Source organism: Herbaspirillum sp. GW821-FHT09A12 (assembly GCF_059418325.1).
Genome location: NZ_JBWKPR010000016.1, coordinates 1 through 57,671 on the forward strand (window position 1 = coordinate 1; position 57,671 = coordinate 57,671).

Annotated in this window: 48 protein-coding genes, 2 tRNA genes, 1 pseudogene and 1 riboswitch (1 of these 52 running past the window's edge); of the genes and pseudogenes, 28 read left to right on the forward strand and 23 right to left on the reverse strand. The window is 59.9% G+C overall.

The window, feature by feature from the left end; translation table 11 throughout:
* Positions 1–137: 137 nt before the first annotated feature.
* Entirely contained in the window at positions 138–1,904 is a 1,767-nt protein-coding gene (locus AC07N6_RS22295) for an ArnT family glycosyltransferase (protein ID WP_494783390.1), read from the reverse strand.
* A 200-nt stretch (positions 1,905–2,104) separates the two neighbouring features.
* A complete protein-coding gene (locus tag AC07N6_RS22300; RefSeq protein WP_494783391.1) occupies positions 2,105–2,452 on the reverse strand; it encodes a hypothetical protein in 348 nt (115 codons plus the stop codon).
* Between AC07N6_RS22300 and AC07N6_RS22305 the strand changes: the two genes are divergently transcribed.
* Positions 2,409–3,605, forward strand: coding sequence for an MFS transporter (locus AC07N6_RS22305; protein ID WP_494783392.1), 1,197 nt, complete (start codon positions 2,409–2,411; stop codon positions 3,603–3,605). The genes AC07N6_RS22300 and AC07N6_RS22305 overlap by 44 nt on opposite strands.
* 26 nt (positions 3,606–3,631) lie before the next feature.
* Positions 3,632–4,141 carry a single-stranded DNA-binding protein gene (gene ssb / locus AC07N6_RS22310; protein WP_494783393.1) on the forward strand — a complete coding sequence of 170 codons (510 nt, stop codon included), beginning with the start codon at positions 3,632–3,634 and terminating at the stop codon, positions 4,139–4,141.
* Positions 4,142–4,776: 635 nt separating this feature from the next.
* On the opposite strand, the gene AC07N6_RS22315 is transcribed toward ssb, so the two are convergent.
* Positions 4,777–5,646 (reverse strand): ImmA/IrrE family metallo-endopeptidase, encoded by an 870-nt coding sequence (locus AC07N6_RS22315; protein ID WP_494783394.1) that lies wholly within the window; start codon positions 5,644–5,646, stop codon positions 4,777–4,779.
* 2 nt (positions 5,647–5,648) lie between these two features.
* Positions 5,649–6,041 (reverse strand): helix-turn-helix domain-containing protein, encoded by a 393-nt coding sequence (locus AC07N6_RS22320; protein ID WP_494783395.1) that lies wholly within the window; start codon positions 6,039–6,041, stop codon positions 5,649–5,651.
* Positions 6,042–6,317: 276 nt separating this feature from the next.
* Here AC07N6_RS22320 and AC07N6_RS22325 point away from each other — a divergent pair, with 276 nt between their 5' ends.
* The 13 genes from AC07N6_RS22325 to AC07N6_RS22385 all read left to right on the forward strand — a co-directional run bounded on the left by AC07N6_RS22325 (position 6,318) and on the right by AC07N6_RS22385 (position 21,795).
* Positions 6,318–6,542, forward strand: a complete 225-nt coding sequence (locus AC07N6_RS22325; RefSeq protein WP_494783396.1) for a DUF2188 domain-containing protein — start codon at positions 6,318–6,320, stop codon at positions 6,540–6,542.
* A 5-nt stretch (positions 6,543–6,547) separates the two neighbouring features.
* Complete coding sequence (locus tag AC07N6_RS22330) at positions 6,548–7,549, forward strand: CBASS cGAMP-activated phospholipase (RefSeq protein WP_494783397.1); 1,002 nt, start codon at positions 6,548–6,550, stop codon at positions 7,547–7,549.
* Positions 7,543–8,685, forward strand: coding sequence for a CBASS cGAMP synthase (locus AC07N6_RS22335; protein WP_494783398.1), 1,143 nt, complete (start codon positions 7,543–7,545; stop codon positions 8,683–8,685). The genes AC07N6_RS22330 and AC07N6_RS22335 overlap by 7 nt, the downstream gene beginning before the upstream one ends.
* Entirely contained in the window at positions 8,682–10,313 is a 1,632-nt protein-coding gene (locus AC07N6_RS22340) for a ThiF family adenylyltransferase (protein ID WP_494783399.1), read from the forward strand. Before AC07N6_RS22335 ends, AC07N6_RS22340 begins: the two co-directional genes overlap by 4 nt.
* The gene (locus AC07N6_RS22345) at positions 10,301–10,777 is read left to right on the forward strand and encodes a Mov34/MPN/PAD-1 family protein (protein ID WP_494783400.1); all 477 of its coding nucleotides are present in this window, start codon (positions 10,301–10,303) and stop codon (positions 10,775–10,777) included. Before AC07N6_RS22340 ends, AC07N6_RS22345 begins: the two co-directional genes overlap by 13 nt.
* Positions 10,778–11,577: 800 nt before the next feature.
* Complete coding sequence (locus AC07N6_RS22350) at positions 11,578–12,168, forward strand: hypothetical protein (RefSeq protein WP_494783401.1); 591 nt, start codon at positions 11,578–11,580, stop codon at positions 12,166–12,168.
* A 346-nt stretch (positions 12,169–12,514) separates the two neighbouring features.
* A complete protein-coding gene (locus AC07N6_RS22355; RefSeq protein ID WP_494783402.1) occupies positions 12,515–13,129 on the forward strand; it encodes a hypothetical protein in 615 nt (204 codons plus the stop codon).
* 266 nt (positions 13,130–13,395) lie between these two features.
* Positions 13,396–17,397, forward strand: coding sequence for an nSTAND3 domain-containing NTPase (locus tag AC07N6_RS22360; protein WP_494783403.1), 4,002 nt, complete (start codon positions 13,396–13,398; stop codon positions 17,395–17,397).
* Positions 17,398–17,475: 78 nt separating this feature from the next.
* A complete protein-coding gene (locus AC07N6_RS22365) occupies positions 17,476–17,667 on the forward strand; it encodes a hypothetical protein (protein ID WP_494783404.1) in 192 nt (63 codons plus the stop codon).
* A 297-nt stretch (positions 17,668–17,964) separates the two neighbouring features.
* Positions 17,965–18,219, forward strand: coding sequence for a type II toxin-antitoxin system Phd/YefM family antitoxin (locus AC07N6_RS22370; RefSeq protein WP_494783405.1), 255 nt, complete (start codon positions 17,965–17,967; stop codon positions 18,217–18,219).
* A 202-nt stretch (positions 18,220–18,421) separates the two neighbouring features.
* A complete protein-coding gene (locus AC07N6_RS22375) occupies positions 18,422–18,781 on the forward strand; it encodes a hypothetical protein (RefSeq protein ID WP_494783406.1) in 360 nt (119 codons plus the stop codon).
* Positions 18,782–19,343: 562 nt separating this feature from the next.
* Entirely contained in the window at positions 19,344–20,234 is an 891-nt protein-coding gene (locus AC07N6_RS22380; protein ID WP_494783407.1) for a universal stress protein, read from the forward strand.
* 106 nt (positions 20,235–20,340) lie between these two features.
* Positions 20,341–21,795: a GntP family permease gene (locus AC07N6_RS22385; RefSeq protein ID WP_494783408.1), complete on the forward strand. Its 1,455-nt coding sequence runs from the start codon at positions 20,341–20,343 to the stop codon at positions 21,793–21,795.
* A 47-nt stretch (positions 21,796–21,842) separates the two neighbouring features.
* Here the strand turns inward: AC07N6_RS22385 and AC07N6_RS22390 are convergent, their stop codons facing one another.
* The 3 genes from AC07N6_RS22390 to AC07N6_RS22400 all read right to left on the reverse strand — a co-directional run bounded on the left by AC07N6_RS22390 (position 21,843) and on the right by AC07N6_RS22400 (position 24,802).
* Entirely contained in the window at positions 21,843–22,787 is a 945-nt protein-coding gene (locus AC07N6_RS22390) for a Na/Pi cotransporter family protein (RefSeq protein ID WP_494783409.1), read from the reverse strand.
* Positions 22,788–23,050: 263 nt separating this feature from the next.
* Positions 23,051–23,127, reverse strand: a tRNA-Arg gene (locus tag AC07N6_RS22395).
* A 58-nt stretch (positions 23,128–23,185) separates the two neighbouring features.
* Positions 23,186–24,802 (reverse strand): OpgD/OpgG family glucan biosynthesis protein, encoded by a 1,617-nt coding sequence (locus AC07N6_RS22400; RefSeq protein WP_494783410.1) that lies wholly within the window; start codon positions 24,800–24,802, stop codon positions 23,186–23,188.
* On the opposite strand from AC07N6_RS22400, the gene AC07N6_RS22405 reads away from it, so the two are divergent.
* Positions 24,801–25,040 (forward strand): hypothetical protein, encoded by a 240-nt coding sequence (locus AC07N6_RS22405; RefSeq protein ID WP_494783411.1) that lies wholly within the window; start codon positions 24,801–24,803, stop codon positions 25,038–25,040. The genes AC07N6_RS22400 and AC07N6_RS22405 overlap by 2 nt on opposite strands.
* Positions 25,041–25,043: 3 nt before the next feature.
* Positions 25,044–25,182, forward strand: a riboswitch (yybP-ykoY riboswitch).
* 78 nt (positions 25,183–25,260) lie between these two features.
* Entirely contained in the window at positions 25,261–25,836 is a 576-nt protein-coding gene (locus AC07N6_RS22410; RefSeq protein ID WP_494783412.1) for a TMEM165/GDT1 family protein, read from the forward strand.
* A 102-nt stretch (positions 25,837–25,938) separates the two neighbouring features.
* Here the strand turns inward: AC07N6_RS22410 and AC07N6_RS22415 are convergent, their stop codons facing one another.
* Positions 25,939–27,006, reverse strand: coding sequence for a type II asparaginase (locus AC07N6_RS22415; protein WP_494783413.1), 1,068 nt, complete (start codon positions 27,004–27,006; stop codon positions 25,939–25,941).
* A gap of 476 nt (positions 27,007–27,482) precedes the next feature.
* Between AC07N6_RS22415 and AC07N6_RS22420 the strand changes: the two genes are divergently transcribed.
* Positions 27,483–28,985 (forward strand): AMP nucleosidase, encoded by a 1,503-nt coding sequence (locus AC07N6_RS22420; protein WP_494783453.1) that lies wholly within the window; start codon positions 27,483–27,485, stop codon positions 28,983–28,985.
* A 90-nt stretch (positions 28,986–29,075) separates the two neighbouring features.
* Here the strand turns inward: AC07N6_RS22420 and AC07N6_RS22425 are convergent, their stop codons facing one another.
* Positions 29,076–30,299 carry a YbfB/YjiJ family MFS transporter gene (locus tag AC07N6_RS22425; protein WP_494783414.1) on the reverse strand — a complete coding sequence of 408 codons (1,224 nt, stop codon included), beginning with the start codon at positions 30,297–30,299 and terminating at the stop codon, positions 29,076–29,078.
* A gap of 203 nt (positions 30,300–30,502) precedes the next feature.
* Here AC07N6_RS22425 and AC07N6_RS22430 point away from each other — a divergent pair, with 203 nt between their 5' ends.
* Positions 30,503–31,366, forward strand: coding sequence for a LysR family transcriptional regulator (locus AC07N6_RS22430; RefSeq protein ID WP_494783415.1), 864 nt, complete (start codon positions 30,503–30,505; stop codon positions 31,364–31,366).
* A 313-nt stretch (positions 31,367–31,679) separates the two neighbouring features.
* Here the strand turns inward: AC07N6_RS22430 and nhaR are convergent, their stop codons facing one another.
* The gene (gene nhaR, locus AC07N6_RS22435) at positions 31,680–32,594 is read right to left on the reverse strand and encodes a transcriptional activator NhaR (RefSeq protein WP_494783416.1); all 915 of its coding nucleotides are present in this window, start codon (positions 32,592–32,594) and stop codon (positions 31,680–31,682) included.
* Positions 32,595–32,736: 142 nt separating this feature from the next.
* On the opposite strand from nhaR, the gene AC07N6_RS22440 reads away from it, so the two are divergent.
* The 7 genes and pseudogenes from AC07N6_RS22440 to AC07N6_RS22470 all read left to right on the forward strand — a co-directional run bounded on the left by AC07N6_RS22440 (position 32,737) and on the right by AC07N6_RS22470 (position 43,562).
* Positions 32,737–33,063: a TFIIB-type zinc ribbon-containing protein gene (locus tag AC07N6_RS22440; RefSeq protein ID WP_494783454.1), complete on the forward strand. Its 327-nt coding sequence runs from the start codon at positions 32,737–32,739 to the stop codon at positions 33,061–33,063.
* A 41-nt stretch (positions 33,064–33,104) separates the two neighbouring features.
* The gene (locus AC07N6_RS22445) at positions 33,105–34,070 is read left to right on the forward strand and encodes a TerC family protein (RefSeq protein ID WP_494783417.1); all 966 of its coding nucleotides are present in this window, start codon (positions 33,105–33,107) and stop codon (positions 34,068–34,070) included.
* A gap of 179 nt (positions 34,071–34,249) precedes the next feature.
* A complete protein-coding gene (locus AC07N6_RS22450) occupies positions 34,250–34,990 on the forward strand; it encodes a transposase (protein ID WP_494783418.1) in 741 nt (246 codons plus the stop codon).
* Positions 34,991–35,166: 176 nt separating this feature from the next.
* The gene (locus tag AC07N6_RS22455; protein WP_494783419.1) at positions 35,167–39,843 is read left to right on the forward strand and encodes a glutamate synthase-related protein; all 4,677 of its coding nucleotides are present in this window, start codon (positions 35,167–35,169) and stop codon (positions 39,841–39,843) included.
* Positions 39,844–39,945: 102 nt separating this feature from the next.
* Complete coding sequence (locus AC07N6_RS22460) at positions 39,946–41,409, forward strand: glutamate synthase subunit beta (protein WP_494783420.1); 1,464 nt, start codon at positions 39,946–39,948, stop codon at positions 41,407–41,409.
* A 40-nt stretch (positions 41,410–41,449) separates the two neighbouring features.
* A pseudogene (locus tag AC07N6_RS22465) lies at positions 41,450–41,566 on the forward strand (glutamate synthase); the annotation flags it as partial.
* Between the two features lie 193 nt (positions 41,567–41,759).
* Positions 41,760–43,562: a M61 family metallopeptidase gene (locus tag AC07N6_RS22470; protein WP_494783421.1), complete on the forward strand. Its 1,803-nt coding sequence runs from the start codon at positions 41,760–41,762 to the stop codon at positions 43,560–43,562.
* A gap of 87 nt (positions 43,563–43,649) precedes the next feature.
* Here AC07N6_RS22470 and dinD read toward each other — a convergent pair whose 3' ends face one another.
* From dinD to AC07N6_RS22505, 7 genes are all read right to left on the reverse strand, one after another.
* The gene (gene dinD, locus AC07N6_RS22475; RefSeq protein ID WP_494783422.1) at positions 43,650–44,501 is read right to left on the reverse strand and encodes a DNA damage-inducible protein D; all 852 of its coding nucleotides are present in this window, start codon (positions 44,499–44,501) and stop codon (positions 43,650–43,652) included.
* A gap of 368 nt (positions 44,502–44,869) precedes the next feature.
* A complete protein-coding gene (locus AC07N6_RS22480) occupies positions 44,870–45,478 on the reverse strand; it encodes a 50S ribosomal protein L25/general stress protein Ctc (RefSeq protein WP_494783423.1) in 609 nt (202 codons plus the stop codon).
* Positions 45,479–45,607: 129 nt separating this feature from the next.
* The gene (locus AC07N6_RS22485) at positions 45,608–46,558 is read right to left on the reverse strand and encodes a ribose-phosphate pyrophosphokinase (RefSeq protein ID WP_494783424.1); all 951 of its coding nucleotides are present in this window, start codon (positions 46,556–46,558) and stop codon (positions 45,608–45,610) included.
* 137 nt (positions 46,559–46,695) lie between these two features.
* Positions 46,696–46,772: transfer RNA gene (locus AC07N6_RS22490), tRNA-Gln, on the reverse strand.
* A gap of 79 nt (positions 46,773–46,851) precedes the next feature.
* Positions 46,852–47,721 carry a 4-(cytidine 5'-diphospho)-2-C-methyl-D-erythritol kinase gene (ispE, locus tag AC07N6_RS22495; protein WP_494783425.1) on the reverse strand — a complete coding sequence of 290 codons (870 nt, stop codon included), beginning with the start codon at positions 47,719–47,721 and terminating at the stop codon, positions 46,852–46,854.
* Positions 47,722–47,736: 15 nt separating this feature from the next.
* Positions 47,737–48,390: a lipoprotein insertase outer membrane protein LolB gene (gene lolB, locus AC07N6_RS22500; protein ID WP_494783426.1), complete on the reverse strand. Its 654-nt coding sequence runs from the start codon at positions 48,388–48,390 to the stop codon at positions 47,737–47,739.
* Positions 48,387–50,195, reverse strand: coding sequence for a tetratricopeptide repeat protein (locus tag AC07N6_RS22505; RefSeq protein ID WP_494783427.1), 1,809 nt, complete (start codon positions 50,193–50,195; stop codon positions 48,387–48,389). The genes lolB and AC07N6_RS22505 overlap by 4 nt, the downstream gene beginning before the upstream one ends.
* A 182-nt stretch (positions 50,196–50,377) precedes the next feature.
* Here AC07N6_RS22505 and mutM point away from each other — a divergent pair, with 182 nt between their 5' ends.
* Positions 50,378–51,199, forward strand: a complete 822-nt coding sequence (gene mutM, locus AC07N6_RS22510; protein WP_494783428.1) for a bifunctional DNA-formamidopyrimidine glycosylase/DNA-(apurinic or apyrimidinic site) lyase — start codon at positions 50,378–50,380, stop codon at positions 51,197–51,199.
* Positions 51,196–52,332 (forward strand): A/G-specific adenine glycosylase, encoded by a 1,137-nt coding sequence (mutY, locus tag AC07N6_RS22515; RefSeq protein WP_494783429.1) that lies wholly within the window; start codon positions 51,196–51,198, stop codon positions 52,330–52,332. Before mutM ends, mutY begins: the two co-directional genes overlap by 4 nt.
* A gap of 16 nt (positions 52,333–52,348) precedes the next feature.
* Here mutY and rapZ read toward each other — a convergent pair whose 3' ends face one another.
* From rapZ to ilvA, 6 genes are all read right to left on the reverse strand, one after another.
* On the reverse strand, positions 52,349–53,212 hold the full coding sequence (gene rapZ, locus AC07N6_RS22520) for an RNase adapter RapZ (protein WP_494783430.1): 864 nt from the start codon (positions 53,210–53,212) through the stop codon (positions 52,349–52,351).
* A gap of 67 nt (positions 53,213–53,279) precedes the next feature.
* Complete coding sequence (hprK, locus tag AC07N6_RS22525; RefSeq protein WP_050466610.1) at positions 53,280–54,218, reverse strand: HPr(Ser) kinase/phosphatase; 939 nt, start codon at positions 54,216–54,218, stop codon at positions 53,280–53,282.
* Positions 54,219–54,424: 206 nt separating this feature from the next.
* A complete protein-coding gene (locus AC07N6_RS22530) occupies positions 54,425–54,898 on the reverse strand; it encodes a PTS sugar transporter subunit IIA (protein ID WP_141914258.1) in 474 nt (157 codons plus the stop codon).
* A gap of 268 nt (positions 54,899–55,166) precedes the next feature.
* Positions 55,167–55,688 carry a hypothetical protein gene (locus AC07N6_RS22535; RefSeq protein WP_494783455.1) on the reverse strand — a complete coding sequence of 174 codons (522 nt, stop codon included), beginning with the start codon at positions 55,686–55,688 and terminating at the stop codon, positions 55,167–55,169.
* Between the two features lie 458 nt (positions 55,689–56,146).
* Positions 56,147–57,013, reverse strand: a complete 867-nt coding sequence (gene queF / locus AC07N6_RS22540) for an NADPH-dependent 7-cyano-7-deazaguanine reductase QueF (protein WP_494783431.1) — start codon at positions 57,011–57,013, stop codon at positions 56,147–56,149.
* 72 nt (positions 57,014–57,085) lie between these two features.
* On the reverse strand, positions 57,086–57,671 hold the 3' portion of the coding sequence (ilvA, locus tag AC07N6_RS22545; protein ID WP_494783432.1) for a threonine ammonia-lyase, biosynthetic. It continues 941 nt past the right edge of the window; 586 of the gene's 1,527 nt are visible here — the last part of the coding sequence; its start codon lies beyond the right edge, outside the window — the gene reads right to left on this strand; the stop codon is at positions 57,086–57,088.

Here is a 57,671-nt window from a genome sequence, read left to right on the forward strand (position 1 = left end):
CTCCAGAAGACGCGCTGGCCGCGTTGCCCGGTGAGGCTGGTGGCCCACCACCAGCCTCACCGCGCGCCTTGCCACCCCGCCTTCTGGAGGCAACGCATCTCGCAAATTAAATGTTAACAGGCCCTAATGCTTGATGGTTATCCCGGGGCCGCTTCGTTGCGGCGATAGACTTTCAGCAACTGGTCTTCGTCGCCGTCGCGGCGACCTTCCCAGAACGGCGTCCAGTTGCCTTCCGGCAGCGGCGCCAGGCCTGGGGTCTGCAGAATCACCCAGTTGCATCGGGTCTTGTTGATGCCATCGATCGGCTGATGCAGGATGCCGGTGTAGTAGTACAGCATGGGCGCTTCGGATTCGCCGAGGTTTTCGCTGGCCATGCAGTCGCTGGCAGCCCAGGCGGAGGCAATCTTCTCGTCCAGGTCGTCGTATACATATTCGTAGCTCTTGCCGTAATCGCCCCATGGCAGCAGCAGGGTATAGGTCACGCCCCACATCAGCGTGATGCCGGCGAACCAACTGAAGGCGCCGCGCCATTTCCCGGTCAGCTTGATTTTGTCCAGCCCCCATAGCCAGCCGAGCGTCATGGCGATCGCCGCTGTCACCGCCAGCGGCTGGAACGGCGTGATGAAGCCCAGCGGCAGCCACCTGCCGAAATAGGCGATCCAATGGTGGTATTCAAGCGGCAAGGTGGAGACCACATAAGTGGCCCAGACCACGCTGGCGACAAAGCCGAAAAAGAGGCGGGAAAACCAATCCCATACGAGATGAAACCAGTCCGGCAGGCGCGGTATCGCAGTGGTGCCGAGCATGATCAGGGGCAGCAGCACCGGCAGCAGGTAGAGCTGGCGGGCGGTGGCGGAACTTTGCAGCACGGCGATGCTGATGGCGGCGAACGACAGCGGCAGCGCCACGCGCGGGGAGAGGGTATTGCGCCAGCCGCCAACGGCCAGGGCCAGTATCGCGAGCACCGAACCCGGCAGGGCGAACCCGGTCAGTGCCCGCAGGATGACGGCCTGGTCGTTGTCGGAACCCAGTTTGGCGACCGAGAAGCCGAAGAAGCGTCCGACGTTGTTGTCCCAGAACCATTCCATGAACAGCGGCACCGAATGTTGCGCCAGCAGCGCCGGCCATATCACGAAGAAAGGCAGCGACACCAGCACGGCAATGCCGACCATCTTCCAATACGAGCGGGAGCGGCATTCGCGCACCAGCACCCCCATGCACATGGCGGTAGCCGCGAAGATCAGCGGCACAAACAAGCCCTTGGTCATCTCGGTGATGCCTACGCCCAGGCCGAACCACACCGCGGCCGCGAGGCGCGGCGCCTGGTTCCGCTCATTCAGGGCGATGGCCAGCAGGCCATAGGTGGCGATGGCGCCGCCGCATACCAGGGCGACGTCGGTGAACATGTCGTGGGCATGCTTGAGCATGCCCGGCGAACCGGCGAACAACGCCAGTGTGCCAAGCACCGGCAGGCTCAAGAGCGTGCGCTTGTCCCAGAGCATCATCGCAATCCTGGCGACGAAGGCCAGCGTGACGATGTTGTAGAACACACTGGCCAGGCGCGCGCCGTCGTCGTAGTCCAGCAGTGGATAAAAGGCCTTGGCGAACAGCAAGGCTGTCCAGTAATACAGCGGCGGTTTTTCCATGAAAGGCTGGCCGGCGTTGGTCGGGACAAGGTAGTCACCCGAGACCAGCATGTGATGGATGATGCCGAAGGTGTAGGTCTCATCCTGCTTCCACGGGCCATGGCCGAAGATTCCCGGCAGCAGCCAGGCACAGGCGATGAGGCCCAGCAACAGCCAGGCGAAGCGGGACGGCGATGCGCCTTTGCCGTAGCCGGCTACGGAACTGGCAGGATACGAGTGGCCCGACTTGGCGTCAGGAGCCGGAGAGAAGAAAAACATGCTGATATGAGCGTGCCAGCCGGCAGGTCGCCGGCAAGAAAAAACAAAAAATCAAAGCGTGGGGATAGACGCAGATGAGCAATGGCCACTGTCGTTATCCGCCCAGGCTTTCCCCCTGCAATACCGAGCGATTGCCTCTTTTCCCTGACGATGGTTATTGCTTTTTAGAAACGCGAGCGGGTGTCGCATGTCGGCAGCTTTTATGAGTGATGCGGAAAAATGAGCAATCCTGCATTTTTGCATGAAAGCTGGTAAAGAAGCCTGCGTTCGGATGCGCCAAGATGAATTTTTCCTGAAGAGAAAATGAAGTGTTGGAGGAATGCCGCAGTTGGGCGAATGAGGATTCGAATAAATGCTATTGGTTCCCATTGGATGAGGCATGCGCCGATGCTGTTACCATAAGGTTTTCGTCTCATAGCAAGCGCGCAGCCGAAACGACGCGCAGCCGCCATTTTCGCCATGACCCAGTCCGTCACCTTATCCGCACAGCCCGAAAAATCCGGCATGTCGCGCGCGGAAGTGCGCGCCAGCGCATCGCTGGCGTCCATCTTCGCTTTGCGCATGCTGGGCCTGTTCCTGATCCTGCCGGTGTTCGCCGTCTACGCCCATGGCTTGCCCGGCGGCGACAATGCCGCCCTGGTCGGCCTGGCGATGGGGATCTATGGGCTGGCGCAGTCGTTCGGCCAGATCCCGTTCGGGATCGCCTCGGATAAATACGGCCGCAAGCGCATCATCGTGATCGGCCTGGTGCTGTTCGCGCTGGGTTCCTTCATCGCGGCGGCGGCCGATAGCGTGGCCTGGGTGATCGCCGGCCGCGCGATCCAGGGCGCCGGCGCGATTTCGGCCGCCATTACCGCCTTTATCGCCGACTCCACCCGTGAAGAACATCGCACCAAGGCCATGGCCATGGTGGGCGCCTCGATCGGGCTGACCTTCGCCGTCTCGCTGGTGGCCTCGCCGGTGCTTTACCGGCTCATCGGCATGGGCGGCATCTTCGGGCTGACCGGCGTGCTGTCGCTGCTGGCCATCGCCGTCGTGCTATGGGTGGTGCCGGACGCGCCCATGGTCAAGGCCAGGCGCGTGCCTTTCAGGGAAGTGCTGCGCCATGGGGAATTGATGCGCCTGAACTTTGGCGTGTTCACCTTGCACATGACCCAACTGGCCATGTTCGTGGTGCTGCCGGGGGCGCTGGTGCAGTATTCGGGTATCCCGGTCGATGAACACTGGAAAATCTATCTGCCGGTGGTGCTGGCTTCCTTCGTGCTGATGCTGCCGCCGGTCTTCGTGGCCGAGAGGCATGGCCGCATGAAGCTGGTTTTCGTTGCCTCCATTGCACTTTTGCTGCTGGTCCAGCTGGGTTTCTGGGCGGCGCTGTCGCATCCGGTGACGCACTGGTGGGTGCTGGTGGCGCTGTTGTTCCTGTTTTTTGTCGCGTTCAATATTCTGGAGGCGTCCCAGCCTTCGCTGGTGTCGCGCATCGCGCCGCCGGCGGCCAAAGGGGCGGCGCTGGGCGTCTACAACACCTTGCAGGCGCTGGGGCTGTTCTGCGGCGGCGCCCTGGGCGGCTGGCTCAAACAAAATGTAAGTGTATCGGCTGTGTTCTTGTTGTCAGCTGCGCTGACCCTGTCCTGGCTTATAATCGCGGCTAACATGAAAAACCTGCCGCGGCGCGGTGCGCATGCGGCAAGTGCAACTGCCTAACCGTAATTAGTAATTCAGGAGAAACAATGGCATCGGTCAATAAAGTCATCATCGTCGGCAACCTCGGGCGCGATCCGGAAACACGCTACATGCCGAACGGTGAAGCCGTCACCAACATCGCCGTCGCTACGACCGAAAGCTGGAAGGACAAGAACTCCGGCGAGAAGAAAGAGCTCACCGAATGGCACCGCATCACTTTCTACCGCAAACTGGCGGAAATCGCCGGCCAGTATCTGAAGAAAGGTTCGCAAATCTACGTTGAAGGCCGCCTGCAGACCCGCAAGTGGCAAGACAAGGATGGCGTCGAGCGCTACACCACCGAAATCATCGCCGATACCATGCAGATGCTGGGCAGCCGCCAAGGCGGCGGTGGCGCATCGATGGACGATGGCGGCGGCTATGGCGGCGGCAGCCCGGCGCCGCGCCAGAGCGCGGGAGCCGGTGGTGGTGGTGGCGGCGCCAGCGCGCCACGCCAGCAGCCGGCTTCGCGTCCGGCATCGAACTTCTCGGACATGGATGACGATATCCCGTTCTAGAGGTCACCTTTCTCTAATTTGTTAACAAAGGGCCCGTGGTGTAGTAATCACGGGCCCTTTTCTTTGTTAACGTTTTGGTCTGTCTGTTGGTAGTATAGGCTTACCGATTACCTCACTAAAGCGTAAACATGGCGGCTGTATATCGAGTCAAAACGATACAGTGTAAGTCCGGCGAACGGCTGCCGCTTCTATTGAATAAGGCCACGGGAATCCCGCTCTGAGAAGCACATATTCGTGCGATACACACGCCAGGCGCTGCACAAGCGCGCCCGCATCCAAGACGCGTTTGAACTGCGCAAGCAGGCGCTAGCTGCCGCAGGCGGGAGCCCGCGCAAGATAGGTTCGACCTCAGAAATACAGGCGGCCTTGGATAAAATTGCTCGCCTTGAAGGAGAAAAGGCACGGCTTGAGGCAGAGAACACCCGGCTGTTGGAGCAGTTCGTAACGTGGGCATATAACGCACACATGAGGGGAATAACGACGGAATATCTGAATAATCCTCTACCGTCAGTGGGTAGGGAGGCAACAAAGATGACGTCGACGAGAACTGTTGTGACACGGCGCCAGTAAGTTGTCACTACTTAGGCTCAGGAAGTAAGCCATCGCTTGACATGGCGTCCCGCCGAAAGGTCATGCTAGCGACGCTTACTTCGTCCTGGCCAAGGTAATTGCCCCGTGAGCTCCGTCAAACCTCCATTGTCCTCAACGCGCGCACCGAAACGGTTTACTTCGACCTCGGGCAAATCTTCGCTGTCGAACCAGATCAGCGAGGTCGTGGTGTCAGTGTGTGCGTAGTGCCTAGAGAGCTCCCAGAGGTCGAGGCCCTTTTCCCAGTTGTCGAACCAGATATCTTGTGCGACTTCATCCGTGTCCGAGGCGCTGTTGCCTGAAGAGCGCAGGCGGTGAGCGACGGAGCCGACAGGAATGGCAGATCTGGGAGATATCCAAGCCCCAGCCTGTCGCAAGCTGGTGGAGCGCGCCGCATAGCGTACTGCACCGCGTTCCATCGTAACGAAGGCGCATGGGATGTCGCTGAGAGACGCGAATCGCGACGCTGCTGCGGGGAACGATGTATTGAACAAGTCTGCCATGCGCTGAATCAGTTCCAGCGAAGGCTCTTCTTTGGGTACAAGTGATAACCATTGTTGATATGGCATCAGTAATTCGGCGGCGAAGGTGTCGCAGGCGATTTCGTTCGGATGCCGCTTCGCATAAGACCAAGACGGCACTTCGTCATGGCTCGACTCCAGCGCTAAGACGATGTGTGCGATCTCATGGCAGATGGTGAAGCGCTGGCGTTCTTCTGTTTCCAGCGAATTCACAGTGATGACATGCTTGCCATTCGGTTTGGTGATCGTATAGCCGGACTCACCTTCGCCAAGCTCATCTTTCTTGACCTTGGCATTGGCTGCGGCCACATAAGGACTCAGATCTCCTTGGATGCCGGACACATCAACCTTTGCAACGAAAGCACGTGCTTTCTGCCTCACATCTGCTTCATCCATGTTCAATCGTCCTCGTCCTCATCCTCGAACGCCTTCCGTATCCGAGCAATCAGCGTCGCGGGATCGGGCCTTGTATTCCCGCGATGTCTCACTCCCGCTGCGGCGGAAAAGATGTCGATGCTGACGGAAGGATCGTTCAGCACGAATTCGACAAGCCGGAGATCGGCCTCTGCATGGTCGACAAGCCACATTACCAGTGCGGCGTCTCTCTCAGTTGGTTTCAAAACCCTCAAAAGCTTCTCGATCAAATCCGGCGACGGATTCGTCTTCTCGCCTGATTCTAAGCGATGAACATAAGCATGATCCACCGAAGAAAGTTGACCGATTTCGCGTAGCGAAAGGGTCCTTCGTTCGCGTAGCGTCTTAAGGGCGACGCCCAGGCCTGTTTGTGACATCCGTTCTAATCCTTGCATTGTGGGAGAAGCAACCAAACCTCTGTTGCCACTCCGCATTTATTGATGTTCAGGGCTGCTCGCAACATGCCAGTTGCACCGGCGTGCGTACTCTGATACATTGTTGTCCAGCCAGACAACGGATGCAGATTTTAAAAATGCTTACGATTGGTTTGGCTTGGCCTTCCCGTTGTCTGTGTGAGCAACACATTGTGCTACATGGGACGGTCAAAGACAACCTCTACCGGGGTTCCGATGGTCCAACTTAGGAGATTCACCATGGCAGGCAAGAATCAACATGTAGTTCCTCACCAGGACGGTTGGGCCGTTAAGGGCGCCGGCAATCAGCGGGCAACCTCCGTGCACGACACACAGCAACAGGCAATCGACGCGGGGCGGAACATCGCACGCAACCAGCAATCCGAACTGGTCATCCACCGTCCGGATGGACGCATCCGTGACAAGGACAGCCACGGCCACGACCCCTTCCCGCCGAAGGGCTGAGTGCCATGACGGGCGTTCCCATCTACCATGTGCTCGCCCTGTCTGGGGGCGGCTATCGCGGCCTGTACACAGCGACGGTTCTTGCCGAGCTTGAAGCCGTGATGGGCCGTCCCATTGCTTCGCATTTCGACCTGATCTGCGGCACTTCCGCGGGCGGAATGCTGGCCTTGGGGCTCGCGGCAGAAATCCCGGCCATTGAACTCAAGGGCCTCTTCGAAAAGCAGGGTTCCCGCATCTTTGGTTGCCGGAGTCTTGCGCGGCGGCTTCTGGGATTCTGGTTGACTGCCAAACATGATTCCACGGGGTTGCAAGGCGTGCTGGTAGAGCGCTTCAAGGATGCCACGATTGGTAGCCTGAAGCATCGTGTTCTTGTTCCGGCCGTCAACTACTCGACCGGGCGTGGCCAGTTTTTCAAGACGCCTCATCATCCGTCCTTTGAGATGGATCACCGCATGAAGATCGTCGATGTGGCGTTGGCAACCGCCGCTGCGCCCGTCTACTTTCCGCTGGCGCGCAACGACCGTGGCGTCTTCGCCGATGGTGGACTGGTCGGCAACGCGCCGGGGCTATTCGGGTTGCACGAAGTTAATACGTTTCTCGCACCGAACAAAAACGCGCTGGTTCGTGTGCTGTCGATCGGCACAATGACGATCGGTGCAACCGTCCGCGGAGGAGCCAGTCTCGACCGTGGATTTGGCAAGTGGCGTGGGGGATTGTTCGACCTGGTTATCTCCGCTCAAGAATCATCGGTGGACTACATGCTGCGTCAGTTGTTGGGTGGTAACTATTTCCAGATCGACGATAAGGCCACGCCAGATCAAAGTAAGGACGTAAAGGCGCTAGACAGAGTTTCCATTGGTGCCACGAATACGCTCAAGGATCGTGGTAACCATGCAGCGCAGCGCGCGCTGGGTGATCCTCTTTTCCAACCATTTCGAGCGCATCAGGCCGGCGCACCCATCTTCTATCACGGCCCCAACAAGAATGTTCCGGAGGCTGCATGCTGAACCTGAGTCCGCTTTTCTTTACCACCGTTGATAACGAATCCTGTATGCACGAAGAGCTGGATCTGTCACTTGATCAGCGTGCATGGATTGCGGGTGCCCGCAACGATGTCAGGAATTGCCTGCGTACCGGAATTCCGCGCATGCTACGCGGGCACGGGTACACGGATGACGTGCCGCAGCCGCGTTTCTTCACGCAAGGCTCCTGGGCTTATAAGACATTGAACGCTCCGGCACAACGCCCCCAGCAGGCGGATGTTGACGATGGTTGCTATCTGCCGCTGAGTTTTGTTTCGCAGACGAAGCGCCCGAGCAGGGCAACAACGGTGTTCTTTGCTGCGGCAGAAGAAGCTCTGAGGCCGTTGGTCGAGGAAAAGCGCTGGACGCTAGTCACCGATAAGCCGACGTGCATCCGGATCGTCATTGCTGCCTTTGCTCACATCGACATCCCGCTGTACGCCATTCCTGATACGGAGTTCGTCACGCTCACGAAGGCATCGATGGAGAGTTACGGGTATGACTCTATCACCGAGGCGGTCAATAAGGCAGAGCGGGATGCCTGGACGGCATTGCCTGCTGACAAAGTGCTCTTGGCCCACCGTGAGTGCAACTGGATGGCATCCGATCCTAGGCCCGTGAAGGAGTGGTTCTTGGGCGAAGTGGAGGCCAAGGGCGAACAGTTCCGCCGCGTGGTTCGCTACTTGAAGGCGTTCCGCGACTGGAGGTGGTCCAGCGGTGGCCCCGCTTCCATTCTCTTGATGGCCGCTGCGGCTCCGCTGTTCGAGAAGCGAGATCGGCGCGACGACCTCGCATTGCTGGATGTCGTTGCGGCATTGCCAGCTCGCCTGCGTGCGGGAGTTAACAACCCCGTGGACGAGTCGGAGTCACTCACGGTTCGACTCGGCAAAGAGGGTGTTGAAGAAGCTGCGAAAGCGTTCGAAGAATTGGAAAAGGCACTGCGTGGTGCAACCGACGCCGGCAGCCCTTCACAGGCCTGCATCTGGATGCAAGGCGAATTCGGCCCGCGGTTTCCGAATGAGCCGGATCGAGTCAAGGTGGTATCCATCGCGGCGACCATCGCCGCGGCGCCAGCCATGGCAGGTCCGAGTGAGCTGGTCGGACGAACGAAGGCAGGATGAGTCGCCTTACCGCAGTCGCGGACGTGATTGAGGCCTTCAAGCAGAAAGGCTTCGATTTTGTCGGCAAGACGGGTAACGGCTGGTTCAAGTTGCGGGGAGTGTTGACGCCGCCAGGAGCGGAAAAGGGTTGTCCTTGTGAAGTTCAGCTCGACCCCACCTTCTTCGAGCTACCTCGCATTCGGCTGCTTGATATTCCCGCTGAACTGCCAAAGGCTGTTCCTCATCTTGGTGCCGAAGGTGATCTTTGCTATCTCGCCAAGGCGACCGTCGTTTTGGATATCTACGACCCTGTAGGGCAGTCCTTGGCATGTCTTCAACGCGCGGCCTTGGTACTAGGTCAGATATTGAGTGGCGCGATGATTGAAGATCTCGCGGAAGAATTCTTTGCCTACTGGAACGGCTGGTTTTGCTTCGTAGACATGCAAGGCGAGGACTTGGGGCGGCAGAACTGTTTTGTTGCGGAAGCCAATGGGAACTCGCTTTGGTTCATCAGTGACAACGAAGTTCGAACAAAAGAGAAACTGAATTCGCTCGGCTACAAGGTGACCAATAAAGCGGTGCTGACTTACCGGGTCAAGAGCACCGCGCAACCTCGACCGCTGACTAGCCATTGGCCACCTGAAACAGTGGCGGATATCTTGGCTTGGCAAAGTACCCTTGACCCTCGATGTCGGCGCAAGATTCACGATCGAATCAAGGAGGGGGAAAGAAAAAAGGCAAATGGCGTCCTTATCGTCGTCGAATCGCCTCTGATGACCTATGGCTTCGTTGTTCTCTTTGACCGTCAAGCCTTGGCTCAAAAAACTAAGGTCAATGATCGCAAAGATATGAGCTATGGGCTGAAGGTGATGCCCATCTCGATGGTCCGGATTGATGATCGATATTTGGCCCAACGCAACATCCCCAAATCGAAAACGCTGGCGGGCAGAAAAATCGCACTTGTAGGTTGTGGAACGATTGGTGGATACCTCGCGGACATGCTGGTCAAGGCTGGGGCTGGAACATGCGGCGGGAAGATCACGTTAGTGGATTTTGATTGTCTCCTTCCACAGAATATCGGGCGGCATCGCCTCGGATTTCCGGACTTGTTGTCGAACAAGGCCGAGGCCATGGCAAAGGAGCTCAAACGATTGTCACCAGGCGCCGAGGTGCAGGCGCTCCCAGTGGATGTCAGGCAGGCTCAGTTGGGGCAGTTAGATCTACTCATCGATGCTACCGGTGAAGAATCCCTCGGGCACTGGCTGTGCGGCCGCTATCGGGCCCCCACGCCCATGCTTTCTGTATGGATCGAAGGGCCGGGAACTGCTGTACGTGCACTCCTGAGAGCGAACGCCTCCGGAGCGTGCTACCGATGTCTATGGCACCGCCATCGTAGAGGCGAACTTCGCTCGACTCGAGATCCTCTTCCTGCGATCTTGGCGGGTCATGGATGTGAGGGCTTATACGTACCTTTCCCGGCATCAGTCTCGGTACAGGCAGCCAGCTTAGGTGCCGAGATGACCCTTGATTGGATCAACGATGTTCATTCTGCGGCGTTGCAGACCCGGCTGATCGACCAGACCCATCAGCTTGCCACGCCGGATTGCGATCCTTTACAGGATCGGGACTGCCCCATATGCCATTCCTGAGTTCTTGGGCAAGCAGCGATAAGAGTAGGTTGCTGCATTTTTCGAGAAATACGCTGGAGACATTCTGTCAGCATGTTCAGAGTAGTGATGCCGACCGCGAAGCAGGCGGTCTCTTGCTCGGTTCTGTACATGGGGCCCATCTACTCATTGAGCAAGCGACGATTCCCACGGAATTGGATAAGCGCTTTCGCTACCTGTTCGAGCGGATGCCGTTTGGTCATGAAGCGATCGCTCTGTCGCGATGGACAGCGACTCAAGGAACAGTTCGCTATCTTGGCGAATGGCACACCCACCCTGAGGACTATCCCCATCCTTCTGGTCTCGATAGATCAGAATGGAATCGGTTGTCAGCGCGGCGTCGGGATAAGCGGCCAATGCTTGCCGTTATCGTCGGACGAAAGTCTCTGTATGTTGAATTGGTACCAAGTTCAGGTTGCGGTACGGTACTGATCTCTGTGGAATAGCTGGGAATCGATACGCTGTCTTCTCTTTGTTCCGTCGTGGGGTTCTCGGGGGCCACCTTGTCCTTCGGCGAGTCATTGCTAGTCGGCTATCCTGGCTAATAGATACCCCATCCAGTTGGAACCCGTCGCATTGCATGTTTCTGCAACAGACGCGTTGGGACGTGGTGAAATGCTGAAAGGTGAGCTTTTACAGGGACGGTAGCCACGCTGCCGCAATCACGCTATTAGAACGCTGTCAGGTGGAAGAGGAATACATGCCTGCAGACTCCGTTCACTACGCCAACGTCGAGAATCTTTCTTCAGCTAAGTTTGGACATTTTGTATTTTCCGCCAGTGAAAAATGAATAAACGCCCAAAATCGATGTTTTGAACGCTTTTTTGTAAAACAGAATGTTTGAAAATTGAGGTTCAACTTTTTGGGGAGTCGACGATGTACTTGCTTGAAGCCGTTTTGCGCGCGTCCGTGTCCATGTGGCGCTTGATCGCCCTGTTTGCCATTTTGCTTATTCTTTCCTTGTATTTCTTCACTATGAAGGCAGAGCAATCTTGCGTGACTGCGACACTTGATACGCTGAATGACCCAACCATCTCTGACACGAAAGCTGCGAGGGCTGACCGGGTGTGTGATAGAACCGCGAGGTTCGGTGCCGCTCTTCTTGCACCAATTGAGAAACTGACGAAGTAGAAAACGGAGAGGACTAGAGGGCAGCAATGCGCTTCTGCAGTTAGGTCTGAGCGGCACCGCATTGTGCTAGGCTTCGAGAAAATTCGGGGGATGTATGAGCAAGTGGAGGTCTCAATTGGCCATGATCCTGGTCGCGCCGGTCATGGCTTTTCTTATCGGATATGCGGTGCGCGGGCTTGTCGAAAATCCCCCTATATCCAGTTCCGATCTTTCTGGCTGGGCACAAGCGTTTGGTGCGATAGCCGCAATTGCAGGTGCTTGGCTGGGGACACAGCATCAAATCCGAAGCGCCGAAAGGAGCCGACTGAAAGATCGGGCTGAATTGCTGTTGGAGCATGCCGATATTTGCCTTGCCGTGGCGAATGACGCAGTTCGATCTCTGACGCACATAGCAAATCAGTTCCAAGTTGACGTCAGGAGCTATGGCTTCACGGTTGTTGGTGCCGAGCGGGTCGAAGCATTGCTGCAGATGATCGAAACGGTCTCCCGGAAGAGCATTCCTCCGACCATGTTTATGCAATTGATTCCCTTACAGCGAGAAGTTGCTTTCACTCTTACGGCAGTGCGGCAGCACAATCGCGCAGGGGACACTCCATCCGATGAGAGGGCAAAGAAAGCGCGAAAGCGCGCCGATGCAGTCGTCGAATGTCGAGATACTCTGCAGCAGATTCGAGACGATTTGGCAAAGGCTTACCGAGCCCATTGATTTCATGCTGTCTTTGAAAAGGACCGGTCATGGAGGTTGTAGCATGGAGGAGTCCAGCCCTGCTCATGCATTTCCAGCTTTGCCGGTACGGCGAAACTCTGCGGCGCCAGATTCTCGGACAGCTGCTTGGTGATGCTGCCGGTGCAAAATGTTCAGGAGTGAGTTCCGCCTATCAGTTCAATGCGTCATTTACCTGCTAAAGGTTGAAACGCTATCCTTACTAGTTGCAATTTAGCTACTTTCATTTTCCCGCCGCGACCAGGGAAACACATATAGCTGGAAGAACACGGGTAGAACGGTAAGAACCATTGCCATGCTACGATTCCTTCCAAAAATGTGGGGGGGAATGATGCAACTTCGCTGGAAAATTCTATGCGCCTTTGTTGGCGCAGCAATGGCTGCAGCTTTCGTGCTGCATCCGCCGTTGAATAGTCAGGACTATGCCGCTTGGATTCAGGCAATAGGTTCGCTCGCCGCGTTAGGAGGCGTGATTTGGACTGTAAAGACGCAGGAACGGTACCGACGGGAGGAGGCAAGCACTACGGCCACAGTAGTTGCAGCCGCAATGACTTTGCACCTCAGTACTGCCGCCACCGTTGTTCGCACATTCCAAGAGAGACTTGATGTAGCAGCGCAGATTGACTGTGCGCCTCAGCTTTTTGAGGAGATTCTCGCCAAGCTGCAAGAAGTTCCGACTTGGAATGCAGACGATCTTGCTCGGCTTGTTCCGCTTCCAAATCATATTGCACTTAAGGCTGCTGGCGCGATTGATCGCCTTAACGTAGCAATTCCGGTTCTCGAAAAGACTGTTCAAAGCGCTCAGCTTCGTGCTGACGTTGGATATCGAAAAGATCGAGCGAAATATTTCTCTTTCATCTTGAATGAATGCTGGCAGCTATTCGATATGGCTAGTTCGCGTATGCAGTTGGTGACGCATGCGCAGACTAGTCCCTACCACTGACCTGAACGCCTATCGCGCTAGATCTGCACCTCGCGCGCTTTTTGTCTCGGGAGGAGGGGCTAGAGCTCGCTTGAGGGGGGAAGACTTGGCAACCGGAGCGTGGTTCGAATCCCGTAAAAGAGGAAAGAAGAATGCGGATAACCAAACCATCTTCGGTAGGTATTGCCGCTGCTATTGTGACTCCCCTCCCCAAAAAAATATCGATCCCTGTGCATAACAGCATTGGTCCCACAATTAGCTTCACAAATGCATAGCGAAATAGAAATATGACTACACCACCAATTGCCGGAGCAAACGAGAAAAGGTCTCTACGAGGGGCGGCAACTGCCCAGGCTGGCTACGACTACCAGCTTGATGTCTCGATACTCGCCGCCTTACAGCTGCTTCTTATATCAAATGCAACGACACGCATAACGTTAGAGCCTGCAAATGAAGAGGATTTGGAGGCAGACATGAATCCGCATGTTCCGGGACGAATGCAGCCGAGCGCAACTGTTTCAGGCGGATATAAGCTTGTCGTCCAAGTCAAAATGGATAACGGCGAACCTTGGTCGCTTGACGATTTAGTTGCGCTGCTAAAACATGGGTCAGATAAAGCGGGTGGCCGCCGTCCTGCGTTACATCATCTAGATGAGCCAAACACTCGTTATCTGCTCGTGACCAACGCAGACGCCAAGGGGGTATTGCGGAATCTTTTAGTTGAAGGGTTCGAAGAGTCTTCCGGTAAAGACAACTTTCCCGCGAGTTTGCGGGATACATTGAAAAATTCCCCGGAAGGCCGAATTGCGATCTGGGGAAAATTGACCTCAAGCCAGCTCGCCTCGAACATCAAAGAAATGATGTCGGATCTGCTGCACGTTCCTAAAGTCAATCACAAGAGGCTGCTAGAGCAGCTGCGAGCGGAGGCAAAACGGCGGGCCATGGGTAGCCTGGCTGGCGTATGGATAAGAAATGATCTGTTAAATACTATTCAAGAATGCGGCGGCTTTCTAGCCAGCTCTGCAAATCTGGAGCAATACGTTAAACCAGCGAATTTTGAGGAAATTCTCGGTGTCCTGTCGGAAAAAAATGCGGTGGTGATTCGAGGGCCATCGGGAACAGGAAAAACGCAAACAGCGTACAAATTATGCGATATAGCTCGACATCGAAATGGTCATCTTGAACAGGTCACTATCGGTGCCGAAGACACGCCAACTAGCATACGCAAAGCTTCCGGCAACGGTCCGACATTGTTCTATATCGACGATCCATGGGGGCAATTTAGCTTGAGTGGAGGGAGCGAAGCCTGGACTGAACAGTTACCCCGTCTGCTTTCGAGAGCTTCACCCGATCAGCAGTTTGTCATCACAACTCGTAGCGACATGATGCAAAGCGCAAATGTCGGAGAGAGCCTCGCAAGCTGGTGCGTCGAACTAGATGCAGAGCAGTATAAGGACGGCCAATTAGGCACAATTCATGACATGCGCATGAATCGACTGCCACCTCTCTTACGGGCCACGTCATTTAAGCATCGTACCCAAGCACTCGAAAAGCTCGAGACTCCACTCGAAATAGAGTTCTATTTTGCTCATATGCAAAATGGCCCGCGAGACGGCGAAAAGGATCACGATTTCGCTAAACGCCTCATGGAGATGGCCCAACGAGACGCAGTTGAATCAGTAGTGGTCAGAGCTCTTTCTTCCATTGATACTTCTGGAACCTCGGCCGTTATTTGGGCGTTACTCAAAGCCAGACGACAATTGGATCGCTCGCGACTTCACGCGCTTCAACGGCCATTGCGCGGCTACGACCGCTCACTTGGAGAGGGCGTGGATCGTCTTGTTGATCGCATGATTGCGGCACGGTATTTACGTCAGCCTGTTCGCACAATTACCTTTGCGCATCCAAGTGTTCGCCAGGGATTTGAAGGTTTCATTAAAAGCCATTGGGAGCAAAGCAGATTCGCAATCGAGTCTTTGATCGCATCATTAATAGGATTCTCAACGATAGATCGTGCATGGTGCATGGAGACTGCAGCGCGAGTTTTTGAAGAGGCGCGGGCGTTCTCTCGTCGAAGCTTTAAGCAGGACTTCATAATCGATCCAGAATGCCAGAGCAAAATAGATGGCTGGCTAGACGAAAGCCTCCTAGATCCTCAATTCGACTTCGAACCGTTGCTAGAGTTGGCCTCAGAGATTGGCAGTGAGATGTCTATACCAAGTCGTGTAGCGCGCTGGCTCTTAAAAGGAACCCAACGTGGCGGGGAAGTTTTCGATGAAAAATGGAAGCCACCAGTTTTCGATGCCGCTTGGTACGAAACCGTATCCAAGAATCCTCTCTCCCCCCAAATTGCTGCACGATTCATCCGTGAAATACTTTGCTTTGATCACGGCAACTATAAATTGGATTTCGCATCCCGGCTCGAACGCATTGCCCCCAACCTTACTGGCGCTTATCTGGATGCGGCCAGTACAATGATTGGCTTCGGTTTCGTGAACAATGCGGACTTGATTGCTAAAGAAGCCGTACGGGATCCAGCGGCATGTGAGAGCGTATTAGGGGCCGCTCTCGACGATGTTGACGACACCGCTCGAAATTATGATCAGCATTGGAGAGAACAGTGGCAAGCAATCGATGACGGAGAAAGGGATCATGCCGAATCGGAAGCCTTCGAAAATAGCTACATTGATGATGGCTATGCATCTGGCATATTCATCACAGCTTATGTGCGTGAAGTGCACAAGCGTGGCAACTGGCTAAAACTCGCCAACCATCCACGCGCGGCGGAATTGGTACAGGATTGGTCGAATTCTTTAATCGCCGTTAATGGAATTGCTAGCGAGGAGGAGCTTAAAGCCTTGATGAAGGCGGGCATCGCTACGAAAAATGAGCCAAGTATATGGGGGGCCGTATGCAAACATTGGCGGACAGCATTTGAGCCAATCCTTACCGAACGGCTTCTGTCAACGGATGGAAATAGTATCTCGCTTGACGAGCTGGTTCTAACTGCCCTAAAGGTTGCACCTGATGCGCTAGCTACGACATTCAAAATGCATCTGGCCCGGCCAGATCTCATTTTGACGCTGCTTGCTGCTATTCAGCGTTCCCGTGTCCATCTCTCATCAACCGACGAGGTCAAGTTGGAGCATTTGTTGTCTCTGCTTCCACCCTTGGCGAGACATATTTTCAAGATATTTCCGCAGGACGACTCAGAAGCGGGGATAGTTGATGGCGCAGCGCTTTTACTTCTGGAGACGGGGGTGCCGGGTGTCGGCGCAGACGTTCTCACGCTTGTGGTACCAGCCATTATTGCAAGTGGTGGAAATTCTGCAGCAGCTATTAAGCACTGGCTATTGGTCGCCGATCGCAAAGACGATGCGATCCTAGCTACTAGGGCAGCGATTTCCATCGGAGATAAAGCTCTTGTTGAGGTCGCTCTGAAGCATCGCCGTGCCGATGCACGCAAAGAGGCACTAATTCATCTCGCATCCACGCTTTCAGATCCTTTACCGTGTGAAATTCTTTCCATGGCTTCGGATCCTGGTAGTCGGGTCCGCCGGGCCTTAGTTGAGATCCTTAAAGACCGTCCACATCTTGGTCATATCGACTCCCTTTTAAATTTAATTCACGATACATGGTCGGGAGCAGATCCTCATTTCAACGAAGTAGTCAGTTTCGACATTGCCTCTGAGGCAGTTGTCGCTCTTGCTGCGTACGAACATCTCTCCGATCAGATAGGAGTGACGCTCTTAGAGCTAGCAGGCGAGACAAAAGATCGTTCTCTCCGGCAGGTCGCTTTAATAGTTGCTGCTATACGATGCAGTACTGTCATTCAACTGAAGATCATGGATATCGCTGAAACGATGCCGGTCAGCTATGTCAATCTCGATGCGCTTGACGCTCTAGGCAATAGCGAAGATTTACCTCCCAGCGTCGTAACACGGGTCACATCAAACTTTATGATGAAGCAAGCGCCGATCTTCGCGGTCTCGGCGGCTCACTTCGTCGGTACTCATGCTGCACCAACAGATGCCCTACAAATATTTGAGGAGGTAGCCAATTTGAATCAACGGCGTGCTCTGTTGCTGGTGGGGGCAAATGCTTTGGCTAAGCGTGATCGAGTGAGTGCCGACCGGGTACTTAATTTGTTAGGGCCATGTCATCCCGGTGGGCAGTTGTTGATGACCGATACCGGAACGCTCCCAATGTCGCTTCTTGCCGATCTCGGTGATGCAAGGTTACTCGATGCAGTGGTGAAAAGGCTTCCTGATCGCATTAGCCATGGTTGAGCCGCATTATGCTGCCTCATCACAGCTAGGGAAGCCAATCTCGTCGCGAAACGTTCTGCGCGAATATGGAGACTTCGAATGGATATTGGTAAGCGGTACAACGTTGTTTTCTCGGTGGGACGTTATGAGATCGAGTATGAAAATAACGTTACGTGCATCAAGAAAACACCCACGTCATATCGAGTTAAACGCGAGGACGGGACAACAAGGTTGGTCGGGCAAGACTCGATTTTTGAGCTGAAAGAAATTCCCGGTCTTGCGGAGCCGTGATTTATTTGTTTTCAATCTCAGGGATTCTTTCCGGCCTAGTCAAATGGTGTTATGCTCTTTTCGTGCGTTTGAGGACAAGCGGGTGAAGACCTTCGGGTAGCACCTCCCCCACAAGACAAATGATGTTTGAGGACGGCCTGCTTCGGTGGGCCGTTTTCTATTCTGCTTTCAGAAGCTGGAGCCGGACATTAGCCGGTCTGCTGGTAACCTTATGATGGTTGTCTTGGCGCAGCATGCCTCTTCGTCCGGCAGATTGTTTTTATCTCCGATCCGGTATCGCTCCACAGGAGTTCTTTCATGGCAATTACCACCTTGTCAGACCAAGAATTTGCCCAAGGTGTACCCATGGCACTTTGTGCAACCGAAAACGGCCCAGTCGTTATTACCGACGGCGCCGTGCCTACGCATGTTCTCTTGAGTTTTCAGGCCTATCAAGAATTGCTCACACAGCGTCTTAATATTGCAGCCTCCCTGGCAATGCCAGGCATTGCAGATGTCGAATTCGACGCGCCTCGCTGTAATATTTTCTTGCGAAAGGCAGACTTCACTTGAGACCTGCCGTCGACAATAGGTGAGCTTTTACAGGGACTGTATATGTGCGAGTGGAAAACTTATGTATCCTGCTTTAGCAGAATATTCGGGAGTAGAGCGGATCCCGAGGGCTTCAGATACGCATTAATGGATGAGGGATATCACGAAGAGGCACTCTCGGTAAATTGGGCCTGTAACTAGCTAAGAAAGAAGGGGATTAGTGGTGAACAATGATGCTCTTCGACGTCGCGCCATGTCTTTTGGCCAAGTACGAGAAGCAAATCTCGATATCTCGGAGTACAAGTGGGACACAGTGCCTGAGGGCGAGTGGGAGGCTTTTCTTGATTTTAAGGTGTGGGGGAAGTCAAGTAGCCTTGGCTGTTTTTTTACATCCATAGCGGACGGGGGAAAATATAAGCTTAATGCTTTCCCTGATAGAGAACAGAAGTCCAATACATATGCTGCCAAAGATGGCGGTATGGATATGTCTGCGCCTGGCCTCGACGGAAAGAAATTTTTGATCGAAGTTCGCAAGAATGCGAAAGGAAATTTAGTTTGGCAATCTGCCAAGTTGCTTGCCTAGAAGTAGCGCATAAGCTGTCGATAGGCAGTCGTATTCTGAATGCTCATAAAAATGAAAGCGAATTCAAGCTGAATGAATTTTTCAGGGTGTTACATTATTTTCTCGCATACGCGGCATTGAATTGAAATTTTGTAAGGGTCTGCGGATGACGCCTTTCACACTAATGTTTTCCTAAAAACGTAAACAAAACGCCTTTACTAAGGCGTTTTGTTTACGTTTTTTCGTGTTGGACTGATTTTTGTGCTTGAATCAAAGGGCTATAGAGCTTGTTTACGTATTTAAGTGCACATAACCGTTCTGAAGCGAACCTAGGCAAAACGGTAAAACAGATCAAGCGGAGCTGCCATGCAGCTCCGCTTTTTTTACGTTTTTTTATTTTCTTGCGTTTTGCGCCGGATTTCGGGGGCGCAGTGTTAATTCGTTGGGAGCGCTGGCCCGATCCTTGAACTGTCGGCAGCCTTTGCTTCGGTGCATCTCTGCTACAGTTAGGTAACCGGCGATTCGTCCTCATTCAACCTGGCCTGATGCGAGCATGGGCCACGTATCATCAGGAGTCCTAAACATGCATGAGTTGAAGCAGTCTTCTATATCGGGAGCGGCGGCAAGGCTGCTGCTGGCAACAGACCTGGGCCCCGGATGCGACCGCGCCATGGACCGCGCGGCGCAACTGGCGGGAGAATGGGGCGGAGAACTGACCGCGCTCATCGTCGGCAACCTGTTGTCCTCGCCGGAACGTATCCTGGCGTGGGCCGATGGCGCCGACGAGAAGGCGTTGACCGAGGCAGTCAGGCAGCAGCTCATACGCGAGCTGAAAGCCGCCGGCGTCGACGCGCAAGCCAGGGTGCTCAATCATGCCGACAAGGCGGCGGCGATCCGCGAAACCGCGCAAGCCGTCGGCGCCGATGTCATCGTGTGCGGCGCTTCCAGCAGGGGACTGCTGGAACGCGTGCTGGGATCGACAGTGGAGCGCCTGGCCGGAATCGCCGCGCAGCCGCTGTTGCTGGTTCGCCGCCGGCCCGCCGGACCTTACCGCAAGATTGCGGTGGCGACCGATTGCTCGGCATCCTCGCGCCAGGCGCTGCTGTCGGCGGCCGGCCTTTTCCCTGAGCGCGAGCTGGACCTCTGCCACGTGGTGACCCCGGTGATGTCGGGGCTGGCTGCTCCGCGCCATGGCGGCGACAGCGTCGACATGGCGCAGACCGAGCTGCCGGAATTCATTGCCGCCACACAGCTGCCCGCAGGCAGCCGCATCAAGCCCTCGGTGCAACGCGGTTCGGTGGAGACGGCGCTGACGAACTACGTCCGCAGGCATGACATCGAGCTGGTGGTGCTGGGCTCGCACGGGCGCAGCGGCCTGCTCGACTTGCTCATCGGCAGTACGGCGATGAAGCTGCTTGAATGGCTGCCTTGCGATGTGTTGCTGGTGCCGGATTCCCGCGCGCGCGGAACCTGACCATCCGCCCCTTGCCCTGCCGCGCCCAAGTCTTCCTGGATGAGCGCGGCGCGGATATCGGCCGGTGTTCGTCGTTCGACCGCAATGACCTTCTGGAGCATTGGTAATGGCACTATTGGCCATCGTGGCCGCCCTGGCATTGCTCATGTGGGCAGCCTACCGAGGCTGGAGCATCCTGGTTCTGGCGCAGTTGGCGGCACTGCTGGCGGTGCTGCTCTCCGGCCAGCCGCTGATGGCGAACTGGACCATCACGTTCATGGGCGGCGCGGCCTCCTTCATCTCCCACTACTTTCTGCTGTTCTTGCTGGGCGCGCTGTTTGGCAAGCTGATGGACGACAGCGGCTCGCTCAAGACCATCGCCGATTTCATGACGGCCAAGCTTGGCCCCAGGCGGGCGGTGCTGGCCGTGGTCCTGGCCGGCGCACTGGTGACCTATGGCGGCGTCAGCCTGTTCGTTGCCTTCTTCGTGCTGGCGCCGATGGCGCATGCATTGTTCCGGGCCGGCAACGTGCCGCCGCATCTGATGCCGGCGGCAATCCTGCTCGGCACCTCGACGTTCACCATGACCGCCTTGCCCGGCACGCCAGCCATCCAGAACGCGATACCCATGCCGTTTTTCAAGACCACGCCATTTGCCGCGCCCGGACTGAGCCTCCTGGCCGCGGGCGTGATGCTGGCGTTCGGGTTGTGGTGGCTGGGCATGGCCGAGCGGCGCGCACGCCGGCGCGGGCTGGCGTATGCCGCCGATCGCAACGACCCCCACGACAGCGCCGTCGAGACCCCGCTGGTGCGGGAACGGGCCAGCGCCGCGCGCGAATTCGACCCGGCCGAACTGCACCGCGGCAGCCATGCCAGCCAGCCGCCGGGCATTGTCGCCGCGGTATTGCCGCTATGCGTGGTGGTGGCGGGGAATTTGCTGATCAGCCTTGCGGTGCTGCCGCGCCTGGACGGGAGCTATCTGGCCGAACCGCGCTGGGGCGGTACGACACTGGCCGAAGCAGGCGGCGTATGGGCCGTGCTGATCGCACTGGCCGCCGCCATTTCCTGCCTGCTGCTATTGCATTGGCGGCGCATCGGTTCGGTGCGGGACAGTGTGGCCGCCGGCGCCAATGCCGCCGCGCTGCCGGTGTTGAGCGTGGCCAGCCTGGTCGGTTTCGGTTCGGTGGTGGCGGCCTTGCCGGCGTTCGCCATGGTGCGCGACTGGGTGCTGGGAATCGATGGCGGGCCGCTGGTGTCGCTGGCGGTAGCGACCAATGTACTGGCAGCATTGACCGGTTCGGCTTCCGGCGGACTGACGATCGCCTTGGATGCGCTCTCGGGAACCTACCTGAACCTCGCGCATGCGACCGGCCTGGATCCCGCGCTCTTGCATCGCATCTCGGTGATGTCGGCCGGCACGCTGGACAGCCTGCCGCACAACGGCGCCGTGGTGAGCCTGTTGGCGGTGTGCGGCGTCACGCACAAGGAAGGCTATCCCGACATGGTGATGGTGGGCATCGTCGGCCCCATCCTGGCGCTGGTGGTCACGATCTTGCTCGGCAGCGTATGGGGCGCGTTTTGACTGCGCGTGCGGCCAGCCTGCGGCGCGGTATCATCCGCCAACGGTAGTCAGCCCGGGCGGGCGTCCGGATCGGGCAGTTTCAGCACTGACACCAGGATGCGATGGCTCCACGGCAGCACCAGCAGGAATACCGTGGAGAGCAGGATATTGAAGCTCAGGTGCGCCAGCGCCACCGCCATGGTCGGATCGCTGAGTTGCAGCATCAACTGCGCAAACGGCCGCAGCCACGGGAAGATGAGGATGGTACTGATGATGTTGAAGCTGAAGTTGGCCACGGCGGTGGCCTTGGCCGTCTGGTTCATGGACAGGCACGCGATCAGGGCGGTGGAGGTGGAACCCAGGTTGGAGCCGATGACGAAGAAGATGGCTGCATCCGGCTGCATCATTCCCTGCTGGACCAGGATCACCGCCAGGCCGATGGCAACGGTGCTCGACTGGATCGCTGCCGTAAACACCGTCCCGATCAGCAAGCCCGTGGCCGGCGAACTCACATAGCTGACGACCTCGTTCCACCACGGCTGCTGCTGCAGCGGACGCAGTTCGACCGAGATCAGATCCAGCGTGAAGAAGATCAGGCCGAAATAGAAGCAGGTCTTGCCGAACAGCTTGGCCCGCGTGGGCAGGATGGAGAGCAGGGTGCCGAGAACGATGAAGTAGGGGCCGATGCCGGTCAGCTTGAACGACACCAGCCAGGCCGTGGTGGTGGTGCCGAGATTGGCGCCGAGCAGGATGCCCAGGCTGCTGCGAAAACTGAGCACGGCGGCGTCCACCAGGGAGGCTGTCAGCGAAATCACCGCCGCGCTCGACTGGATCAGCACGGTGGCGCTGGCGCCGATGAAGAACCCGACAAAGCGATTGGCCGTGACCCGCGCCAGCCAGGATTGCAGTTTCTCGCCGCCGACCGTGCGCAGCTCCCGGCTGAATCCTTCCAGCCCGTATAAAAAGAGAACGATGGCCGAGATGACTGCGACGATGATCTGTAATTGCGACATGGCTCGAGGGCGTGGGTAGTTGAGGACTTGTTTTAATCAGGAACCATGCCGGCTCCAGGACGGAAGCGGGCACTGACTTCAGCGTATGGCCGCAGTGCCGGATTTCGGCATTTCGCATTCCAGTCGGATACGGAAGATATTTACATATTCTGTCCGGTATCGCCATTCTGATTGCTCCGGGCCGGCTTATCGATTGCGGTCCCGATCGTGACGCTGATCCGGCAAAGAAAAAGGGCCCATCTGACGATGGACCCTTTTGCATTTGGTGCGGCTGGCAGGAATCGAACCCACGACCCCTTGGTTCGTAGCCAAGTACTCTATCCAGCTGAGCTACAGCCGCAAGAGGCGAGATTATAAAGGCAATTTAAAAGAATGGGCAACTTTTTTATTGCGCGTGCTCATCCGTACAGGCTGGTCTTGAACGGGTGGTACTGGAACAGCCAGGTTTCGGTGAGCGCCTGGCCCTGGTCGCGCAAGAACAGGCGCATGTCGACCGGTTCTTGGCCGTCCACGGCGAGGTCGAACTGCGCGCGCCAGTGGCCGGCGACGCCGTCGGGCACCGGTTCGGCGAAGACATAGGAGAAACTGCCGCGCGAGGCGCCGAGCACCGCTTCCGGCTTGGCGCCGTAGGGCAGCTTCTGGAGCGGCGCGCCTTGGAATTCGACGATGAACTTGCGCACATTGGGCGGGCGCGGCTGGCCCGGCTGGCCGCCGTTGCCCAAGCGCGTGGCCACGCAGCGCGCCAGCGGCGAGGGGAAGGGCTCGTCCTTTTGCCAATACAGGCGATAGCGCAGGCGGTAGTTGCTGCCTGCGGTGGCTGCCGCCTTGGGCACCCACATGGCGACGATGTTGTCGTGGATCTCATCGTCGGTCTTGATTTCGATCAGTTGCACCGCGCCGTCGCCCCAGTTGTCCAGCGGTTCCACCCACAGGCTGGGGCGGCGCTGGTACATGACGCCGTCCAGGTAATGGTCGAAGTTGCGGTCGCGCTGGGACAGGCCGAAACCGCGCAGGCCGCTGTCGGCGAAGGACGAGGCCATGGTGTGCGGCGGGTTGTTGAGCGGGCGCCAGATGTGTTCGCCATTGCCGTTCCACATTGCCAGTCCGTCCGAGTCGTGCACTTCGGGGCGCCAGTCGACGCCGGCGCCTTTGACCGTTTCCGAGAACCAGTACATCGAGGTGGCCGGCGCCAGCCCCAGGCGGGCGACATCGCGGCGCAGGAACAGGGATTTGTCGATCTCCATGGTCACGCCTTCGGCGCGGCGCATGGTGAACTTGTAAGCGCCGGTGACGCTGGGGCCTTCCAGCAGCGCATAGACCACCACGGTGTCGCTGTCCGGCGCGGAAGGTTCGAAGAAGAAATGGGTGAAGTCGGGGAATTCCTCTTTCCGGTCGGCCTCGGCGACGTCGATGGCGATGCCGCGCGCCGACAGCCCGTATTGGTACAGGTCGCCGATGGCGCGGAAATAGGAGGCGCCGAGGAAGGCCACCCAGTCGTTCTTGCGCCAGTCTTTTTCTTGCTGGTCGGCCAGCCGGCTTTCCTGGAAGCGAAAGCCGGCGAAACCGCTGCCTGCCGGCAATTGGTGGGCAGGGCTGTCGGCCGGCATGTCGAAGTAGTTGTCGTCGTACAGGATCTCGCGCGCACGGGTGGGGGCGTCGCCGGGGCCGTCCAGGAGGTACATATGCACCGGCGCCGGAAAGAATTTGCCGAGGTGGAAAAAGGTCAGCGGAAACGGGCCGGGGCCGTTGGCGAATGGCGCGTAATCGGTGTTGAATCTGATCTTGCCGTGCGCTTCGTAGTCGATCTGGTCGAGTATGGCGCGCGGGACCTTGTTGTGCGGGTTGTAGGGCGTCTTTGCCATGTCGCGCACGCGGGCGATCAGCGCGTCGAAAGAGAACTTTTCGGCCGGCCCCGTCTTGATGCGGCCGGCGGCCATGGTGTCCGGCGCAATGCCCAGGGCGGCCAGTGCGGCGGCAGCGGTGGCGGAGGTCAGGAAGCGGCGTCGATTCAGCATGGGCATCGATTTTACTGTTTGTTGTCAGGAAGGATGGGGCGCAATGGCGCGGCGCACGGCCGGGCTCAGCCATGCCATTAAAGAGTTGCCGTCCAAGGCGATGGTTCCGCCGCGGGCGGGACCAGCCGGCAAGTTCAGAGCTTGTCTGACGCGCCGCGTGGGAAAGAGGGAAACGATGCCATCATGGCAATGCGAAAAGTTCCGCCTGCGCATGGACGCGGCGCTTCAAAATCAGTAAAATGCGCCGGTCATTGGGGAGTAGTCGCCTTCCACCCTGAGGAGGGGCCTGCGTCAACATGCTTGATCCACAGATCATGGCGCCGGCGGTTCCTGAGAATGCATGTCGTTGACGGGATGTGTTCTTCGCTTGACAAGACCTTTGACCACGCAGCCTCCGACAATGGCCGGGGAGCGCGCGTGGTCATGCGTATTTGTCCGGCCATGGAGAGAGAACCCAATTGGATGCATTCCTTGTTTCCACAGGCATCGTCGCACTCGCCGAAATCGGCGACAAAACCCAACTGCTGGCCTTCATCCTGGCAGCCAAGTTCCGCAAGCCCCTTCCCATCATCTTCGGCGTCCTGGTCGCGACCATCGCCAACCACGCTTTTGCCGGCGCGCTGGGCGCGTGGATCACTTCGCTGCTGTCGCCCGAAATCCTGCGCTGGGTGCTGGGCGTTTCCTTCATCGCCATGGCGGTGTGGACGCTGATCCCCGACAAGTTCGACGAGAGCGAGGCCAAGTTCGGCCGCTTCGGCGTGTTCGGCACTACGTTGCTGACCTTCTTCCTGGCCGAGATGGGCGACAAGACCCAGGTCGCCACCGTGGCGCTGGCGGCGCAGTACCACGCCTTCGTGCCGGTGGTGGCCGGCACCACGCTGGGCATGATGATCGCCAACGTGCCGGCCGTGCTGCTGGGCGACCGCATCGCCGGCAGGATGCCGGTGCGCGTGGTGCATGCCATCGCCGCCGTCATCTTCGCCATCCTCGGCGTGGCCACCTTGCTGGGCGCGGGCAAGTCGCTGGGATTCTGAGTCCGCGCTTGCCGCAAAGACAAAGCCCGCCGCATTCGCATGCGGCGGGCTTTTTGATGCCGATTGCCGACGGTGCGCTTGCGGGCGCGCCGTGCAGGGCGATCAATATTCCCAGAAGATCTTCTGGATTTCCTTGGTGTCGGTGGTCTTGGTCAATGCCAGCATCAGCAGGATGCGGGCCTTTTGCGCATTCAGCGTGTCGGAGACCACGAAGTCCAGCTTGTCGTCGTCGGCTTCGCCGTTGCGCGCCACGATGCCCTGGCCGACACGGCTCGCGCGCACAATGACGACGCCCTTCTTGCGGGCTTCGGTCAGCGACGGCACGACGGTGTTGTTCAGGCTGCCGTCGCCCACGCCGGCGTGGATGATGCCTTGCGCGCCGGCCGCCACGAAGGCGTTGAGCGCGATCGGGTTCATGTTGGCGTAGCCGTAGACGATGTCGACTTGCGGCAGCTTGTCCAGGTTGCTGATGTCGAACGGGGTGTCAACGGTGTTCTTGCGGGTCGACTGGCGATAGAAGAACGGCTTGCTGCCCTGGATGTAGCCCAGGAAGCCCAGTTCCGGGGTCTTGAAGGTATCCAGCGTCGAGGTGTTGGTCTTGGTCACTTCGCGGGCGGCGTTGATCTGGTCGTTCAGGGTCACCAGCACGCCCTTGCCGATGGCTTCCTTGCTGCCGGCCAGCAGGACGGCGTTATACAGGTTGATCGGGCCGTCGGCGCTGATCGCGGTCGACGGGCGCATGGCGCCGACGATCACCACCGGCTTCTTGCTCTTGACCACCAGGTCGAGGAAGTAGGCGGTTTCTTCGATGGTGTCGGTGCCGTGGGTGATCACGATGCCGTCAACGTCGCTCTGCGCCAGCAGGGTGTTGACGCGCTTGGCCAGTTTCAGCCAATAGTCGTTGTTCATGTTTTCGCTGGCGATCTGGAAAACCTGCTCGCCCTTGACGTTGGCCACCTTCTGCAATTCGGGCACGGCTGCGATGAGCGCATCCACGCCGACCTTGGCGGCGGTGTAGCCGACGGTGGTGGTGCTGGTGGCGCCGGTGCCGGCGATGGTGCCGCCGGTGGCCAGGATCATGACGTTGGGGAGATTCTGCGCTTGCGCGGTTGCCGCTGCCGCCAGGCAGAGCAGAACCAGGATTTGGCTGAGGAATTTTCTAGCGAGCATGTGTGCCTCTGTATGTGTGATTGGGTGTTTTTATGCCTCCGATAAGCCGGCATGGATCGGTTTGCCGGCGAGCCTGATGGGCTTCGGAGAACGGTCAAGATAGCATTCGCTCGTGTTGCGATCAAAGGTTTTTTTAACCCACGGGAACATGCACCGGCGCTGGGAATGGATGCACCTGGATGAGCTTGGGCAAGCACCATCGCGGAGCGAAAAATGCCGGTTGCTCGTGATTTCCGACGCGGTATTCGAGATTGCGAAGCCGGGTCGAGAAGCGGCGGGAAGAATTCAACGATAGCACCGAACCCGCGCCGCGCAAAGGGAAGGAAGCGGGATATTGCGATGCCTGATCCGACGATGATGGGGAGGTGGCGACTCGGGTAATATCGTAGATGCACACAAGGATTTTCAATGTCCGGCAATGGCCGGTAAAAGCCGCACAGCGGTTGTGCTGCGTGCGGCAATGATGGAGAAAGATGATGTTTGCCACCGAAAAATTCACCGACCCTGATGCCGCCTACGCGCGCGTGCTTGAGATCTATGAACGCAACACCGCCATCCTGCGCGATGCCTTCCGCAAGTTCTCGGCCGGAGAAGTCCTGGAACAGCGCGTGCGCGCCTGCTATCCCTTCGTGCGTATCACCACCGAGAAGGCGACTCACACCGATACCCGCCAGTCGTTCGGCTTCGTCGCCGGCCCCGGCCATTACGAAACGACGCTGACCCGGCCGGCGCTGTTCCACAATTACCTGCTGAGCCAGTTCAAGCTGGTGCTGCAAAACCACCAGGTGCCGCTGGAGATCGGCGTGAGCGATTTGCCGATCCCGGTGCACTTCGCCTTCCCGGAGGGCATCCACGTCGAGGGCAGCCTCGATCCGGAGCATTTGCGCTCGCTGCCGGACGTGTTCGACCTGCCCGACCTGGCGGCCATGGATGACCGCATCGTCAATGGCACTTATGAAGTCGACAATGGCGCCTGGCGCGACGGCGTGCATCCGCTGGCGCTGTTTACCGGGCCGCGCATCGATTATTCGCTGCACCGGCTGCGCCATTACACGGCCACCTCGCCGGACCAGTTCCAGCGCTATGTGCTGTTCACCAACTATGCGTTCTACGTGGACGAGTTCGTGCGCCTGGGCCGCAAGCTGATGGAGCCCACGGACGATCCGCAAGAGCGCGCTTACCGCCAGCAATATGTGGCTTTCGTCGAGCCGGGCAACGTCACCACCTGGAGCGCCAACCAGGCGGAAGGAAAGGCCCCGCCGGCATCGGGCGTGGCGCCGGCGCGCCAGCCGCAGATGCCGGCCTACCACCTGCAGCGCGCCGACGGCAGCGGCATTACGCTGATCAATATCGGCGTGGGGCCGTCCAATGCCAAGACCGTGACCGACCATGTCGCCGTGCTGCGCCCGCACGGCTGGCTGATGCTGGGGCACTGCGCCGGCTTGTCGGCTTCGCAGCGCATGGGCGACTACGTGCTGGCGCACGCCTATGTGCGCGACGACCATGTGCTGGACGACGACCTGCCGCTGTGGGTGCCGATTCCGGCGCTGGCCGAGGTGCAACTGGCGCTGCAGGATGCGGTGGCCAGCATCACGCAGCTCAAGGGATATGAACTGAAACGCATCATGCGTACCGGCACGGTGGCCTCGGTGGATGACCGCAACTGGGAGCTGCGCGACCATCGCATGCCGTTGCTGCGGTTTTCCCAGAGCCGCGCCATCGCGCTCGACATGGAAAGCGCCACGGTGGCGGCCAACGGTTTCCGTTTCCGGGTGCCTTACGGGACGTTGCTGTGCGTGTCGGACAAGCCGCTGCACGGCGAGATCAAGCTGCCCGGCATGGCCAACAGCTTTTATGAGCAGCGGGTGGCGCAGCACTTGCAGATCGGCATCCGCGCGCTGGAGCTGTTGCGCAATAACGGGATCGAGCAATTGCACAGCCGCAAGCTGCGCAGCTTTTCCGAGCCGGCGTTCCGCTGACCCGCCTTTTCCGGGATCGGCATCCGGATGCGAAAACGCCCACTGCAGCAACTGCAGCGGGCGTTTTGTTGCGGCGGCTCCGAGCCGGGGTCAGGCCGCCTTGTGTTCCAGCCTGTGGCTCAGCGTCAGCCTGTAATAGAGGACGGCGCCGAGCAGCAGGGCCGCCACCGCCACGCACAGCGATGGCGTGAACGAGCCGCTGCGGTGCACCAGCGCGGTCGCCAGTGGCGGGCCGGCGATCTGGCCGATGCCGTAGGCGGCTGTCATCAATCCCATCAGGCTGCTGGCATGCGATTGGCGCAGGCGCCGCGCCTCGCGCATCGCAAACAGCGTGATGGCGGTGAAGGGCAGGCCCAGCAGCAGGCAGCTCAATGCGAAGCCGATGGCATTGGGCAGTAAGATGGAGAGCGCGACGCCTGCGGCTTGCATGATGTAACTGCAGGCCAGCAGCAGGCGCTGGTCGCCATGCACCGGCAGGCGCGTCGCGCCGAAGGCGCCCAGCGCCACGCCGAGGCCGAAGATGGGCCAGAAGAAATCCGGCCAGTTCGACCCCGGCAAGGCCTGGCGGGCGATCACCGGCAGGAAGGTGGCGGTGATGATGTAGCCGAAACCGGCCATGCCATAGGCGATCACCTGCTGGCGCACTTCGCGCTTTTGCTGCGGGGATTCCTGCTGGGCGTCTTGGGTTTGCGCGGCGGCGGGGCCGGCTTGCGCCTGGCCGGCATCGAAGCTGAACGTCTTCCAGACCAGGGCCGTCAAGGCCAGCGAGATGAGCGCGAATAAGATCCAGCCTGAAGCGGCCAGCCAGCCGGCCGTCACCATGGCGCCCGTGAGCAGTCCGCTCAATGCGATGCCGATGCCGGGGCCGCAGAAGATCACGCCGCCCAGTTCGGGATGCTTCAGTTGCGTCAGCTGCTGCAGGCACCAGCCGGCGGTATAGACGAACACATAGGCGCTGGCCACGCCCGAGAGCAGCCGCAAGCCCAGCCACATCGCATCGTCGTGCAGCAAGCCCATGCCCAGCGTGAGCAGGATGGTGGCGGCCAGGCCGCCGCGTATCAGCGGCACCGGCCGGTTGCTGCGATGGAAGGCGCAGAGCATGGCGCCGATGAAGTAGCCGAGGTAATTGGCGGTGGCCAGCCAGCCGCCCATCTGCAGGTTGAGGCTGCCTTCATGCAGCATCATCGGCAGCAACGGGGTAAAGGCGAAACGGCCGATGCCCATCGCCACCGACAGGGCCAGCATGCCGGCCAGGCAGACTTTCCAAGCGGTGGCGCGGCTGGCCTGCTGCGCTTGGAGCGGGGCGTTGTTCATGCGCAGGCTCCTTGCGCAATGGCGCGGATGCCTGCGGCAGGTGCGGTGCATGAAAGGGGGGGACGCTTGCGTGGAGATCTCCGGCTGCAATGGCAAATCATGGCGGATGCATATTCTTATTGACGAGGATGCTTATGCTATCTTGTTTCATGCATTCGAAAAAATGAATAATAAGAATGACTTCATCTTGAATGGAGATTGAAATGGAACTGGCCGAACTGGAAATCTTCCGCGCCGTGGTGGCCGAAGGCGGCGTCACGCGCGCCGCGGAAAGGCTCAACCGGGTGCAATCCAACGTCACCACGCGCATCAAGCAATTGGAGGAGTCGATCGGCGTGCCGCTGTTCGTGCGCGACCGCCGCCGCATGGTGTTGACGGCGGCCGGCGAAGCCATGCTGGATTACGCCGAGCGCATTCTCGATCTGGTGCAGGAGGCGCGCCAGGCGGTCGCGCCGCAAAGTCCGCGCGGGCGCTTGCGGATCGGTTCGATGGAGAGCGCCGCGGCCAGCAGGTTGCCGGCGCCGCTGGCCGAATTCCACAGCCGTTGGCCGGAGGTGAGGCTGGAACTCTCCACCGCCCCCACCGAAACGCTGGTCGCCCAGGTGCGCGACTTCAAGCTCGACGCAGCGCTGGTGGCCGGGCCGATCGATGATCCCGTCTTCGACGCCACGCCCCTGTTCAAGGAAGAGCTGCTGCTGGTGACGCCCAAGAGCCATCGCCGGGTGCGCTCGCCGGACGAGATCATGCTCGATACGCTGATCGTCTTCGAGCAGGGCTGCGCCTATCGCCGCCATGCCGAAAGCTGGCTTGCATCCGCGGGCAAGGGCCGGCGGCCCGGCCGTACGCTGGAGTTGGCGTCTTATCATGCCATTCTGGCATGTGTGGCCGCCGGCGCCGGTGTGGCGGTGGTGCCGCGTTCGGTGATCGATATGCAGAATGAGCCGCGCGGCTTTTCGACTTATTCGCTTGGCAAGGATGGACGCATCACCACTTATCTCATCAGTAGACGGGAGCAATATTCCTCGTCTTTTCTGGCCTTGCGTTCTTTACTTATGGCGCGCGTTTGATATATTGAATCCAACTATGGCGGCGGGGGTTTTCCGGTGCTTGCATCATATGAAGGCAGCGTAACAATTTGTAAAAAACGCTGCACCACAACACCGATTTTTTTATATTGAAGTTCCCCCTCCATTCTCCCCCCCGAGAATGGGATTTACCCCACGGACTGCAAAGTACGTGGGGTTTTTCTTTTCCATCTCCCATGTTTTCGTGCCTTGGAAGTCCGCTCCAGGAGTGGCTTTGCGGCCGATGCAGGAAATGTGTGCGAGAACATCGAAGGCCAGGGTGTTGGCGCCATGCCGTTTGCATCGGCAAGCTGGCTCATGCGAGCGAACTGCCGACGATGAGATTGTCGCGGGCGGCCGATTGGATGGCGAGCACCGCCGGATGCGTGAGTTTGCGTTCTACCGAGATGGCGTAGAACTGTTCCCTGACGGCATCCGTCTGGCCTATTTGCACGATGCCATATTGCTTCCTGACCTGTGCGGCGATGGCCGTAGGCGCGGCGAAGATGCCGGTGCCGGCGTCGCCGAAGGCCAGCAACAGGGCGCCGTCATCGAACTCGCCGGCAATTTGGGGGCGGATCTTTTCCTTCTCGAACCAGCGCAAGAGGCGCGGGCGTACCGCCGCATCCTCGCCAGGCATCAGGAACGGCGCGCCGTCCAGGCTGTGCGGAAATCCCTTCTTGTAGCGCTTGGCCAGCTCGGGCGTGGCGAAGAAACTGGTGTCGCATTCTCCCAGCAGGTGGTGGTAGCCGCGCACGTCGACATTGGCGGGCATGGGGCTGTCGGCGATGATGATGTCGAGGCGATGGATGGCCAGTTCGGCCAGCAGCACATCCAGCTTGCCTTCGCGGCAGACGATGCGGATCGGTTCTGCCATCGACAACGCGGTTTCCAGCAGCAGATAGGCGATCGCCTTGGGCACCGCGTCGGCCACCCCCACGCGCAGTTGCAGCGCGCGGCCGCCGGGGCGGAAGCGCAAGGCTTCTTCCAGTTCTTCGCCGATGCTGAAGATGCGGTCGGCGTAGTCGAACACCATCCTGCCCTCATCGTTCAATTCCAGCCTGCGCCCGACGCGGTTGAACAGCTTGTATCCCACGCTCTCTTCGAACAGCGCAAGTTGGCCGCTGATGGTTTGCGCGGTCAGGTGCAAACGCTCGCCGGCGCGCGCTACGCTGCCGGCCTTGGCGACGGTCCAGAAATAATGCAGATGTTTGTAGTTGAGCGAGGGCATCTTGATATCATCGGTTTTTCCGATGGATTATCTCAGAATATTCGAATTTTCATTCATATCGTTTTCTCCTAAAGTGACGCTGTTCCCGGGCGTGCCAGTGTCGGCGGCCGGTCATATGAAGCTTGTCATGAAGGAGCGACGAATGAAATGTCCTGTTTGTACAACGACTAATCTGATGATTTCGGAGCGACAAGGCATCGAGATCGATTATTGTCCGCAATGTCGCGGCGTGTGGCTGGATCGCGGCGAGCTCGACAAGCTGATCGAGCGCTCTGCGGCCAACGCCATGCCGGTTGCGGCACCGGCGCCGCCGCAGCAGCAGCGCCAGGCGCCGCAACCGCAAACCTATGACCCGCGTTTCGGCCATGGCGGCCAGCACTATCGCGATGGCTATGGTTCCGGATCGCAAGGCTATGACCAGCGGCGCAAGAAAAAGGGCTTTCTTGGCGAGATATTCGATTTCGACTGATGCACGCCAGGAATCCGCAATCAAATGAAAAGGGGTAAAAAGTGAGCGGCGTAGAGAGTTTCGCAAGCGGCCCGATGTGGCTGGGCTTTATCGTATTCGTGCTGAGCATGCTGGCGCTGGACATGTTCGCGCTGGGCGGACGCCACGCGCACCGTGTCTCGCCCAAGGAGGCGCTGGGATGGTCGCTGGCATGGGTATCGCTGGCGCTGCTGTTCGCGGGCCTGATGTGGTGGTACCTGGATGTGAACGTGGGGCGCGAATTCGCCAACCAGAAGGGGGCTGAATTCCTCTCCGGTTACCTGATCGAGAAGGCGCTGTCGGTCGACAACATCTTCGTGTTCCTGATGATCTTCAGCTACTTCGCGGTGCCGCCCGAGATGCAGCGTCGCGTGTTGCTGTATGGCGTGTTCGGCGCGATCGTGATGCGGGCGGTGATGATCTTGCTGGGCGCCTGGCTGATCGCGCAATTCAGCTGGATTCTTTACCTGTTCGGCGCTTTCCTGGTGTTTACCGGCGTGAAGATGCTGGTATTCGCCGACAAGGAACCCGATCTTGGCGACAATCCGCTGCTGCGATGGCTGCGCGGCCACCTGAAGATCAGCAAGGATTACGATGGCGAGAAGTTTTTCACCGTGCAAAACGGCGTCAAATATTTCACGCCGCTGATGCTGGTCTTGTTGCTGATCGAACTGTCCGACCTGATTTTCGCGGTGGACAGCATCCCGGCCATCTTTGCCATCACCAAGGACCCGTTCATCGTCTTCACCTCGAACATGTTTGCCATCATGGGCCTGCGCGCACTGTACTTTTTGCTGGCCGACTCGGCAGAGCGCTTCCATCTGCTCAAATATGGCCTGGCGCTGGTGCTGCTGTTCGTCGGCGTGAAGATGCTGGCGGCGTACTGGTTCCACATTCCCGTGGTGTGGTCGCTGGTGGTGGTGGGGGCGATCCTGCTGGTGTCGATTATCCTGAGCCTGCTGTTGTCGCGGGATAAAAAGGCGGCCTGAAGCCTGACTGCCGTCAAACCAATCAAGCCATTGAGCCATTGAACCGGCCGGAGCGATCCGGCCGGTTTTTTTATTGGCGTTTGCCTGCGCCGGCAGCCTGTGGAAAATCCTTGCCGATAATTGGGGACGGAGTACATTAGAATGTCGACTTTGCCACCCGGCTCCGAGTGAGTAGTCCCATGGCCCGCCTTCCGCGTCTCGTCGTTCCCCATCAGCCCCATCACATCATCCAGCGCGGCCATGACGGCTTGGCGGTCTTTCGCGACACCGAAGACCACCTGGCCTTTCTGGGTTGGCTGAAGGAAGCCTCGCGCCAGTTCAAGGTCGCCATCCACGCCTATGTGCTGATGCCCGACCACTTGCATCTGCTCGCCACGCCGACCGATGAGCAGGGGCTGGCACGAATGATGCAATGGATAGGGCGCCACTACGTCCCCTATTTCAACCAGAAACACGGGCGCAGCGGCACGCTATGGCAGGGGCGTTATCGCGCCACCGTCGTGGATGCCGGGCTGTATCTGCTGGCCATCTGCCGCTACATCGAGCTCAATCCGGTGCGCAATGGCTTGGCCAGCGGGCCGAGCGAGTATCCGTGGTCCAGCTACATGCATCACATTGGCGCAAAGCAGGATGGCTTGATCACCGACCATCCGGTGTATTGGTCGATTGGCAACACTCCGTTCGACCGTGAGATCGCCTATCGGCGACTGACGGAAGAGGGCCTGGCGCGGGACGATGTCGTACGCATTACCGATGCCACGCTCAAGGGCTGGGCGCTGGGATCCGACGAGTTCAAGCTGGCATTGGAGCGCCAGACGCACCGCCGCGTCAGCCCCGCCAAGCGCGGCCGCCCGGCAAGCGCCAAGCCGCAGGCGGACGAGGGATTGGCGCATCAGGCGCAGGAAAAGCAACGGTTTTAAAAATAAGCCTTTCAGATCAATGGCTTAATTCCTGCCTCTTAACTATGTCCCCAATTAAAAATTCCTAAATTTTTTGTGGAATTTAATTTTACTCAGACCCTTTTTATTCTTATTGAACTATTGGGTGCACTGCACTATTCTTCAATTCCTTACTGTCAAAGTGGTGGAGTACCGATATGCACGCGCAAGGCCTTTACGACCCAGCAAATGAACATGACGCCTGTGGCGTCGGATTCATCGCCCATATCAAGGGCAAGAAAACCCATTCCATCGTTGACCAGGGATTGCTGATTCTGAAGAACCTGGATCACCGGGGCGCCGTGGGCGCCGACCCGCTGATGGGTGACGGCGCCGGTATCCTGATCCAGATCCCCGACCAGTACTACCGCGAGGAAATGGCCAAGCAGGGCGTGGAGCTGCCGCCGCCGGGCGAATATGGCGTGGGCATGGTGTTCCTGCCCAAGGAAAACGCCTCGCGCATCGCCTGCGAGCAGGAAATCGAACGCGCCGTGCTGGCCGAAGGCCAGATCGTGCTGGGCTGGCGCGACGTGCCGGTCGACCGCGACATGCCAATGTCGCCCACCGTGCGCGAAAAAGAGCCGGTGATCCGCCAGATCTTCATCGGCCGCGGCCCGGACGTGATGGTGACCGACGCGCTGGAGCGCAAGCTGTACGTGATCCGCAAGTCGTCCGGCCACGCCATCCAGGCGCTGAACCTGTTGCACGGCAAGGAATTCTTCGTGCCCTCGATGTCGGCCCGCACCGTGGTCTACAAGGGCCTGCTGCTGGCCGACCAGGTCGGCGTGTACTACAAGGACCTGCAGGACGAGCGCTGCGTCTCCGCGCTGGCGCTGGTGCACCAGCGTTTCTCCACCAACACCTTCCCCGAGTGGCCGCTGGCCCACCCGTACCGCCTGATCGCCCACAACGGCGAAATCAACACCGTCAAGGGCAACTTCAACTGGATGCGCGCGCGCGAAGGCGTGATGCAGTCGGCCGTGCTGGGCGCGGACCTGAAGAAGCTGTTCCCGCTGATCTATGAGGGCCAGTCCGACACCGCCAGCTTCGACAACGCGCTGGAGCTGCTGGTCATGGCCGGCTACCCGCTGCCGCAGGCGATGATGATGATGGTGCCCGAAGCCTGGGAAAACCACACCGCGATGGACGACAACCGCCGCGCCTTCTATGAATACCACGCCGCCATGATGGAGCCGTGGGACGGCCCGGCCGCGCTGGCCTTCACCGACGGCCGCCACATCGGCGGCACGCTGGACCGCAACGGCCTGCGTCCGGCGCGCTATATCGTCACCGACGACGACCTGGTGGTGATGGCGTCCGAATCGGGCGTGCTGCCGATCCCTGAATCCAAGATCATCCAGAAATGGCGCCTGCAACCGGGCAAGATGTTCCTGATCGACCTCGACGCCGGCCGCATCATCGACGACAAGGAGCTCAAGGACACCTACGCCAACGCCAAGCCCTACAAGCAATGGATCAATTCGGTGCGCATCAAGCTCGACGAGCTCAAGAGCGAGCCGCGCGAGCCGTCCTCCAAGCTGCCGCTGCTGGACCTGCAGCAGGTGTTCGGCTACACCCAGGAAGACACCAAGTTCCTGATGGCGCCGATGGCCACCGGCGGCGAAGAGGCGATCGGTTCCATGGGCAACGACTCGCCGCTGGCGGTCATGTCCAACAAGAACAAGACGCTGTACAACTATTTCCGCCAGCTGTTCGCGCAGGTGACCAACCCGCCGATCGACCCGATCCGCGAAGCGCTGGTCATGTCGCTGGTGTCGTTCATCGGCCCCAAGCCCAACCTGCTCGACACCAACAACATCAACCCGCCGATGCGCCTGGAAGTGTCGCAGCCGGTGCTGGACTATGCCGATATCGCCAAGTTGCGCAACATCAGCGCGCACAGCGGCGGCAAGTTCAAGTCCTATGAACTGAACATCTGCTATCCGGTCGCCTGGGGCAAGGAAGGCATCGAAGCGCGCCTGGCATCGCTGTGCGCCAAGGCGGTCGACGCCGTCAAGTCGGGCCACAACATCCTGATCATCTCGGACCGCAAGGTCGATGCCGACCAGTTGCCGATCCCGGCGCTGCTGGCCACTTCCGCGATCCACCTGCACCTGGTCAGCAAGGGCCTGCGCACCTCCACCGGCCTGGTGGTGGAAACCGGCTCCGCCCGTGAAACGCACCATTTCGCGCTGCTGGCGGGTTATGGCGCCGAAGCCATCCACCCGTACCTGGCAATGGATACCCTGTCCGAAATGGCACGCGGCCTGCCGGGCGACCTGTCGCCGGAAAAGGCCATCTACAACTTCCAGAAGGCGGTCGGCAAGGGCCTCCTGAAGGTCATGTCCAAGATGGGCATCTCGACCTACATGTCCTACTGCGGCGCGCAGATCTTCGAAGCCATCGGCCTGTCGAAGTCGCTGGTGGACAAGTACTTCAAGGGCACCTCGTCCAACGTCGAAGGCATCGGCGTGTTCGAAGTGGCCGAAGAAGCGCTGCGCCTGCATACCGCGGCCTTCAGCAACGACCCGGTGCTGGCCAATGCCCTGGACGCCGGCGGCGAATACGCCTTCCGCATCCGCGGCGAAGAGCACATGTGGACGCCGGACGCGATCGCCAAGCTGCAGCATTCGACCCGCTCCAACAGCTACAACACCTACAAGGAATACGCCCAGCTGATCAACGACCAGTCCAAGCGCCACATGACGCTGCGCGGCCTGTTCGAGTTCAGGATCGACCCGTCCAAGGCGATCTCGATCGATGAAGTGGAGCCGGCCAAGGACATCGTCAAGCGTTTCGCCACCGGCGCCATGTCGCTCGGCTCGATCTCGACCGAAGCGCACGCCACGCTGGCCATCGCGATGAACCGCATCGGCGGCAAGTCCAACACCGGCGAAGGCGGCGAAGACGTCAACCGTTACCGCAACGAATTGAAGGGCATTCCCATCAAGCAGGGCGCGACCCTGGCCTCGGAAATCGGCAAGGACGTGATCGAAGTCGACATCCCCCTGCAGGAAGGCGACTCGCTGCGTTCGCGCATCAAGCAGGTGGCGTCGGGCCGCTTCGGCGTCTCGGCCGAGTACCTGATTTCCGCCGACCAGATCCAGATCAAGATGGCGCAGGGCGCCAAGCCCGGCGAAGGCGGCCAGCTGCCGGGCCACAAGGTGTCCGACTACATCGCCAAGCTGCGCGTGTCGGTGCCGGGCGTGGGCCTGATCTCGCCGCCGCCGCACCACGACATCTACTCGATCGAAGACCTGGCGCAACTGATCCACGACCTGAAGAACGTCAATCCGCGCGCTTCGATCTCGGTCAAGCTGGTCTCGGAAGTGGGCGTGGGCACCGTGGCCGCGGGCGTGGCCAAGGCCAAGTCCGACCACGTCGTGATCGCCGGCCATGACGGCGGCACCGGCGCATCGCCACTGTCCTCGATCAAGCACGCCGGCTCGCCGTGGGAACTGGGCCTGGCTGAAACCCAGCAGACGCTGGTGCTCAACGGCCTGCGCAACCGCATCCGCGTGCAGGCCGACGGCCAGATGAAGACCGGCCGCGACGTCGTCATCGGCGCCATGCTGGGCGCCGATGAATTCGGTTTCGCCACCGCGCCGCTGGTGGTCGAAGGCTGCATCATGATGCGCAAGTGCCATCTGAACACCTGCCCGGTGGGCGTGGCCACGCAAGACCCGGTGCTGCGCGCCAAGTTCTCCGGCAAGCCGGAACATGTGGTCAACTTCTTCTTCTTCATCGCTGAAGAGGCGCGCCAGATCATGGCCCAACTGGGCATCCGCAAGTTCGACGAGCTGATCGGCCGCGCCGACCTGCTGGATCGCACCAAGGCGATCGCGCACTGGAAGGCCCGCGGCCTGGACTTCACCCGCATCTTCCACCAGCCGGAATCCTCGGCGCCGGTGTACCACACCGACAACCAGGACCACGGCCTGGACAAGGCGCTGGACCACAAGTTGATCGCGCAAGCCAAGATCGCGCTGGAAAAGGGCGAGAAGGTTTCCTTCATCTCCCCGATCAAGAACCTGAACCGCACCGTCGGCGCCATGCTCTCGGGCGAAGTGGCCAAGCGTTACGGCCACGAAGGTTTGCCGGATGACACCATCCACATCCAGCTGCAAGGCACCGCAGGCCAGTCGGCCGGCGCCTTCCTGGCGCACGGCGTGACGCTGGACCTGGTGGGCGAAGGCAACGACTACGTCGGCAAGGGCCTGTCGGGCGGGCGCATCATCGTGCGTCCCAACACCGAGTTCCGCGGCCGTGCGGTGGACAACATCATCTCCGGCAATACCGTGCTGTACGGCGCGATCAATGGCGAAGCCTTCATCAACGGCGTGGCCGGCGAACGCTTCGCGGTGCGCAACTCCGGCGCCATCGCCGTGACCGAAGGCACCGGCGACCACGGTTGCGAATACATGACCGGCGGCACCGTGGTGGTGCTGGGCAACACCGGCCGCAACTTCGCAGCCGGCATGTCGGGCGGCATCGCCTACGTCTACGATCCGGACGGCGACTTCGCCGGCAAGTGCAATACCGCCATGGTGAGCCTGGAAAAGGTCTTGTCCGACACCGAGCAAGAGGCATCGCTGGAGCGCAGCGTGTGGCACAGCCTGGAACGCGGCGGCGTGCGCCAGACCGACGAAGCCATTCTGCGCGGCTTGATTGAACGGCACTTCAAGTACACCGGCAGCACGCGCGCGCGCTACCTGCTGGACAACTGGGCGGCATCGCGCACCAAGTTTGTGAAGGTCTTCCCGACCGAATACAAGCGTGCGCTGGCCGAACTGGCCGCCGCTGCCGACACCAAGAAGGAAAAGGTCGCCGCCTGAGCGGCGGTCTTTTCGGATCAATCAAGTACACAAGCACGTCGGCGGGCGCCGCGGCATTGAATCGCCGCCCGTCGCATCCTTAGCGAGAAATGTGAGAGGAAAATGGGAAAAGCAACCGGTTTCATGGAGTACCAGCGCCTGAAAGAGGCGAGCGAAGCGCCGTCGGCACGCACCAGGCATTACAAGGAGTTCGTCCTGCACCTGACCGAGGGCGACGCCAAGATCCAGGGCGCGCGCTGCATGGACTGCGGCATTCCGTTCTGCAATAACGGCTGCCCGGTCAACAACATCATTCCGGACTGGAACGACCTGGTCTACCGCGGCAACTACAAGGAAGCGCTGGACACGCTGCACTCGACCAACAATTTCCCCGAGTTCACCGGCCGCATCTGCCCGGCGCCGTGCGAAGCCGCCTGCACGCTGGGCATCAACAACGACGCCGTGGGCATCAAGTCGATCGAGCACTTCATCATCGACAAGGGTTGGGAAAACGGCTGGGTGGTGCCGCAACCGGCCGCCATCAAGACCGGCAAGAAAGTCGCCGTCGTCGGCGGCGGCCCCGCCGGCATGGCGGCGGCGCAACAGCTGGCGCGCGCCGGCCATGACGTGACCGTGTTCGAGAAGAGCGACCGCATCGGCGGCCTGCTGCGTTACGGCATCCCCGACTTCAAGATGGAAAAGTCGCACATCGACCTGCGCGTCGAGCAGATGAAGGCCGAAGGCGTGACTTTCCGCACCGGCGTGTTCGTCGGCAAGGATTTCCCGGAGACCGTTAATAACTGGGCCAAGGAAACCGTGTCGCCGGACGAGCTGAAGAAGGAGTTCGATGCCATCGTCATCGCCGGCGGCGCCGAACAGCCGCGCGACCTGCCGGTTCCCGGCCGCGAACTCAAGGGCGTGCACTTCGCGATGGATTTCCTGCCGCTGCAAAACAAGGTCAATGCCGGCGACAAGCTGAAAAACCAGATCATGGCCACCGGCAAGCACGTGGTGGTGATCGGCGGCGGCGATACCGGTTCGGACTGCGTGGGCACCTCCAACCGCCACGGCGCCGAATCGGTGGCCCAGTTCGAACTGATGCCGCAACCGCCGGAAACCGAGAACAAGCCGATGGTGTGGCCGTACTGGCCGACCAAGCTGCGCACCTCTTCCTCGCACGAAGAAGGCTGCAACCGCGACTGGGCGGTGGCCACCAAGCGCCTGGAAGGCAAGAACGGCAAGGTGGAGAAGCTGATCGCCGCCCGCGTCGAATGGAAGGACGGCAAGATGCAGGAAGTGCCTGATTCGGAATTCGAAATGAAGGCCGACCTGGTGCTGTTGGCGATGGGCTTCGTCTCGCCGGTGCAGCAGGTGCTGGATGCCTTCGGCGTCGAGAAGGACGCACGCGGCAATGCCAAGGCCGCCACCGATGGCGAAGGCTGCTACAAGACATCGGCCGACAAGGTGTTTGCCGCCGGCGACATGCGCCGCGGCCAGTCGCTGGTCGTTTGGGCGATCCGTGAAGGCCGTCAATGCGCCCGTGCCGTCGACGAGTTCTTGATGGGTGCTTCCCTGTTGCCACGTTAATGGATCGCCCGGCGATGGCTTGCAAGCCATCGCAGCGCTCGCCGGGCGAAACAGACGCAGGTCTGTTTCGCTTTATCCGGCTCCCGTCCGTGAAGGCCGTCAATGCGCCCGCGCGGTCGACGAGTACCTGATGGGCGCGTCGCTGCTGCCGCGCTGATGTCGGCCCGATAACAAGTTTGCTTCATTTGACCCTGGACCCGGACAGACGCAAGTCTGTCCGGTTTTTTTTCGTCCGCGCGGGGAAATCCACGGCGGCGCCACGCAGTCCCGTAGAGCCGGGCGCTCAAGTAAAATAATCCCATTCACCGCACAGGCACATGCGCAATGACGCGCAGGCTTACAGGACCCACATGGCTACCCCTATCCGCTACACCATCACCTCCAACGATCCGGCATCCCACGTCTATGACGTCACCGTCACGGTCGATCAGCCTGCCGCCGAGGGCCAGGTCTTTTCGCTGCCGGCATGGATCCCGGGCAGCTACATGGTGCGCGAGTTCGCCAGGAACATCGTGCGGCTGCGCGCCGAGTCCGGCGGCAGGAAGGTCGCCGTCAGGAAGCTCGACAAGCACACCTGGCAAGCCGCCGCCTGCACATCGGCATTGACGCTGAGCTACCAGGTCTATGCCTGGGACTTGTCGGTGCGCACCGCGCACCTGGACCAGACCCACGGCTTCTTCAACGGCACCAGCGTGTTCCTGGCCGCGCGGGGTTTCGAGCAGGGCCGGCATGTGGTCGACATCCGCCGCCCGGAAGGCGATGCCTTCAAGCGCTGGCGCGTCGCCACCGCGATGCCGGAACTGAAAGCCAGGCGCTATGGCTTCGGCACCTATGTGGCAGAGGACTATGATGAACTGATCGATCATCCGGTCGAATTTGGCGACTTCGCGCTGGCCAGTTTCAAGGCGCACGGCGTGCCGCATGATGTGGTGATGACAGGTCAGGTGCCCAATCTCGACATGGCCCGCCTGTGCGACGACCTCAAGAAGATCTGCGAGGCGCAGATCGCTTTTTTCGAACCCAAGAGCAAGCGCGCGCCGATGTCGCGCTACGTTTTCATGACGCTGGCGGTGGGCGACGGTTATGGTGGCCTGGAGCACCGCGCATCGACCGCGCTGATCTGCGCGCGCGCCGATTTGCCGGTCAAGGGCAAGCCGGAGCAGACAGACGGCTATCGCACCTATCTCGGCCTGTGCAGCCATGAGTACTTCCATACCTGGAACGTCAAGCGCATCAAGCCGGCGGTGTTCGCGCCGTACGACCTGCGCCAGGAAAATTACACCTCGCTGCTCTGGCTGTTCGAAGGTTTCACCAGCTATTACGACGATCTGTTCCTGGTGCGCACCGGCGTGATCGATACCGATGCCTATCTCAGCATGCTCTCCAAGACCGTCACCGGCGTGCTGCGCGGCAGCGGCCGCAAGAAGCAGAGTGTGGCCGAGTCCAGTTTCGACGCCTGGGTGAAGTACTACCGCCAGGACGAGAATGCGCCCAACGCCATCGTCAGTTATTACACCAAGGGCTCGTTGGTGGCGTTGGGCCTGGACCTGACGATACGCAAGCAAACGCGCGGCCGCCGTACCCTGGACGATGTCATGCGCGGTTTGTGGAACCGTTACGGGCGCGATTTTTATGAAGGCGGCGCGCGCGGGCAGGGCGTGCCCGAGGATGGGATCCTGGCGCTGTTGGAAGAGTGGAGTGGCGCCGACCTGGAGCGCTTCTTTGAACGCTGCATCCGGGGCACGGAAGACGTGCCGCTGGCCGAGCTGTTGCCGGGATTTGGCGTCAGCTACGACGATGCGCCGCCGAAGGACGCCAAGCCCTGGCTGGGCGCGCGCATTGCCAAGGACGGCGGCGACGCCAAGCTGGCCAGTGTCTATGAAGGTAGCCCGGCCGCGCATGCGGGCCTGTCGGCCGGCGACAAGCTGGTGGCGCTGGACGGTTTGCGCGTGCCGGCGTCCGGCCCGGACGGTTTGCTGTCGCGCTATCGCATCAACGATACCGTGCGCGTGCATGCCTTCCGCCGCGATGAATTGATGGAGTTTTCCGTGCGCCTGAAAGCCGACGTTGCGCCGCAGGTGAAGCTGGCCGCGCTGGGCAAGCCGGCGGCCGTGGTGCGCCAGCGCGAGTCCTGGCTGAAATTGAAGGGCTGAGATCCGTCAAAGTCTCACGGGAGTTCGGTGCGAGTTCGGAAAGGATGTTTTAAGGCCCTGGTGGTGGCAAATTTTTTGGACAGGCAGTTATTTACTTGTTTTGGTTAGTGGTTTCTTCTGTGTCGATGCGAGCTGCTGAATGCTTTGTTCGGGCGCAGGCAGGTTTTCGGGCATGGTGCCGCCCAGATCGTCGATGGTCTGGCGCACCTTGCGGCCTACTTCCAGATGGGTTTGATTAGCCTGTTTCTTCCCGCGCACCTGGTCGCGCCGTAGTTTTTCTTCTGTTTGGGTTGCGCGAAACAGATTGGCTGCCAGTTCGGTGCTGCCCATGTGGTCGAGAATCTTCTGACTTTTCTTCAAGCCTTTGCTCGCATGAATATCCTTGGCGCCTAGGCCGCCATACAAGCCCTTGTAGCCGTGATCCTGGAAAACGGCATAGTCCAGTGCAGTTTCCACGCCAGCATCTTTGGCGGCTGCTGCAAGATGCTTATTGTGCAGAGCTAATTCGTTGCGAATAGCCAGGCGTTTTTCATCTTCGGAAAGCTGGGAAAACTTTGCATCATCCGCCAATTCCTGCTTGCGGGTTTGGAGCGCGAAATAGGTCTGACCATTGGCGATGACAGGCTTGGATGGATCGCCGTTTTGTACAATGAGATAACAGGCGTAGCGCGACAGGCGCACGTCATCGACTGCACGCAGTGCACCGGAGCCGATCCCGACCATTTTGCTGATGTCGGCAAAATGGTCGGCAACAGGATTTCCAGCCTGTTGGCAGGCTGTCTTTGCCTTGTCTACTACTTGCATGAAATTGCGCCATTGGACATATTCCAACAGAGGCGCCAGTTCGCGGGCCTGCCAATATTCATTGCCCGCATCATCAACATGGCGCATGCCATCGAAGGTGGTGTGGTGCTGTCTTCCGATTTTGTTTCCGGTCATGACGGGGCTCCTTTTTGGGGGGATGCTTGGGCAAGCATAAGGTTGCGGCAGGCGTTCGATTTCGTCTTTTTGCGTTGCAAGCGCGGCGCACAGAGTGTCGGCTTCGGCTAGTTGAGATCTGAGGTGTTGGACGATGCTGCGTTGTTCACCGGCTTAGTCATAGCATGCTTTAGCGCTAAGGAGTTTGCAGGCATAAGTCACGTTAAAGCAAAAAGATTCCAATTTAATAGGTAAATACTGTACCAGCCATGGAGTGCTTGGATTCCATGGTCGAGACGGGCGAGGTTCAGCGAAGTCTGGTGCCGGGCCATATGAAATAAAAAAACCCGCTTCGATCGAAGCGGGTTTTCTTTTGAAGCGGAAGCAGATTACTTGGCTTCTTCAGCGCCGCCAGCAGCAGCCTGGCTTTCAGCTTCGACCTTGCCGGCCGGAACGGCAGCGGTGGCGATGGTCAGGTTTTCCTGGGTCACTGCGGTCACGCCGTTAGGCAGCTTCAGGTCAGCCAGGTGGATCGATTGGCCGACATCCAGCTTGGACAGGTCGACTTCGATGAATTCCGGCAGGTTCTTCGGCAGGCAGGACACGTCCAGTTCCGATTGCACGTGGGAGATGATGCCTGCGTGCAGCTTCACGGCCGGCGAGGTTTCAGCGTTCACGAAGTGCAGGGGCACCTTGGTGTGCAGCTTTTGCGATGCATCGACGCGTTGGAAGTCGACGTGCAGGACCAGTTGCTTGTACGCGTGGACTTGGAAGTCGCGCAGCAGGACTTGTTCGACCTTGCCTTCGATTTCCAGATCCAGGATCGACGAGTGGAAGGTTTCCTTCTTCAGCGCGTGGTACAGCGCGTTGTGGTCCAGAGCGATGTTGACCGGTGCGCTGGTGCCGCCGTAGACGATACCAGGGGTTTGGCCAGCAATACGCAGGCGGCGGCTCGCTCCGGTCCCCTGCAGAGTGCGTGGAAATGCGATAACTTTCATGATAAAGCTCCAATGTTGGCAAAGCGCGTCGTTGAATTGACGACGGATGCCTTGCGTTGAAAATATTCCCCGCGACCAGGGAATATGAAAAACCCCGCCGCATTGCTGCAGCGAGGCGAATCCTGTTTCTTACTCCGCGAACAGCGACATCACCGAGTCGCCCTTCGTGATGCGCTTGAAGGTTTCCGCCAGCAGGTCCGCGCAGGTCAGTTGGCGGATCTTCGGGCAGGCGCGGGCGGCGGGCGACAGCGGAATGGTGTCGGTCACGACCAGCTCGTCCAGCGGCGAATTGCTGATGCGGTCGATGGCCGGACCCGACAGCACCGGGTGCGTACAATAAGCGACCACCTTCTTGGCGCCGCGCTCCTTGAGCACTTCGGCAGCCTTGGTCAGGGTGCCGGCGGTGTCGACCATGTCATCCATGATCACGCAGTTGCGGCCTTCGACTTCGCCGATGATGTTCATCACTTCCGACACGTTGGCCTTCGGGCGGCGCTTGTCGATGATCGCCAGGTCGCAGCCCAGGCGCTTGGCCAGCGCGCGGGCGCGCACCACGCCGCCGACGTCGGGCGAGACCACCAGCAGGTCGTCGTAGCTCTTGGCCACCAGGTCGCCCAGCAGGATCGGCGAAGCGTAGATGTTGTCCACCGGGATGTCGAAGAAGCCCTGGATCTGGTCCGCGTGCAGGTCCATGATCAGGACCCGTTCGACGCCGGCTTCCTGCAGCATGTTGGCGACCACCTTGGCCGAAATCGCGACGCGCGCCGAACGCGGGCGGCGATCCTGGCGGGCATAGCCGAAATAGGGGATGGCGGCGGTAATGCGGCCGGCCGATGCGCGCTTCAAGGCATCGACCATGATCATGATTTCCATCAGGTTGTCATTGGTCGGCGCGCAGGTGGACTGCAGCACGAAAACGTCCTTGCCGCGAACGTTTTCATTGATCTCGACCATGACTTCGCCGTCCGAGAACTTGGAGACGTTGGCCTTGCCCAGCGGGATACCGAGTTTCTCAGCGACGCCTCGCGCCAGTTCCGGATTGGCGTTGCCGGTAAAAACCATCAGGTTATCAAATGCCATGTGGGTATCCCCGAATGCAATCGTAAAAAAGTCGAAAAGCAAAAAGTCGAAAAGCCGACAATGCTTGACTGTTCGGTCTCACATTGACGGCTTATTTTTCTGACTGGACGCTAAGTCAAAGACCGGTCCTGAATTAATGGCAGGGGAACAAGGATTCGAACCTTGGAATGCCGGAATCAAAATCCGGTGCCTTAACCAGCTTGGCGATTCCCCTACACAATCTGCTGTTTTCCGTTCCATCGCGCCTGCCTTCGTGTTACATGCGGCGCCGATGATCGTCAAACCAATTCTTCTCACGACTGCAATAAATGGGCGAGAGGATGTTCCTGCATCGCTTTGGCTTTCCAGCCGTTCCAGCGCGAAGGCAATTGTTTCAGCACTTCGTCTGCCTGCTGTTCGTGGTCGAATGCACAAAACACGCAGGCGCCGGATCCGGTCATTCTGGCTTTTCCGAACTTGCCGAGCCAATCGATGGCTTCTGCAATTTGCGGGAAATGCCGGGTTGCCACCATTTCCAGATCGTTTTTCCCGAAGTTCGAAGCGATTTGATTCGTCGCATCAGGAAAGTCCGTTATTCTGACGACTTTTGTATCCCGTGTCAATTCAGAAGACGAAAAAATTATCGCAGTTGGCACCGAAATACCCGGTTCGATCACCACATACCAGCAGTTGGCGGTTTCCAGCGGCGAAAGCGCCTCGCCAACGCCTTCGGCGAAGGCATTGCGGCCGAACAGGAAAAACGGGACATCGGCGCCCAGTTTCAAGCCGATATCCATCAATTCCTGGCGCTTGAAGCCGGTTTGCCACAGATGGTTCAGGGCCAGCAGGGTCGTGGCGGCGTCGGAAGAGCCGCCGCCCAGCCCGCCGCCCATGGGCAGCCGCTTTTCCACGATAATCGAGGCGCCCAGTTCCGGCCGCCCGGCGGTTTCGCGCAGCAGGTGCGCGGCGCGCACCACCAGGTCGGATTCGGGCGGCACCCCGGCAATGTCATTGCTGCGCACGATCCGGCCGTCTTCGCGCACGGCGAAGTCCAGGCTGTCGCAGCGGTCGATCAACTGGAATGCCGATTGCAGCAGGTGATAGCCGTCGGCGCGCCGGCCGGTGACGTGCAGGAACAGGTTGAGCTTGGCGGGCGCCGGGCAGGCGTTCAGGGTGGCGGTCATGGTCAGACTGGATGCTCAGGGTTTTTTCCAGCTGTCGACTGCGATGCGGATCGATACCTTGCCGGCTTGTTCGGTATCCCGGGTCAGGTCGATGCGTTTGGGGCGGGTTTGGCCGCTGTCCGGATCGCTTTGCCAGTTGGCATAGACCACGCGCCAGCCATCTTTGGTGGAGAAGCCGGCGTAATCCTCGCCCGGCTTGGCCTGGAACGGCTTGCCGGCGCTGTCGGTGCCGTTGCCCTGCAGCCACTGGCGCATGCCCGAGACCGGCAGGGGCCAGCCCAGCGATCGCGCGGCCAGTTCATCCACGTCCGGCGCCACTTGCGGCGGCCGGCCCGATTGCACCAGCGTGGCGATGCCCGGTTTGACGCTGATGGTGGCCACGGTCTGGCCCAGCGGCGAGAGCAGTTCCAGATCGGTTTGTTTTGCCGTTTGCGACCAGATGAAGCTGCCGTGCAGCGACTGCGGGCTGTTGCCTTGTTCGTATTGCACCGAGATGCGGCCGCTGATATCGATGTTCTCCTGATAGGCCGGCGCCAGCGCCGTGGGCGAAGCCGCCTGCTGCGCCGACATCCCGGCGCAGCCGCCCAGCAGGAGTGCGGCCGCAGCCGCGCCCAGCGCGGCCGCGCGGCGCAGACGGCGGCCGGCGGGCATGCCCGGATTTGCCATCATGGCTTGACGTTGAGCCGCGTCAGCGTGCTTTTCAGGATGTCGTTGTCGGGATCCTTGGCCTGCACTTCGCGCCAGACCTGCTTGGCCTCGTCCTGCTTGCCGCGCGTCCACAGCACTTCGCCCAGGTGCACCCCGATTTCCGGATCGGGACGCAGCGAATAGGCCAGGCGCATCTGGGTTTCGGCCTGCTCCAGGCGGCCCAGGCGGAATTGGATCCAGCCCAGGCTATCGGCGATGAAGGGATCCTGCGGCGCCATGTCGGCCGCCTTCTGGATCAGTTCCAGCGCTTCCGGCAGGCGGATGTTGCGGTCGGCCAGCGAATAGCCCAGCGCGTTGTAGGCGTGCTGGTTGCCGGGCGCCAGTTTCATCACCCGGCGCAGCGAGCTTTCCATTTCCTTGTAGTTGCCCAGCTTCTCGCACACCATCGCGTAGTCGTACAGTAGGTCGGTATTGTTGGGGAAGCGTTCCAGGCCGCCCTTGAGCACCTCGGCCGCTTCCTGGGTGCGGTTGGCATCGCGCAGCAGCAGCGATTCGGCCTGGATCAGTTGCAGTTGCTCGGCATCGGTGGCCGATTCGGACTGTGCCGCTTCCAGCGCCTTGCGGGCGCCGTCGATGTCGTTTTTGCGCACCAGCAACTGGGCGCGGCGCACCTGGATGTTGATGTAGCCGTCAGTGCCGGGCTCGGCCTGGTCCAGATAGCGCAATGCGCCGTCGAGGTCGTTGCGCTCTTCGGCGATGCGCGAGAGCAGCAGGATGGCCTGGCTAGGATCGCGATCGTCTTCAGGTTGCGCGGCCAGCACCTGCAGGTAGCGCTTCAGGTAATTTTCCGCATCCGTCAATTGGTCGGTCTGGGCCGACAGCACGCCCAGCGCGAACAGCGTGGTCGGGTCGTCGCCGTCTTCCTTGAGCAGCGCCTCGAACTGCGTGCGGGCGTCCTTGTAGTTCTTCTGCTCCACCAGGCTGCGCGCATAGGCTACGCGCACTTCGCGCGAATTCGGATACTTGCGCAGGAAGTCGGACACCAGCTTGGTGGCCTCGTTGGTATTGGACGCCACTTGCGCCGCGGTCAGGACCGCCAGTTCCGAGTCGGGCTTGATCTTCAGCGCCGCGCGCGCTTCGCGCTGGGCATAGGCGGCGTCGCCCACATTGAAGGCGCCTTGCGCCAGCGCCAGGTGGGTTTCCAGCAGGTCGCCATAGGGTTGCGTCACTTTTTGCAGGATCGCGAAGCTGGCCTGCTTGTCCTTGGCGCGCGCCAGCAGGCGTTGGATTTGCAGGATCATCGGGCCGCGCGCCTGCGGGGCGGCATCGGCCAGGCGCTGGGTCAGCAGCGGCTCGATTTCGTCGACGCTGTCGGAGAGCATGATCAGGCCGAGGTAATTTTGCAGCGCTTCATCGGAATGCGGCGCCAGCTCGGTCCACAGGCGCACCGCCACCAGCGCTTCGCTGGGCTGGCGGGCGGCCACGGCGATCTCGGCTGCGCGCTTGGCCAGGCGCGGGTCGCGCGTCTGCTGGGCCGCGGCCAGGATGGTGACGTAGGCCGATTGCCATTGGCCGCGCTGGAAAGCGATCTCGGCCGTCAAAACCTTATAGAGGATGTCTTCGCTCAGCTCGACCGCCGGCAGCGCGTCTTCCTGCTGCTGGGCACGGGCCTTGGGAGATTTCTTGCGGTTGGCCGCCGCGGATTTCGCGGATGCGGTTTGCTTGTCTTGTGCCGCTTCGGCATTCGCCTTGTCGCCGGACTGCTGGAAGCTTGCGCATGCGGTCAGCAGCAGGGAACTGGTGAGGAGGGCGAGAGTTTTTTTCAAGGTTGCATCCTGAATATGCGGGAAGTTTCGATTTTACGCCCAACAACAAAGGGTTTGCTGTAAGCAGAGTGTAATGCATCCTGGCATGCTCCGTCGCCGGTATGGCAGCGGCGGCGGCCTTGTTTTCGGCATCTGGATTATCATATGCAGCTTCCTATTTGCAGCCTCACCGACGTAGCCAGATGCCAGAATTGCCAGAAGTTGAAGTCACCCGACGCGGGGTCGCCCCTTATTTGGAGGGAAAGACCGTCACCGGCGTCGTTACCCGCCACAGCGGGCTGCGCTGGCCGTTCCCCGCCGGGCTCGATGCGCTGCTGGCCGGGCGCAAGGTGCTGGACACCGGCCGCCGCGGCAAATACCTGCTGATCAACTTTGACCATGGCACATTGATCGTGCATCTGGGAATGTCCGGTCACCTGCGCATTTTGCCGCCTGGTATTACCCCGCAGAAGCACGACCATTTCGACCTGCTGGTCGGCGGCCAGGTGCTGCGTATGACAGATCCGCGGCGGTTTGGTGCGATCCTTTGGCACGACAAGGCGGATGGCGCCGTTGAAGAGCACATGCTGCTGCGCGGCCTGGGCCTGGAGCCGCTGGAAGACAAATTCTCGGCGCGCGAACTGTGGCGCCAGACGCGCAAGCGTTCGGCGCCGGTCAAGCAGGTGCTGCTGGCCGGCGACATCGTGGTCGGCGTGGGCAATATCTACGCCTCCGAAAGCCTGTTCAAGGCGCGCATCAACCCCAAGACGCCGGCCTACAAGATCAGCCTGGCGCGTTACGAGCGCCTGGTCGAGGCCATCCGCGAGACGCTGGCGGCGGCCATCGAGCAAGGCGGCAGCACGCTGCGCGACTTCATTGCCGTCAACGGCCAGTCCGGCTACTTCCAGCAAAGCTATTTCGTCTACAACCGCACCGGCCAGGAATGCCGCGTGTGCGCCACGCCGATCCGCCAGATCAAGCAGGGCCAGCGTTCCACCTTTTACTGCGTGAGCTGCCAGAAATGAAGGGACTTGTCGACAAGCCGCGGCGCCGTGCCGCGCCGCTCGATGGCGAACATTATGAAGATCCGTCGTTCTCGGCGGCGGTGATCGGTTGGCAACAGCAGCATGGGCGCCACGCGCTGCCCTGGCAGAACACGCGCGACGCCTATCGCGTGTGGCTGTCGGAGATCATGCTGCAGCAGACCCAGGTGGCCGCGGTCATCCCGTATTACCAGCGCTTTCTGGCGCGCTGCCCGGACGTGTTCAGCCTGGCCGCCGCCCCCTCCGAAGACGTGATGGCGCTGTGGAGCGGCCTGGGTTATTACACCCGTGCGCGCAACCTGCACAAATGCGCACAGCGCGTGGTCAATGAATATGGCGGACGCTTCCCCGACGATCCCGACTTGCTGGCCGATCTGCCAGGCATCGGCCGTTCCACCGCCGCGGCCATCGCGGCATTTTCTTACGGCCGGCGTGCCGCCATCCTGGACGGCAACGTCAAGCGGGTGTTTGCGCGCGTGTTCGGCATCGACGGCTACCCCGGCGCCAAGCCGATTGAAGACAAGCTGTGGCTGCGCGCGGTGGCGCTGCTGCCGGACGAAGGGATCGAAGCCTATACGCAAGGCCTGATGGACCTCGGCGCCACGCTATGCGTGCGTGGCACGCCTTCATGCAAGAAGTGCCCGCTGGCCGGCCGCTGCGTGGCGCTGGCGCAGGACCGCGTGGGAGAGCTGCCGGTCAGCAAGCCGAAGAAGGCGGTACCGGAAAAGGAAACCGTGATGCTGGTGGTGGCGCACGGCGGCGATGTGCTGCTGGAGCAGCGCCCCGACAGCGGCATCTGGGGCGGGTTGTTGTCGCTGCCGGAAATCGCCGCGGGCAATGCCGGGCAGTTCGAGTCTGCGGTGCAGGCGCTGGTCGCCCCTTATGGCGAACTTGAGGCTTGCCGCAAGCTGCAGCCGTTCTCGCACGTCTTCACGCACTTCAAGCTGCACATCGCGCCTTTCCAGGTTGCGTTGAAAAGTCGTTCGCAGCGCATCGCGCAACATGCGCTGGTCTGGTATCCGGTGGAAAAGCTGGCTGATGCGCCATTGCCGGCGCCGGTGAAGAAGTTGCTGCTGGGGGTATTGCGCAGCGACGATTTGCTGGCCGCGGTGTAGGCTGCGCAGGCTGGATTCAATCCAGCTGGCGATGCCGGCATACGACCTGTTCGGTCGCGCGGAAGTGCCGCGCCAGTTGCTCGGCGATGTAGACCGAGCGGTGCTGGCCGCCGGTGCAGCCGATGGCGATGGTGAGGTAGCTCCGGTTATCGTCCTTGAAGGACGGCAGCCATTTTTCCACGAAGCCGCGGATGTCGCCCAGCATGTCGGCCACTTCCTGATAGCCCGAGAGGAACTCGATGACGGGATCGTCGCGCCCGGTCAGCGGACGCAGCGCGGCGTCGTAGTGCGGATTGGGCAGCATGCGCACGTCGAACACCAGGTCGGCGTCCAGCGGCAGCCCGTGCTTGAAGGCGAAGGATTCGAACAGGATGGTCAGCGGCGAGCGTTCGATATCCACCAGGCTCTTGATCCAGCGGCGCAGCTTGTTCGAACTCAATTGCGAGGTATCGATCACGTGCGCGATTTCCTGCATCTCGCCCAGCATCTCGCGCTCGATGTCGATGCACTCGGTCAGCGTCAGGCGGTCGGCCGGATTGCGGCCGGGCAGCAGCCGGTGCGACAGCGGATGGCTGCGGCGGGTTTCGGAGAAGCGGGTGATCAGCGCCTCGTTGGAGGCGGTCAGGAAGAAGACCTTGACGTCATGGCCGTCGGCCTTGAGCTTGTCGATATCGGTGCGCAGCGTCGCCAGCGAATCGGCGCTGCGCGCGTCGGTGGCGACCGCCAGCACGCTGGCACCTTCCCGGATGCGGGTGTCGACCAGGTCGCACAGCAGCGCCGGAGGCAGGTTGTCGACGCAGAAATAGCCGGCATCCTCGAGCACATGCAGTGCCACCGATTTGCCGGAGCCGGAGATGCCGGTGATCAGAACGATTCGCATGCCGTCAATGATAACGCAAGCCTTATGAACGCCGCGTGACAGGAATGCGGGTTCCCGGCAGGCGGGATTATTCTCCGTTCATCGCGCGCCGCTGGCGCTCGATGAATTCCTTGAGCGTATCGATGCCGCGCAACTGCAGGATGGTGTTGCGCACCGCCGCTTCCAGCAGCACCGCGATGTTGCGGCCGGCGGCCACGGGGATTACCACCTTGCGGATCGGCAAGCCCAGCACTTCCTCATATTGCGCATCCAGCGGCAGGCGCTCGTAGTTTTCTTCCAGCGTGCTGCGGCGGACCAGGTGCACGATCAGCTTCAGGCGCATCTTGCGGCGCACCGCGGTCTCGCCGAAGATGGCCTTGATGTCCAAGAGGCCCAGGCCGCGCACTTCCAGCAGGTTCTGCAGCAGCGGCGGACAGCGGCCCTCGATCATGTTGGGCGCGATGCGCGCGAACTCCACCGCGTCGTCGGCCACCAGGCCGTGGCTGCGCGAAATCAGTTCCAGGCCCAGTTCGCTCTTGCCCAGGCCGGATTCGCCGGTGATCAGCACGCCCACGCCCAGCACATCCATGAACACGCCATGCATGGTGATCTGCTGCGCCAGTTTCTTGGACAGGTACACGCGCAGATAGTCGATCACCTGTGCCGCCGGCAATGGCGTGGAAAACAGCGGGATGTTCTTTTCATCGCACACCGCCAGGATGTCGGGCGGCGTCGACAGGCCCTGCGCGATGATGAACGCGGGCGGCTCGCCGGCCACCAGCTCGGCGGTCTGGTAGGCGCGCGAGGTGTTGGACAGGCGCTGGTAGTACTCGATTTCCTGGTGGCCGAATACCTGGATGCGGCCGGGGTGGATCAGATTCAGGTGGCCCACCTGGTCGGCGGCCGAGACGGCGTCGCCGGAGATCAGCCGCTCGCCGCCGGGAAAGCCGGCGAACCAGCCCAATTGCAGGGATTCACGATTTTCTTCGTAGAGCTGCTGTATCGACAACGCGGAATAAGTGGGCATGTAGATCCGATTCTGCTGGCAAATGTGGGCGAGGAAAACGTGAATGCCGTGTCCGTGTCATGAGGCGGGCCGGATGCGGCAACTGATACAGGGTACCGAATTTGGCGGGATACGCAAACCGGAGGCGGCCCGTTGCGCCGCGTTTCCCCCCGCTGCCCGGGGAGCGATAGGCGCGGCAAGGGACGACAGGGGGGAGTGGCAGGCGTTCAGCCCGCTTTTTCCAGCGAAGGCTGCCAGGTCACGATGCGCGAATGCACCGCAGCGCTGTCGGGTTCGGCGGTCAGTTCGTTGCGGAAGGCGTCGTCGGAAAACATCTCGGCGATTTCGGAGAGGATTTCCAGGTGTTGTTGCGTGACATGATCCGGGATCAGCAGGAAGACCAGCAGCTTGACCGGTTGCCCGTCAGGGGATTCGAACGGGATCGGATCGGCCAGCCGCATGAACAAGGCCAGCGGGGCCTTGAGCCCCTTGATGCGCCCGTGCGGGACGGCGACGCCATGGCCAAGCCCGGTCGAACCGAGGCGCTCCCGGGCAAACAGGTTTTCGGAAACGGTAGAGCGGGCGATGCCGCAGTTGTTTTCGAATGTCAGGCCGGCTTGTTCGAAAGCTCTTTTTTTGCTGGAGACTTCCAGGTCCAGAACGACATTTTCCGGAGGCAGGATTTTTGCAAGATTAGTCATGACGCTCAAGGAATTGCTACAGAGGTAGTACTTTGAGCAGGATTATAGGCTTGTTTGCGCGCCTCGCAACGCCCTGAAAGCGTGAAACAAGAGGGGAATTTGACCCGACTGATTGGATTTGACGGGGCATCGGAGATGCTCCGCGGAAAACTGGCGGAAGTTGTTGAAAATCAAGTCTTTTCCGCTCTAGTCCCGATGCCCGTCGGGCGGGGCGATACCGCCGCAGCGGCCACCTTTACGCTTCGCCTGCGTTGGGCCACGCGCGTATTTACATTTCGATGCGGCCGAAAATCAGCAATACATCGCCGTTGTTCTTGTTGCTGCTCAGGCGCGGTACGTAGGCGAACATCACCTTGGCTTTCTTGGTGCCGATGGACGCCAGCGGCAGCGGCACCGGGAAGGGGACGCCGCCGAAATAATCCTGGCGGCTCATGAGCATGGCGGTGCCGCCCAGGCCGACTTCCAGTCCGGTATGCGCCACCGGGAACACCCATTCATAGGCATAGCCGGCCATGTATTGCGGATGGCGATGGGAATCCTTGATCACGAAACCGTACAGCGATTCGTCGTCGCCTTTCTCGTTGCGCAAGGTCTTGCCATAGCCCAGGCCCCAGGCATGCTCGTTGAGTTCGTCGAGCTTGTCCTTGGTGTAAGTGCCGCGCCCGTGGTGCGCCACGCCGGACAGGTAGATGGCGCCATCGCCCTTGTCCCAGATGTTGGACATGTGGTCTTTGGTGCTTTGCCACAAACTGTACTTGTTGTCGTCATCGGCATGTGCGGCAAGGGGCATGCCCAAGGCGCAGGCGGCGGTCACGGCGGCGAGCAGGCCTGCCTTGTTGCGGTTGCCGGAATGGGAAAAAGAGGCGCGCAGGCGCGAGATGTTTTTTGTCATATTGTTTGTCCGATGCGCCAGGCATTCGCAGGCAGAAGCTGGGAATCCGGCGGCATGTTGCTGATTGCTGATGGATATTGATTAACGCTTTGTGTCGGCAGGAGCTGCCAAGACGCGGCGAATGCCCTGAAGACAGGCATTTTCGGGAAAAAATTCCCGAAGAGCCCTGTTTTTTCGTGAGCGATTTGTTACGAAAGTGCCGGTTGCGGCACGCGTCCGTCGCGTCCGATGCCTGGCGGCAGGCATGTCCGAGGCGGGCATTGCCGATAGTTTACCGTTTGGCGGCAGCAAGAATCTGTAACAATTTGCTGACGGATCTTCTTGGCGCGACGGGGCGTATCGCCAGCTTGTGTTTTTTACTGGCGCGCGTTGCGCAATTGCGAAGGAGCGTGGCCGCTGGAAAAGTTGCTGCGCCATGGATTGATGTCCAGCCCCCCGCGCCGCGTATAGCGCGCGTAGACCGCCAGCTTTTGCGGTTTGCACTGGCGCATGATGTCGACGAAGATGCGCTCCACGCACTGCTCATGGAATTCGTTGTGCTCGCGAAAGCCGATGATGTATTTCAGCAGCATTTCCTGGTCGATCGGCGCGCCCACGTAGTGGATCTGTACGCTGCCCCAATCGGGCTGGCCGGTCACCGGGCAATTCGATTTGAGCAGGTGCGAAACGAAGGTTTCTTCCACCGTGGCTTCTTCCTGGTTGGCGTGCAGGATGCTGCCGTCGGGATGGGCGGAGGCTTCGATTTCCACGTCCAGCCGGTCCAGCGGCAAGCCGCCCAGTTCGCCCAATTGCAACTGGCCGAATTGCGCAGGCTCGGTCAATGCCGCCTGCACCGCAGCGCCGGCGGCGGCGGACAGGTCGGTGCGCAACTTTTCCAGCAATTGCGCCGAACTTTCCAGCCGTTCCTGGTTGAACGAATTCAAATACAGCTTGAACGATTTCGACTCGATGATGTTGGGCGAATCGGCCGGCACGGTGAAAGTGGCGATGGCGATCTGCGGTTTGCCGCGCAGGTTCAGCCACGAGATTTCGTAGGCGGTCCAGAGGTCCACGCCGAAAAAGGGCAGGGTGCCGGCGATCTGCAGTTCGGCGCGTTTGGGCGCGCGCGGAATGGGAAACAGCAGTCCCGGATCGTAGGCGCCCGGATAGGCCGAGCTCTTGCCCAGCGGCGAGGTCTCCGGCGAGTGGCCGGCGGCGGATGGGGATGGGGTAGGCTTGTCCATGGTATTTCTCCTGCGGTGTTGCGTGCTGCATGCTGCGTTGCTGTTGCGACGCCCCATGCGGGGCGCCGTGGCTTAGCCGAGGAACAGCTTGTACAGCGGGTTCTTGGTTTCGTCCCAGTGGCGGTAGCCGAGCTGGGCCAGGAAGGTGCGGAATTCCTTCATGTCCTTCTTCGGCACCTGCACGCCGACCAGGATGCGGCCGACGTCGCCGCCCTGGTTGCGGTAATGGAACAGGCTGATGTTCCAGTTGGGGTTCATGCTGGAAAGGAATTTCATCAGCGCGCCCGGGCGCTCCGGGAATTCGAAGCGGTACAGAAGCTCGTTGCCGGCCAGTTCGCTTTTCCCACCGACCAGGTGGCGGATGTGCACCTTGGCCAGTTCATCGTGCGTCAGGTCCAGCACGCCGAAACCGGCCTTCTCGAAATTGCGCGCGATCTTGCCGGACTCGTCGGCGTTGCCGATCTGGATGCCGACGAATACATGCGCCGCCTTCGCATCGCTGATGCGGTAGTTGAATTCGGTCACGTTGCGCGGGCCGACGGTTTCGCAGAAGCGGCGGAAGCTGCCGCGCTCTTCGGGAATGGTGACGGCGAACACGGCTTCGCGCGCCTCGCCGACGTCGGCCATTTCAGCCACGAAGCGCAGGCGGTCGAAGTTC

Bases quoted from the DNA above. Each gene is read 5' to 3' on its own strand.
- AC07N6_RS22295 (WP_494783390.1), bottom strand. From the start codon at position 1,904: ATGTTTTTCTTCTCTCCGGCTCCTGACGCCAAGTCGGGCCACTCGTAT.
- AC07N6_RS22305 (WP_494783392.1), top strand. From the start codon at position 2,409: ATGTCGCGCGCGGAAGTGCGCGCCAGCGCATCGCTGGCGTCCATCTTC.
- AC07N6_RS22300 (WP_494783391.1), bottom strand. From the start codon at position 2,452: ATGGACGCCAGCGATGCGCTGGCGCGCACTTCCGCGCGCGACATGCCG.
- ssb (WP_494783393.1), top strand. From the start codon at position 3,632: ATGGCATCGGTCAATAAAGTCATCATCGTCGGCAACCTCGGGCGCGAT.
- AC07N6_RS22315 (WP_494783394.1), bottom strand. From the start codon at position 5,646: ATGGATGAAGCAGATGTGAGGCAGAAAGCACGTGCTTTCGTTGCAAAG.
- AC07N6_RS22320 (WP_494783395.1), bottom strand. From the start codon at position 6,041: ATGTCACAAACAGGCCTGGGCGTCGCCCTTAAGACGCTACGCGAACGA.
- AC07N6_RS22325 (WP_494783396.1), top strand. From the start codon at position 6,318: ATGGCAGGCAAGAATCAACATGTAGTTCCTCACCAGGACGGTTGGGCC.
- AC07N6_RS22330 (WP_494783397.1), top strand. From the start codon at position 6,548: ATGACGGGCGTTCCCATCTACCATGTGCTCGCCCTGTCTGGGGGCGGC.
- AC07N6_RS22335 (WP_494783398.1), top strand. From the start codon at position 7,543: ATGCTGAACCTGAGTCCGCTTTTCTTTACCACCGTTGATAACGAATCC.
- AC07N6_RS22340 (WP_494783399.1), top strand. From the start codon at position 8,682: ATGAGTCGCCTTACCGCAGTCGCGGACGTGATTGAGGCCTTCAAGCAG.
- AC07N6_RS22345 (WP_494783400.1), top strand. From the start codon at position 10,301: ATGCCATTCCTGAGTTCTTGGGCAAGCAGCGATAAGAGTAGGTTGCTG.
- AC07N6_RS22355 (WP_494783402.1), top strand. From the start codon at position 12,515: ATGATGCAACTTCGCTGGAAAATTCTATGCGCCTTTGTTGGCGCAGCA.
- AC07N6_RS22360 (WP_494783403.1), top strand. From the start codon at position 13,396: ATGACTACACCACCAATTGCCGGAGCAAACGAGAAAAGGTCTCTACGA.
- AC07N6_RS22365 (WP_494783404.1), top strand. From the start codon at position 17,476: ATGGATATTGGTAAGCGGTACAACGTTGTTTTCTCGGTGGGACGTTAT.
- AC07N6_RS22370 (WP_494783405.1), top strand. From the start codon at position 17,965: ATGGCAATTACCACCTTGTCAGACCAAGAATTTGCCCAAGGTGTACCC.
- AC07N6_RS22380 (WP_494783407.1), top strand. From the start codon at position 19,344: ATGCATGAGTTGAAGCAGTCTTCTATATCGGGAGCGGCGGCAAGGCTG.
- AC07N6_RS22385 (WP_494783408.1), top strand. From the start codon at position 20,341: ATGGCACTATTGGCCATCGTGGCCGCCCTGGCATTGCTCATGTGGGCA.
- AC07N6_RS22390 (WP_494783409.1), bottom strand. From the start codon at position 22,787: ATGTCGCAATTACAGATCATCGTCGCAGTCATCTCGGCCATCGTTCTC.
- AC07N6_RS22405 (WP_494783411.1), top strand. From the start codon at position 24,801: ATGGGCATCGATTTTACTGTTTGTTGTCAGGAAGGATGGGGCGCAATG.
- AC07N6_RS22400 (WP_494783410.1), bottom strand. From the start codon at position 24,802: ATGCTGAATCGACGCCGCTTCCTGACCTCCGCCACCGCTGCCGCCGCA.
- AC07N6_RS22415 (WP_494783413.1), bottom strand. From the start codon at position 27,006: ATGCTCGCTAGAAAATTCCTCAGCCAAATCCTGGTTCTGCTCTGCCTG.
- AC07N6_RS22420 (WP_494783453.1), top strand. From the start codon at position 27,483: ATGTTTGCCACCGAAAAATTCACCGACCCTGATGCCGCCTACGCGCGC.
- AC07N6_RS22425 (WP_494783414.1), bottom strand. From the start codon at position 30,299: ATGAACAACGCCCCGCTCCAAGCGCAGCAGGCCAGCCGCGCCACCGCT.
- AC07N6_RS22430 (WP_494783415.1), top strand. From the start codon at position 30,503: ATGGAACTGGCCGAACTGGAAATCTTCCGCGCCGTGGTGGCCGAAGGC.
- nhaR (WP_494783416.1), bottom strand. From the start codon at position 32,594: ATGCCCTCGCTCAACTACAAACATCTGCATTATTTCTGGACCGTCGCC.
- AC07N6_RS22440 (WP_494783454.1), top strand. From the start codon at position 32,737: ATGAAATGTCCTGTTTGTACAACGACTAATCTGATGATTTCGGAGCGA.
- AC07N6_RS22450 (WP_494783418.1), top strand. From the start codon at position 34,250: ATGGCCCGCCTTCCGCGTCTCGTCGTTCCCCATCAGCCCCATCACATC.
- AC07N6_RS22455 (WP_494783419.1), top strand. From the start codon at position 35,167: ATGCACGCGCAAGGCCTTTACGACCCAGCAAATGAACATGACGCCTGT.
- AC07N6_RS22460 (WP_494783420.1), top strand. From the start codon at position 39,946: ATGGGAAAAGCAACCGGTTTCATGGAGTACCAGCGCCTGAAAGAGGCG.
- AC07N6_RS22470 (WP_494783421.1), top strand. From the start codon at position 41,760: ATGGCTACCCCTATCCGCTACACCATCACCTCCAACGATCCGGCATCC.
- dinD (WP_494783422.1), bottom strand. From the start codon at position 44,501: ATGACCGGAAACAAAATCGGAAGACAGCACCACACCACCTTCGATGGC.
- AC07N6_RS22480 (WP_494783423.1), bottom strand. From the start codon at position 45,478: ATGAAAGTTATCGCATTTCCACGCACTCTGCAGGGGACCGGAGCGAGC.
- AC07N6_RS22485 (WP_494783424.1), bottom strand. From the start codon at position 46,558: ATGGCATTTGATAACCTGATGGTTTTTACCGGCAACGCCAATCCGGAA.
- ispE (WP_494783425.1), bottom strand. From the start codon at position 47,721: ATGACCGCCACCCTGAACGCCTGCCCGGCGCCCGCCAAGCTCAACCTG.
- lolB (WP_494783426.1), bottom strand. From the start codon at position 48,390: ATGATGGCAAATCCGGGCATGCCCGCCGGCCGCCGTCTGCGCCGCGCG.
- mutM (WP_494783428.1), top strand. From the start codon at position 50,378: ATGCCAGAATTGCCAGAAGTTGAAGTCACCCGACGCGGGGTCGCCCCT.
- mutY (WP_494783429.1), top strand. From the start codon at position 51,196: ATGAAGGGACTTGTCGACAAGCCGCGGCGCCGTGCCGCGCCGCTCGAT.
- rapZ (WP_494783430.1), bottom strand. From the start codon at position 53,212: ATGCGAATCGTTCTGATCACCGGCATCTCCGGCTCCGGCAAATCGGTG.
- hprK (WP_050466610.1), bottom strand. From the start codon at position 54,218: ATGCCCACTTATTCCGCGTTGTCGATACAGCAGCTCTACGAAGAAAAT.
- AC07N6_RS22530 (WP_141914258.1), bottom strand. From the start codon at position 54,898: ATGACTAATCTTGCAAAAATCCTGCCTCCGGAAAATGTCGTTCTGGAC.
- AC07N6_RS22535 (WP_494783455.1), bottom strand. From the start codon at position 55,688: ATGCCCCTTGCCGCACATGCCGATGACGACAACAAGTACAGTTTGTGG.
- queF (WP_494783431.1), bottom strand. From the start codon at position 57,013: ATGGACAAGCCTACCCCATCCCCATCCGCCGCCGGCCACTCGCCGGAG.